Source organism: Streptomyces sp. OfavH-34-F, assembly GCF_022347745.1.
GTDB lineage: Bacteria > Actinomycetota > Actinomycetes > Streptomycetales > Streptomycetaceae > Streptomyces.
In genome coordinates this window covers 1-54,017 of the sequence record NZ_JAKRGC010000009.1, presented here as the reverse complement: position 1 = coordinate 54,017, position 54,017 = coordinate 1, and the positions used below count along the sequence as shown (strand labels likewise).

Annotated in this window: 62 protein-coding genes and 1 riboswitch (1 of these 63 running past the window's edge); of the genes, 32 read left to right on the top strand and 30 right to left on the bottom strand. The window is 72.2% G+C overall.

Annotation, left to right across the window (positions count from 1 at the left end; translation table 11 throughout):
- Positions 1-189: the 5' portion of a GNAT family N-acetyltransferase gene (locus MHW47_RS03790; RefSeq protein WP_239221161.1), read on the bottom strand. Its footprint begins 441 nt before the window's first position; the window shows 189 of its 630 coding nt (coding positions 1-189); the start codon lies at positions 187-189; its stop codon lies off the left edge, out of view.
- Positions 190-394: 205 nt separating this feature from the next.
- On the opposite strand from MHW47_RS03790, the gene MHW47_RS03785 reads away from it, so the two are divergent.
- From MHW47_RS03785 to MHW47_RS03765, 5 genes are all read left to right on the top strand, one after another.
- Positions 395-826 carry a hypothetical protein gene (locus MHW47_RS03785; RefSeq protein ID WP_239221160.1) on the top strand — a complete coding sequence of 144 codons (432 nt, stop codon included), beginning with the start codon at positions 395-397 and terminating at the stop codon, positions 824-826.
- The gene (locus MHW47_RS03780; protein WP_239221159.1) at positions 823-1,572 is read left to right on the top strand and encodes a hypothetical protein; all 750 of its coding nucleotides are present in this window, start codon (positions 823-825) and stop codon (positions 1,570-1,572) included. The genes MHW47_RS03785 and MHW47_RS03780 overlap by 4 nt, the downstream gene beginning before the upstream one ends.
- A 30-nt stretch (positions 1,573-1,602) precedes the next feature.
- Positions 1,603-2,508, top strand: a complete 906-nt coding sequence (locus MHW47_RS03775) for a transporter substrate-binding domain-containing protein (protein WP_239221158.1) — start codon at positions 1,603-1,605, stop codon at positions 2,506-2,508.
- Between the two features lie 70 nt (positions 2,509-2,578).
- Positions 2,579-3,226: a hypothetical protein gene (locus tag MHW47_RS03770; protein WP_239221157.1), complete on the top strand. Its 648-nt coding sequence runs from the start codon at positions 2,579-2,581 to the stop codon at positions 3,224-3,226.
- Between the two features lie 92 nt (positions 3,227-3,318).
- A complete protein-coding gene (locus MHW47_RS03765; RefSeq protein WP_239221156.1) occupies positions 3,319-4,542 on the top strand; it encodes a Cmx/CmrA family chloramphenicol efflux MFS transporter in 1,224 nt (407 codons plus the stop codon).
- 84 nt (positions 4,543-4,626) lie between these two features.
- Here the strand turns inward: MHW47_RS03765 and MHW47_RS03760 are convergent, their stop codons facing one another.
- Both MHW47_RS03760 and MHW47_RS03755 read right to left on the bottom strand, forming a co-directional pair.
- Positions 4,627-4,896: a DUF4031 domain-containing protein gene (locus MHW47_RS03760; RefSeq protein WP_239221155.1), complete on the bottom strand. Its 270-nt coding sequence runs from the start codon at positions 4,894-4,896 to the stop codon at positions 4,627-4,629.
- The gene (locus MHW47_RS03755; RefSeq protein ID WP_239221154.1) at positions 4,893-5,306 is read right to left on the bottom strand and encodes a hypothetical protein; all 414 of its coding nucleotides are present in this window, start codon (positions 5,304-5,306) and stop codon (positions 4,893-4,895) included. The genes MHW47_RS03760 and MHW47_RS03755 overlap by 4 nt, the downstream gene beginning before the upstream one ends.
- 111 nt (positions 5,307-5,417) lie before the next feature.
- On the opposite strand from MHW47_RS03755, the gene MHW47_RS03750 reads away from it, so the two are divergent.
- The 10 genes from MHW47_RS03750 (at position 5,418) to MHW47_RS03705 (ending at position 13,302) form a co-directional block, all read left to right on the top strand.
- A complete protein-coding gene (locus MHW47_RS03750; protein ID WP_239221153.1) occupies positions 5,418-6,335 on the top strand; it encodes a MurR/RpiR family transcriptional regulator in 918 nt (305 codons plus the stop codon).
- Positions 6,336-6,438: 103 nt separating this feature from the next.
- Entirely contained in the window at positions 6,439-7,398 is a 960-nt protein-coding gene (gene murQ / locus MHW47_RS03745) for an N-acetylmuramic acid 6-phosphate etherase (protein WP_239221152.1), read from the top strand.
- 45 nt (positions 7,399-7,443) lie between these two features.
- Positions 7,444-8,937 carry a PTS transporter subunit EIIC gene (locus MHW47_RS03740; protein ID WP_239221151.1) on the top strand — a complete coding sequence of 498 codons (1,494 nt, stop codon included), beginning with the start codon at positions 7,444-7,446 and terminating at the stop codon, positions 8,935-8,937.
- A gap of 139 nt (positions 8,938-9,076) precedes the next feature.
- Positions 9,077-9,343, top strand: coding sequence for a hypothetical protein (locus tag MHW47_RS03735; RefSeq protein WP_239221150.1), 267 nt, complete (start codon positions 9,077-9,079; stop codon positions 9,341-9,343).
- Entirely contained in the window at positions 9,312-9,848 is a 537-nt protein-coding gene (locus tag MHW47_RS03730; RefSeq protein WP_239221149.1) for a DUF6879 family protein, read from the top strand. Before MHW47_RS03735 ends, MHW47_RS03730 begins: the two co-directional genes overlap by 32 nt.
- A 28-nt stretch (positions 9,849-9,876) precedes the next feature.
- Positions 9,877-10,722 (top strand): helix-turn-helix transcriptional regulator, encoded by an 846-nt coding sequence (locus MHW47_RS03725; RefSeq protein ID WP_239221148.1) that lies wholly within the window; start codon positions 9,877-9,879, stop codon positions 10,720-10,722.
- Positions 10,723-10,902: 180 nt separating this feature from the next.
- Complete coding sequence (locus tag MHW47_RS03720; protein ID WP_239221147.1) at positions 10,903-11,322, top strand: hypothetical protein; 420 nt, start codon at positions 10,903-10,905, stop codon at positions 11,320-11,322.
- Positions 11,322-11,972: a DUF6875 domain-containing protein gene (locus MHW47_RS03715; RefSeq protein ID WP_239221146.1), complete on the top strand. Its 651-nt coding sequence runs from the start codon at positions 11,322-11,324 to the stop codon at positions 11,970-11,972. The genes MHW47_RS03720 and MHW47_RS03715 overlap by 1 nt, the downstream gene beginning before the upstream one ends.
- On the top strand, positions 11,927-12,829 hold the full coding sequence (locus tag MHW47_RS03710) for a hypothetical protein (RefSeq protein WP_239221145.1): 903 nt from the start codon (positions 11,927-11,929) through the stop codon (positions 12,827-12,829). The genes MHW47_RS03715 and MHW47_RS03710 overlap by 46 nt, the downstream gene beginning before the upstream one ends.
- The gene (locus MHW47_RS03705) at positions 12,727-13,302 is read left to right on the top strand and encodes a GNAT family N-acetyltransferase (RefSeq protein WP_239221144.1); all 576 of its coding nucleotides are present in this window, start codon (positions 12,727-12,729) and stop codon (positions 13,300-13,302) included. Before MHW47_RS03710 ends, MHW47_RS03705 begins: the two co-directional genes overlap by 103 nt.
- A 63-nt stretch (positions 13,303-13,365) precedes the next feature.
- Here the strand turns inward: MHW47_RS03705 and MHW47_RS03700 are convergent, their stop codons facing one another.
- The 5 genes from MHW47_RS03700 to MHW47_RS03680 form a co-directional block, all read right to left on the bottom strand.
- Positions 13,366-13,596, bottom strand: a complete 231-nt coding sequence (locus tag MHW47_RS03700; RefSeq protein WP_239221143.1) for a hypothetical protein — start codon at positions 13,594-13,596, stop codon at positions 13,366-13,368.
- A gap of 300 nt (positions 13,597-13,896) precedes the next feature.
- Positions 13,897-14,229 (bottom strand): hypothetical protein, encoded by a 333-nt coding sequence (locus MHW47_RS03695; protein WP_239221142.1) that lies wholly within the window; start codon positions 14,227-14,229, stop codon positions 13,897-13,899.
- A gap of 474 nt (positions 14,230-14,703) precedes the next feature.
- A complete protein-coding gene (locus MHW47_RS03690) occupies positions 14,704-15,522 on the bottom strand; it encodes an inositol monophosphatase family protein (protein WP_239221141.1) in 819 nt (272 codons plus the stop codon).
- A 60-nt stretch (positions 15,523-15,582) separates the two neighbouring features.
- Positions 15,583-15,825, bottom strand: coding sequence for a hypothetical protein (locus MHW47_RS03685; protein WP_239221140.1), 243 nt, complete (start codon positions 15,823-15,825; stop codon positions 15,583-15,585).
- A complete protein-coding gene (locus tag MHW47_RS03680) occupies positions 15,822-16,058 on the bottom strand; it encodes a hypothetical protein (protein ID WP_239221139.1) in 237 nt (78 codons plus the stop codon). Before MHW47_RS03680 ends, MHW47_RS03685 begins: the two co-directional genes overlap by 4 nt.
- A gap of 113 nt (positions 16,059-16,171) precedes the next feature.
- Here MHW47_RS03680 and MHW47_RS03675 point away from each other — a divergent pair, with 113 nt between their 5' ends.
- From MHW47_RS03675 to MHW47_RS03655, 5 genes are all read left to right on the top strand, one after another.
- Positions 16,172-17,014 (top strand): helix-turn-helix transcriptional regulator, encoded by an 843-nt coding sequence (locus MHW47_RS03675; protein WP_239221138.1) that lies wholly within the window; start codon positions 16,172-16,174, stop codon positions 17,012-17,014.
- On the top strand, positions 16,995-17,204 hold the full coding sequence (locus tag MHW47_RS03670; RefSeq protein WP_239221137.1) for a DUF397 domain-containing protein: 210 nt from the start codon (positions 16,995-16,997) through the stop codon (positions 17,202-17,204). The genes MHW47_RS03675 and MHW47_RS03670 overlap by 20 nt, the downstream gene beginning before the upstream one ends.
- A gap of 93 nt (positions 17,205-17,297) precedes the next feature.
- The gene (locus tag MHW47_RS03665; RefSeq protein WP_239221136.1) at positions 17,298-17,507 is read left to right on the top strand and encodes a DUF397 domain-containing protein; all 210 of its coding nucleotides are present in this window, start codon (positions 17,298-17,300) and stop codon (positions 17,505-17,507) included.
- Positions 17,508-17,793: 286 nt separating this feature from the next.
- Positions 17,794-18,603 carry a hypothetical protein gene (locus MHW47_RS03660; protein WP_239221135.1) on the top strand — a complete coding sequence of 270 codons (810 nt, stop codon included), beginning with the start codon at positions 17,794-17,796 and terminating at the stop codon, positions 18,601-18,603.
- 10 nt (positions 18,604-18,613) lie between these two features.
- Positions 18,614-19,147: a hypothetical protein gene (locus tag MHW47_RS03655; protein WP_239221134.1), complete on the top strand. Its 534-nt coding sequence runs from the start codon at positions 18,614-18,616 to the stop codon at positions 19,145-19,147.
- 183 nt (positions 19,148-19,330) lie between these two features.
- On the opposite strand, the gene MHW47_RS03650 is transcribed toward MHW47_RS03655, so the two are convergent.
- Positions 19,331-20,059 carry a TetR/AcrR family transcriptional regulator gene (locus MHW47_RS03650; protein ID WP_239221133.1) on the bottom strand — a complete coding sequence of 243 codons (729 nt, stop codon included), beginning with the start codon at positions 20,057-20,059 and terminating at the stop codon, positions 19,331-19,333.
- A gap of 89 nt (positions 20,060-20,148) precedes the next feature.
- On the opposite strand from MHW47_RS03650, the gene MHW47_RS03645 reads away from it, so the two are divergent.
- Both MHW47_RS03645 and MHW47_RS03640 read left to right on the top strand, forming a co-directional pair.
- Positions 20,149-21,009, top strand: a complete 861-nt coding sequence (locus MHW47_RS03645) for an SDR family oxidoreductase (RefSeq protein ID WP_239221132.1) — start codon at positions 20,149-20,151, stop codon at positions 21,007-21,009.
- Positions 21,010-21,362: 353 nt separating this feature from the next.
- Positions 21,363-22,136, top strand: coding sequence for a class I SAM-dependent methyltransferase (locus tag MHW47_RS03640; RefSeq protein ID WP_239221131.1), 774 nt, complete (start codon positions 21,363-21,365; stop codon positions 22,134-22,136).
- Positions 22,137-22,244: 108 nt separating this feature from the next.
- Here MHW47_RS03640 and MHW47_RS03635 read toward each other — a convergent pair whose 3' ends face one another.
- From MHW47_RS03635 to MHW47_RS03615, 5 genes are all read right to left on the bottom strand, one after another.
- Entirely contained in the window at positions 22,245-23,135 is an 891-nt protein-coding gene (locus MHW47_RS03635; protein WP_239221172.1) for an aminoglycoside phosphotransferase family protein, read from the bottom strand.
- 76 nt (positions 23,136-23,211) lie between these two features.
- A complete protein-coding gene (locus MHW47_RS03630; protein WP_239221130.1) occupies positions 23,212-23,652 on the bottom strand; it encodes a hypothetical protein in 441 nt (146 codons plus the stop codon).
- 139 nt (positions 23,653-23,791) lie between these two features.
- Positions 23,792-24,199, bottom strand: a complete 408-nt coding sequence (locus MHW47_RS03625) for a hypothetical protein (protein WP_239221129.1) — start codon at positions 24,197-24,199, stop codon at positions 23,792-23,794.
- 121 nt (positions 24,200-24,320) lie between these two features.
- Entirely contained in the window at positions 24,321-24,908 is a 588-nt protein-coding gene (locus MHW47_RS03620; RefSeq protein ID WP_239221128.1) for a hypothetical protein, read from the bottom strand.
- A gap of 110 nt (positions 24,909-25,018) precedes the next feature.
- A complete protein-coding gene (locus MHW47_RS03615; RefSeq protein WP_239221127.1) occupies positions 25,019-25,624 on the bottom strand; it encodes a TetR/AcrR family transcriptional regulator in 606 nt (201 codons plus the stop codon).
- 76 nt (positions 25,625-25,700) lie between these two features.
- Here MHW47_RS03615 and MHW47_RS03610 point away from each other — a divergent pair, with 76 nt between their 5' ends.
- The gene (locus tag MHW47_RS03610; protein ID WP_239221171.1) at positions 25,701-26,117 is read left to right on the top strand and encodes a VOC family protein; all 417 of its coding nucleotides are present in this window, start codon (positions 25,701-25,703) and stop codon (positions 26,115-26,117) included.
- Positions 26,118-26,129: 12 nt separating this feature from the next.
- Here the strand turns inward: MHW47_RS03610 and MHW47_RS03605 are convergent, their stop codons facing one another.
- The 5 genes from MHW47_RS03605 to thrC all read right to left on the bottom strand — a co-directional run bounded on the left by MHW47_RS03605 (position 26,130) and on the right by thrC (position 31,147).
- Positions 26,130-26,762, bottom strand: coding sequence for a 1,4-alpha-glucan branching protein (locus MHW47_RS03605; RefSeq protein WP_239221126.1), 633 nt, complete (start codon positions 26,760-26,762; stop codon positions 26,130-26,132).
- A 191-nt stretch (positions 26,763-26,953) separates the two neighbouring features.
- Positions 26,954-28,576: a chaperonin GroEL gene (gene groL, locus MHW47_RS03600; protein WP_111336677.1), complete on the bottom strand. Its 1,623-nt coding sequence runs from the start codon at positions 28,574-28,576 to the stop codon at positions 26,954-26,956.
- Positions 28,577-28,930: 354 nt separating this feature from the next.
- Positions 28,931-29,137, bottom strand: coding sequence for a cold-shock protein (locus MHW47_RS03595; RefSeq protein WP_003967346.1), 207 nt, complete (start codon positions 29,135-29,137; stop codon positions 28,931-28,933).
- 409 nt (positions 29,138-29,546) lie between these two features.
- Positions 29,547-29,825 carry a ubiquitin-like small modifier protein 1 gene (locus MHW47_RS03590; RefSeq protein ID WP_239221125.1) on the bottom strand — a complete coding sequence of 93 codons (279 nt, stop codon included), beginning with the start codon at positions 29,823-29,825 and terminating at the stop codon, positions 29,547-29,549.
- A 29-nt stretch (positions 29,826-29,854) separates the two neighbouring features.
- Entirely contained in the window at positions 29,855-31,147 is a 1,293-nt protein-coding gene (thrC, locus tag MHW47_RS03585; protein ID WP_239221124.1) for a threonine synthase, read from the bottom strand.
- A 17-nt stretch (positions 31,148-31,164) separates the two neighbouring features.
- Positions 31,165-31,291: riboswitch (SAM riboswitch) on the bottom strand.
- Between the two features lie 156 nt (positions 31,292-31,447).
- Between thrC and MHW47_RS03580 the strand changes: the two genes are divergently transcribed.
- The gene (locus MHW47_RS03580; RefSeq protein WP_239221123.1) at positions 31,448-32,395 is read left to right on the top strand and encodes a glucosyl-3-phosphoglycerate synthase; all 948 of its coding nucleotides are present in this window, start codon (positions 31,448-31,450) and stop codon (positions 32,393-32,395) included.
- 64 nt (positions 32,396-32,459) lie between these two features.
- The gene (locus MHW47_RS03575; RefSeq protein WP_239221122.1) at positions 32,460-33,854 is read left to right on the top strand and encodes a trehalose-6-phosphate synthase; all 1,395 of its coding nucleotides are present in this window, start codon (positions 32,460-32,462) and stop codon (positions 33,852-33,854) included.
- Positions 33,855-33,879: 25 nt separating this feature from the next.
- Here MHW47_RS03575 and MHW47_RS03570 read toward each other — a convergent pair whose 3' ends face one another.
- The 6 genes from MHW47_RS03570 to MHW47_RS03545 all read right to left on the bottom strand — a co-directional run bounded on the left by MHW47_RS03570 (position 33,880) and on the right by MHW47_RS03545 (position 41,017).
- Entirely contained in the window at positions 33,880-34,386 is a 507-nt protein-coding gene (locus MHW47_RS03570; protein ID WP_239221121.1) for a DUF4913 domain-containing protein, read from the bottom strand.
- Positions 34,387-34,421: 35 nt separating this feature from the next.
- Entirely contained in the window at positions 34,422-38,201 is a 3,780-nt protein-coding gene (locus MHW47_RS03565; RefSeq protein ID WP_239221120.1) for a tetratricopeptide repeat protein, read from the bottom strand.
- A gap of 26 nt (positions 38,202-38,227) precedes the next feature.
- On the bottom strand, positions 38,228-38,533 hold the full coding sequence (locus MHW47_RS03560; protein ID WP_239221119.1) for a trypco2 family protein: 306 nt from the start codon (positions 38,531-38,533) through the stop codon (positions 38,228-38,230).
- Between the two features lie 82 nt (positions 38,534-38,615).
- A complete protein-coding gene (otsB, locus tag MHW47_RS03555) occupies positions 38,616-39,470 on the bottom strand; it encodes a trehalose-phosphatase (protein WP_239221118.1) in 855 nt (284 codons plus the stop codon).
- A 28-nt stretch (positions 39,471-39,498) separates the two neighbouring features.
- Positions 39,499-39,768: a DUF3263 domain-containing protein gene (locus tag MHW47_RS03550; RefSeq protein WP_239221117.1), complete on the bottom strand. Its 270-nt coding sequence runs from the start codon at positions 39,766-39,768 to the stop codon at positions 39,499-39,501.
- A gap of 31 nt (positions 39,769-39,799) precedes the next feature.
- Positions 39,800-41,017, bottom strand: coding sequence for an ABC transporter substrate-binding protein (locus tag MHW47_RS03545; protein WP_239221116.1), 1,218 nt, complete (start codon positions 41,015-41,017; stop codon positions 39,800-39,802).
- A 320-nt stretch (positions 41,018-41,337) separates the two neighbouring features.
- On the opposite strand from MHW47_RS03545, the gene MHW47_RS03540 reads away from it, so the two are divergent.
- From MHW47_RS03540 to MHW47_RS03520, 5 genes are all read left to right on the top strand, one after another.
- Positions 41,338-42,246, top strand: a complete 909-nt coding sequence (locus tag MHW47_RS03540) for an SIS domain-containing protein (RefSeq protein WP_239221115.1) — start codon at positions 41,338-41,340, stop codon at positions 42,244-42,246.
- Between the two features lie 201 nt (positions 42,247-42,447).
- Complete coding sequence (locus MHW47_RS03535; RefSeq protein WP_308381343.1) at positions 42,448-43,380, top strand: ROK family protein; 933 nt, start codon at positions 42,448-42,450, stop codon at positions 43,378-43,380.
- Positions 43,380-44,528, top strand: coding sequence for an N-acetylglucosamine-6-phosphate deacetylase (nagA, locus tag MHW47_RS03530; protein WP_239221114.1), 1,149 nt, complete (start codon positions 43,380-43,382; stop codon positions 44,526-44,528). The genes MHW47_RS03535 and nagA overlap by 1 nt, the downstream gene beginning before the upstream one ends.
- A 191-nt stretch (positions 44,529-44,719) precedes the next feature.
- Positions 44,720-45,664, top strand: a complete 945-nt coding sequence (locus tag MHW47_RS03525) for a 1-phosphofructokinase family hexose kinase (protein WP_239221113.1) — start codon at positions 44,720-44,722, stop codon at positions 45,662-45,664.
- Between the two features lie 29 nt (positions 45,665-45,693).
- Positions 45,694-46,545 (top strand): class II fructose-bisphosphate aldolase, encoded by an 852-nt coding sequence (locus tag MHW47_RS03520; protein ID WP_239221112.1) that lies wholly within the window; start codon positions 45,694-45,696, stop codon positions 46,543-46,545.
- 68 nt (positions 46,546-46,613) lie between these two features.
- On the opposite strand, the gene MHW47_RS03515 is transcribed toward MHW47_RS03520, so the two are convergent.
- Both MHW47_RS03515 and cdgB read right to left on the bottom strand, forming a co-directional pair.
- The gene (locus tag MHW47_RS03515; protein WP_239221111.1) at positions 46,614-47,591 is read right to left on the bottom strand and encodes a carbohydrate-binding protein; all 978 of its coding nucleotides are present in this window, start codon (positions 47,589-47,591) and stop codon (positions 46,614-46,616) included.
- A gap of 142 nt (positions 47,592-47,733) precedes the next feature.
- Positions 47,734-49,368 (bottom strand): diguanylate cyclase CdgB, encoded by a 1,635-nt coding sequence (gene cdgB, locus MHW47_RS03510; protein WP_239221110.1) that lies wholly within the window; start codon positions 49,366-49,368, stop codon positions 47,734-47,736.
- 268 nt (positions 49,369-49,636) lie between these two features.
- On the opposite strand from cdgB, the gene MHW47_RS03505 reads away from it, so the two are divergent.
- On the top strand, positions 49,637-50,200 hold the full coding sequence (locus MHW47_RS03505; protein WP_239221109.1) for a flavin reductase family protein: 564 nt from the start codon (positions 49,637-49,639) through the stop codon (positions 50,198-50,200).
- 61 nt (positions 50,201-50,261) lie between these two features.
- Here MHW47_RS03505 and arfB read toward each other — a convergent pair whose 3' ends face one another.
- Positions 50,262-50,696, bottom strand: a complete 435-nt coding sequence (gene arfB, locus MHW47_RS03500) for an alternative ribosome rescue aminoacyl-tRNA hydrolase ArfB (RefSeq protein ID WP_239221108.1) — start codon at positions 50,694-50,696, stop codon at positions 50,262-50,264.
- A gap of 169 nt (positions 50,697-50,865) precedes the next feature.
- On the opposite strand from arfB, the gene MHW47_RS03495 reads away from it, so the two are divergent.
- Positions 50,866-51,441, top strand: coding sequence for a TerD family protein (locus MHW47_RS03495; RefSeq protein ID WP_239221107.1), 576 nt, complete (start codon positions 50,866-50,868; stop codon positions 51,439-51,441).
- Between the two features lie 63 nt (positions 51,442-51,504).
- Here MHW47_RS03495 and MHW47_RS03490 read toward each other — a convergent pair whose 3' ends face one another.
- Positions 51,505-52,920, bottom strand: a complete 1,416-nt coding sequence (locus MHW47_RS03490) for a M1 family metallopeptidase (RefSeq protein ID WP_239221106.1) — start codon at positions 52,918-52,920, stop codon at positions 51,505-51,507.
- 65 nt (positions 52,921-52,985) lie between these two features.
- The coding region (locus MHW47_RS03485; protein WP_239221105.1) for a YncE family protein at positions 52,986-54,017 on the bottom strand (1,032 nt) is incomplete at its 5' end.

Sequence of the window (54,017 nt, the reverse complement as noted above, 5' to 3'; positions counted from 1 at the left end):
CTCGGCGGCCCGGCCGAGCTGGGTCTCGACGTACCCCTCGACCTCGTCGGGCCCCGGCACCCAGGTGTACCCGTACGTGTCCCGGTTCTCCTGCCCCGCCCGTGACAGGCCCTCGGCGTGCCGGTGTTCCAGCGGCTCCAGCCGTACCCGGTGCCCTTCCAGGACCGGTCCCGCCAGCACACGTGTCATCGCTCACCCATTCGGAAGAAGGCCGTCACCAGGGGCCGTGCACGGCCCGCCCGCAGGCTCCCAGAGCCCGGACCGCCGTGTCGCGCGAATATGGCGGGGCCCTGGGCACCGCGCCCGTCCAGTTTTCGCATGCCTGAATCGTGGTCACTCAACTACCCTTGGCATCCAAAGAGTTGACAGTCTCCTCACGCCTCCTGGAGCCATCGTGTCCCTCTTGATCGATCTGGCCGGCCAGCTCGCCCCCTATTTCTCCTTCTTCGCGTCCCGCATGGCCGACGGCGTGATGCAGGGCACCGTGGACCGGATCTCGGGGCGTGCCGTCGACGCGGGCGAGGGCGCGTTCCGCAGCCTCGTCGGCCGGGGCGATCCGGCGGCGGGCGGCGAGGGCGCGCTCACCCCGCAGGCCGCCGACGCCCTGGACGGCATGCTGGCGGAACTGAGCGCCGAGGAGCGCGACCGGCTCGCCGCGGCGCTGACCACCTGGCTGACGAGCCCGCGCGACGACCGCGGCCTCGTGGACCTGGTCGGGGCCCCCGCCCCCCACCCCGCCGTCCACGTGGAGTCGCGCGGCGACCACAACACGGTGATCGGCAGCGTCGGGACGTTCAACCAGTACCCGAGAGACGGCCGGCCATGAGCCACGACCCCGGCGATCCGCGGGGGATCGACAGCCGTGCGTACGGCTCCCACAACACGGTCGTCGGCCGCGCCGACACGCTGTTCCAGGTCTTCTTCCAGCGCGCCTCCCTCGTCACCGGCTGGCTCTTCCTCGTCCTGGCCGTCGTCCTCGCCGGCTACGCCGGGTGGAACTGGCCCGGCGGCTCGCGCCGGCAGTACGTCCTCTTCTTCGTCTTCCTGCTCCTCGCCTTCCTCGCCGCCGTCGCCCACATCGGCGTCCGCCGGCCGGAACGCGGCCGGGGCGACGCGCGCCCCCGGCTGCCCGATCTGCTGCTCATCGCCTCGCTCGTCTTCTCCCTGCTCAGCTGGTGGTCGTTCCAGAACGTCGTACGCAACGGCGAGGTCCCCGCGACGATCCGGGTGACCGGGGAGCAGCCGCTGACCGGGGAGCCGGGCAGCGCCGTGACGCTGACGCTGCCGCAGCCGGACCGCGACGACCGGCGGGACCGGCTCCGGCTCACCCTGGAGATCGGGGAGGACGATCCGGAGGCCCCGGCGTGCTCCCACAAGACGCGCGTACTGCTCACCGCGCTCACCCAGGGCGTCACCCCGCGCCGGTCCGAGCTGCCCGCCCGTTCCACCACCGACTTCGCCCTCGGCGACCTCGCCGACCGGTCCGGCACCTCCTTCGATCTGCGGGTGCGGACCGTCGAGGGCTGCACCCTGCGGCTGGTGGACTGGCAGGCCGTCCTCCACAACGACTGACGACGACAACGCACAGGGAGCGAGGCACAGATGACACGAGCAGTCCGGCACCGGCGGGCGGTGACCGTCACGGCGGCCGTCGCGGCGGCCGCGCTGTACGTGACCGCGACCGGCTGCGATTCCGAACCGGAGTCGATCCTCAGCGACCGTACGGAGGTCGCGGCCAAGAGCGACCAGCCCGGTACGAGCTTCTCGCCGCACGACGGGGAGTACAACGGCTTCGACATCGCCGTCGTCGGCAACCTCATGAACATGCTCGGCTACGAGACCCCGCGCTTCAGCGGAGTGCTGTCCAAGAACCGCGCCAAGCTGCTGCACGACGGCGACGTGCAGCTGGTGGCCGCGACGTTCTCGATCACGCCGAACCGGATGGCGCCGAAGGAAGAGGGCGGCGACGACCTCGACTTCGTCGGTCCGTACGCCTCGACCCAGCAGGGCTTCCTGATCCGCGACAAGGACCGGAGCATCCGGACCCTGGCCGATCTCAACGGCAAGGTGGTCTGCGTCTGGAAGGGCACCACCTCCGCCAACGAGCTGAGCAAGCCGTCGCACGACAGGATCGTCCTGCGGACGGAGGAGGACGCGAGCTACTGCGTGAAGGCGCTCAAGGAGAAGGAGGTGGACGCGGTCTCCACGGACCAGCTGATCCTCTACGGCTTCCAGGAGGCCAACCCGACGCTCCGGGTGGTGCCCGGCATCCGGTTCGGGGAGCCCAACGACTACGGCATCGCGATGGCCAAGGGCCACCGCAAGGACTGCGTCCGGCTGCGCGACGTGCTCATCGAGTACGTCCGCCGGGCCACGACCTGGGAACGCGACTTCCAGAACAGCCTGCCCAGGGTGCCCAAGGAGACGCGGGACGAGGCGAAGCCCACGGAGGACGAGATCATGGCCCTGTCCTGCGTGGACCGGCCGGGCGACAGCCCGCCGGACTGACGGGTGCGGGGCCCGGGGCGTGTGGCGCCCGGCGGACGGGACTTTCCCCACACGCCCTAGAGTCGCCGTCATGACCGACAGTGCGCGGGACCTCCGCACCCGCTGGCAGGACGCCCTCGTCGCGGCCCGGCGCGGCGCCGGGGGCCCCGACCCCCTTCCGTACGCCGACAACCTGCTGGACCGCTGGGCGGAGCCGCAGCGCAAGTACCACACCACCGCCCACCTCGCGGCGGTCCTGGACCGCGTCGACACGCTCGCGGACCATGCCGCCGACGCGGACGCCGTGCGCCTGGCGGCCTGGTTCCACGACGCCGTCTACCGGCCCGACCGCTCGGAGAACGAGGAGCGCAGCGCCGCCCTGGCCGAACGCGCCCTCCCGGAGGCCGGCGTGCCCGCCCCGGTGGTGGCGGAGGTGGCCCGCCTGGTCCGCCTCACGGTCACGCACGACCCGGCCGCGGGCGACACGAACGGCGAGGTGCTGTGCGACGCGGACCTGGCGATCCTGGCGTCCCCGCCGGCGGAGTACGCGGCCTACGCCTCCCAGGTCCGCGAGGAGTACGGCTTCGTCCCGGACGAGGCGTTCCGCGAGGGCCGCGCGGAGGTGCTGCGGCAGCTCCTGGCCCTGCCCCGGCTGTTCCGTACGCCGTACGGGGCGGCGGAGTGGGAGCCGAGGGCGCGGCAGAACCTGCTGACGGAGCTGGCACTGCTCACGCGCTGACGTGCGCCGATCCCTGCCCGGCGGGAATGCGGAACCGCCCGTTCGTGTTGGTGGCTGTTATGCCTGACTCTGCCGCGCGCGGCCGTTCCCGTATGCCTCTGGCCGTCTACATCCTCGGCCTCTCGGTCTTCGCCCTCGGCACGAGTGAGTTCATGCTCTCCGGGCTGCTGCCCCCGATCGCCGACGACATGGACGTGTCGATTCCGCGGGCCGGACTCCTCATATCCGCGTTCGCGATCGGCATGGTGATCGGCGCCCCGCTGCTCGCCGTGGCGACGCTGCGGCTGCCCCGGCGGACGACCCTCATCTCGCTGATCTCCGTCTTCGGCGTCGGCCAGGTCGCGGGCGCGCTGGCGCCCTCGTACGAGGTGCTGTTCGTCTCCCGCGTGGTCAGCGCGTTCGCGTGCGCCGGGTTCTGGGCGGTCGGGGCGGCGGTCGCCATCGCGATGGTGCCGGTGAACGCGCGGGCGCGGGCGATGGCCGTGATGATCGGCGGGCTGTCCATCGCGAACGTGCTGGGCGTCCCGCTGGGCGCGTTCCTCGGCGAGAACCTGGGCTGGCGGTCGGCGTTCTGGGCGGTCGGGGCGGCCTCGGCGGTGGCCCTGGTCGGCGTCGTGACGCTGATCCCGCGCATCCCGCTCCCGGACGAGAAGCCGCAGCTCAGGCGCGAAATGGGGATCTACAAGGACCGCCAGGTGTGGCTGTCGATCGTGATCACCGCGTTCGCGGCGGGCGGCGTGTTCTGCGCGTTCAGCTACCTGGCCCCGCTGCTGACGGACGTGGCCGGTCTCGACTCGGGCTGGGTGCCGACCGTGCTGGGGCTGTTCGGGGTGGGCGCCCTGGTCGGTACGACGATCGGCGGCCGGGTCGCGGACGCGCACCTGTTCGGGGTGCTGCTGAGCGGAATCGCGGCGTCCACGGTGTTCCTGGTGGCGCTGGCCCTGTTCGCGTCGAACCAGGCCGCGGTGATCACGCTGTCGTTCCTGCTGGGCCTGTCGGCGTTCTACACCGCGCCCGCGCTCAACGCCCGGATGTTCAACGTGGCGGGGGCGGCCCCGACGCTGGCGGGAGCGACGACGACCGCCGCGTTCAACCTGGGCAACACGGGCGGCCCGTGGCTGGGCGGCGCGGTGATCGACGCGGACTTCGGGTTCGGGGCGACGGCCTGGGCCGGGGCGGCGATGACCGTGGCGGCGCTGGCCGTCGTGGTGGTCTCGCTGCGGCTCCAGCGGTCGCACGCGCCGGCGTCCCGGCTGGTGGCGCAGGGCGGGCCGCAGGGCGCGGCGGTGGAGTCGGCGGACTGCGCGACGGGCTGATCCCGGGGGAAGGTACGGCGTCGGGGCTACGGCGCCGGGCGCCCGGGGTTTACGGCTCCGGGACCGGGTTTACGACTCCGAGGTCTACGGCGCCGGGCGGCCCTTCGGCCGGCGCAGCCCCGCCTCCGTGAGCCGCCGGACCAGCTCCTTGGAGCCGATCTCCCTCGCCCCCGCCCGCACCGCGTCCTCGTACCGGGCGGCGGGGATGTCGTAGTGGTCCCGTTCGAACGCGCGGGGCGGGGCGCCGATGGATGCCGCGAAGGCGTGCAGCTCCTCGAAGGACACGTCGCTGACCAGGTGCGACCAGAGCCGCCCGTGACCGGGCCAGGTCGGCGGGTCGATGTAGAGCGTCACGGCCGGAGTATCCCGCCGAGAGCGCCGACGGGCGCGACGGCGACCGCCGCCTTCGTGCAGACCCAGTGCGGGTGGGGGCCCAGCTCCGGTTCGACGTCCAGGGCGTGCGGGTCGCCCGCGTCGCAGACGGGGCACAGCGGCCAGCGGCCGTACCGCTCCAGGAGCGCGTCCTGGACGTCCTGGGCGATGAGGCCGACGACGAACTCCACGCCCTCCGGCCACTGCTCCACCCACCAGCGGCGGTGCGTCACGGCGTCCTCGACCAGGGAGACGATCTGCGCCTCGGCGACGTCCCCGGCGGCGAGGTCGGCCATGACGAGGGCGCGGGCGGTGTGCAGCGCCTTCTCCAGGCGGTCGGGCTCCGGCGGGCGGGACTCGGGTGCGCCGGACTCGGGCGGGTTCTGCTCCATAAGGCCATTGTCCACCCCCCATCCGCCCCTCATCCGCCCCATCCGCCGCTTCTTCCACAGGTCGTACCAAAGGGGGTTGACGGGCCTCCGTGTTGAAAATATCTTTCAAAGGTGACCCATGAGTTGAAGGAAAGTTTCAACGCGGACTCGCCGCCCGCCCCGGCGGCCCTCGCCGCCAAGGTGCGGACACTGTCGCCGTCCATGACCCGTTCGATGCAGCGGGTCGCCGAGGCCGTCGCCGGCGACCCGGCGGGCTGCGCCGCCCTGACGGTCACCGGTCTCGCGGAGCTGACGGGGACGAGCGAGGCGACGGTGGTCCGTACGGCCCGTCTCCTCGGCTACCCCGGCTATCGCGACCTGCGCCTCGCGCTCGCCGGTCTCGCCGCCCACCAGGAGTCCGGCCGGGCCCCGGCGGTCACGGCGGACATAGCCGTGGACGACCCGATCGCGGACGTGGTCGCGAAGCTCGCGTACGACGAGCAGCAGACCCTCGCGGACACGGCGGCCGGGCTCGACACCGTGCAGCTGGGGGCGGCCGTCGCGGCGGCGGCGACGGCGCGGCGGATCGACATCTACGGCGTGGGCGCGTCCTCCCTCGTCGGTCAGGACCTGGCCCAGAAGCTGGCCCGCATCGGCCTGATCTCCCACGCCCACACGGACCCGCACCTCGCGGTGACCAACGCCGTGCAGCTGCGCGCGGGTGACATGGCCATCGCGATCACGCACTCCGGGTCCACGGGCGACGTCATAGAGCCGCTGCGGGTCGCCTTCGACCGGGGCGCGACGACGGTCGCGATCACCGGCCGCCCGGACGGCCCGGTCACGCAGTACGCGGACCACGTCCTGACGACGTCCACGGCCCGGGAGAGCGAGCTGCGCCCGGCCGCGATGTCGAGCCGGACCAGCCAGTTGCTGGTGGTGGACTGCCTGTTCATAGGGGTGGCCCAGCGCACGTACGAGACGGCGGCCCCGGCCCTGGCCGCCTCGTACGAGGCCCTGGCCCACCGCCACGCGCCCCGCACCCGCTGAACGCGGGTCCTCCGAGACGCGCACCCGAACCCGCTGAGCGCGCCCCCGAGACGCGCACCCGAACCCCCCACCCCACGCCGTACGAGAAAGCAGACCGCTCCTCATGACCTCCCTCACCGATGCCGATGCCAACGGCTACGGCGAGCTGCGCGCACAGCTCGACACCCTCACCACCGAGGCGTTCCGCCCGGAGCTGGCCGAGATAGACCGGCTGTCCACGGCGGAGATCGCCCGCATCATGAACGGCGAGGACCGCACGGTGCCCGCCGCCGTCGGCGAGCGGCTGCCGCAGATCGCGGCCGCGATCGACGCCGTCGCGGAGCGCATGGCGCGCGGCGGCCGGCTGATCTACGCGGGCGCGGGCACGGCGGGCCGCCTCGGCGTGCTGGACGCCAGCGAGTGCCCGCCCACGTTCAACACGGACCCGGCCGAGGTCATCGGCCTGATCGCCGGCGGCCCGTCCGCGATGGTGACGGCGGTGGAGGGCGCGGAGGACAGCAAGGAGCTGGCCGCCGCCGACCTGACGGCGCTGGGGCTCACCGCCGACGACACGGTGGTCGGCATCTCCGCCTCCGGCCGCACGCCGTACGCGATCGGCGCCGTGGAGCACGCCCGCGCGCAGGGCGCCCTGACCCTGGGCCTGTCGTGCAACGCCGGCTCCGCGCTGGGCGCCGCCGCCGAGCATCCGATCGAGGTCGTGGTGGGCCCCGAGCTGCTGACCGGCTCCACCCGCCTCAAGGCCGGTACGGCGCAGAAGCTCGTGCTCAACATGATCTCGACCATCACGATGATCCGGCTCGGCAAGACGTACGGGAACCTCATGGTCGACGTCCGGGCCTCCAACGAGAAGCTGCGGGCCCGCTCCCGGCGCATCGTCGCGCTGGCGACCGGCGCGTCCGACGACGAGATCGAGCAGGCGCTCGCCGCGACGGACGGCGAGGTGAAGAACGCGATTCTGACGATCCTCGGCCACGTGGACGGCCCCACGGCCGCCGCGCTGCTGTCCGACTCCTCCGGCCACCTCCGCGCGGCGCTCGCCGCCACCGCTCCCCGCACCACCTGACCCCCCGCCGCACCACCTCCCCCGCACAGCAAGGCACCACGCACCATGGCTACAGAAGACAAGAACCGCGCCACCGCCGCCGCGATCCTTCCGCTCGTCGGTGGCGCCGCGAATGTCAGTTCCATCGCCCACTGCATGACCCGGCTCCGGCTGGGACTGCGCGACCGTTCGCTCGTCCAGGACGAGGCGCTGAAGGCCGTGCCCGCGGTGATGGGCGTGGTCGAGGACGACACGTACCAGATCGTGCTCGGCCCCGGCACGGTCGCCCGGGTCACCCCCGAGTTCGAGAAGCTGGTCGAGGAGGGGCGGGCCCAGACCCCGCCCGCCGCCCCGCCCGCGGCGGAGGAACTGGCCGCGCAGGGGGCGGCGATGAAGGCGGCCCGCAAGGCGCGGAACGCCACGCCGTTCAAGCTGTTCCTGCGCCGGATCGCGAACATCTTCGTGCCGCTGATCCCGGCCCTGATCGGCTGCGGCATCATCGCCGGGCTCAACGGCCTGCTGGTCAACCTGGAATGGCTGCCCTCGGTGACCCCGGCCCTGGCGGCGATGGCGTCCGGCTTCATGGCGCTGATCGCGGTGTTCGTCGGGTACAACACGGCGAAGGAGTTCGGCGGCACGCCGATCCTGGGCGGCGCGGTCGCGGCGATCATCGTGTTCCCCGGCGTGGCGAACATCGAGGCGTTCGGCCAGAAGCTCTCGCCCGGCCAGGGCGGCGTACTCGGCGCGCTGGGCGCGGCGGTCCTCGCGGTGTACGTGGAGAAGTGGTGCCGCCGCTGGGTGCCGGAAGCCCTGGACGTGCTGGTCACACCGACGCTGACGGTCCTGGTCTCCGGCCTGGTCACGATCTTCGGCCTGATGTACGTGGCGGGTGAGATCTCCACCGCGATCGGTGACTTCGCGGACTGGCTGCTGTCCAACGGCGGCGCGGGCGCGGGCCTGATCCTGGGCGGCTTCTTCCTCCCGCTGGTCATGCTGGGCCTGCACCAGGCGCTGATCCCGATTCACACCACGCTGATCGAGCAGCAGGGGTACACGGTCCTGCTCCCGATCCTCGCCATGGCCGGCGCGGGCCAGGTCGGCGCGGCGGTCGCGGTCTACTTCCGCCTCCCCCGCAACGAGTCGATCCGCCGCACCATCAAGTCCGCCCTGCCCGCCGGCTTCCTCGGCGTCGGCGAGCCCCTGATCTACGGCGTCTCGCTCCCCCTGGGCCGCCCCTTCATCACCGCCTGCGTCGGCGGTGCCTTCGGCGGCGCGTTCGTCGGCTTCTTCAACCAGCTCGGCGACGCCGTCGGCTCCACGGCGATCGGCCCCTCCGGCTGGGCCCTGTTCCCCCTCCTCGACGGCAACCACGGCCTGGCCGCGACAGCCGCGATCTACGGCGGCGGCCTCCTCGTCGGCTACCTGACGGGCTTCCTCGCCACGTACTTCTTCGGCTTCGGCAAGGACCTCCTGGCCGAGTTCAACACCTCCGAAGAATCCACCCCGACCCCCCACCAGCCCACCCCGACAGAACCCGCAAAAACCCCGGCAACCGCCTGACCCCGGGGCACGGAGGGGGCGCCGCCGCCGGGGGCCGCCCCCTCGTCCCCGTTCTGGCTCAAGCTGGCCTTGACGTGCCTCGCGCCTGGGCGAAATCGTCGGGCAAGAGCGCGCAACCGACTCGGCAGGGGAGATCGCCATGGATTTACAGTTCGTCGGGATGGACCCCAACACCCAGGGCAACGGGTCACCCACTGTCTGGGTGGACGCGGACAATCAGGAGATCGTGGTGCAGGGGTGGAAGGCCCAGGCGCTCATGGCGGCGGCGATCGCTGAGACCGAGTGGGTGCCGGGTCACGTGACCGGCGTCCCCGAGCACGAGACGGTCGTGCGGGTTCCTCTCCGTATGGTGCCGATTCTGAGGGAGGCGTGCGATGTCGCGGAACGACGTGCCGGAATTCGATGAGCTGCTGAGGGCCGCGCAGCACTCCGCGGTTCACCTGGAGATGCGCGATGTCTACGGCGTCGGCGACGAGGCCACGGACTTCGAGCAGTTCAAGCGCACGGGCGTGCACCCCGACGCGGACCCCGCCACCGCCGACTGGGGCGGCTGGGTTCCGCTGGTGAGGGAGACCGTCGCCCGGGGCGTCGTGATGCGACGCGCCCGCATCGTGTCAGAGCCCGTCACGGACTACATCCGGTTCGAGCACGCCGGAACCATCGTGAACGTGGCCGCCGGCGAACTCGTACGCTGGCTTCCGCGCCGGAAGGCATCGGACATCGCACTGCCCGGAAACGACTTCTGGGTCTTCGACGGCAAGGTCGTCCAGTTCAATCACTTCACCGGTGCCGGCGACTGGGCGACCCCGAAGTACTCCATGTCCGAGGACGTGGACCTGGTCAAGCTCTGCGTCTCGGCCTTCGAAGCGGTCTGGGAGCGCGGAACACCGCACGAGCACTACACCGTCTGAGCCTGCCCGCCACCGACCGGACAGCCCGATGCCCGCCTCCCCCTCCTCCAGCGCCCAGGCCGCACGCGAAGCCGTCGCCGCGCGCCTGCGGGAACTGATGCTGGATGCCCGGATCGACGGCAAAGAACTGTCTGCCCGGTGCGGGTGGCACCCGGCGAAGACCTCCCGCGTGATAACCGGGAAGACGGCGCCGTCCGAGAACGACATCCGCCGCTGGTGCGCCGCCTGCGGTGCCGAGGACCAGACCGCCGATCTCATCGCCACCTCCCGCGCGGTCGAGTCGATGTACCAGGAATGGCGCCGCCTTCAGCGCAACGGGATGCGTACGTTCCAGGAGCAGGTCTACGCCCTCAACGAGCAGGCGTCCCGTCAACGCGTGTACGTGTCCAACGTCGTGCCCGGGTTCTTCCAGACACCCGCGTACGCCACCGCCCTGATGCGGTCCATCACCCGCTTCCAGGGCACCCCGGACGACGTGGCGGCAGCGGTCACCGCCCGGAGCGCCCGCAGCCGTTTCCTGTACGAAGGCGGTCACCGCTTCGCCGTGGTCATCGAGGAGGGCGTGCTGCGCCACCGCTTCGGTACCGCCGACGAGATGGCCGGCCAGCTTCGGCACCTTCTCGCGGTGATGCCGCTGGCCTCCGTCTCCCTCGGCGTGATCCCTTTCGGGACCGAGCGCACCGTCTGGCCGCTGGAGGCGTTCTACCTGTTCGATGACCGGCATGTGGTGGTCGAGACACTCACCGCCGAGGTCAATGTGCACCAGCCCCGCGAACTCGCGGACTACGCACGCGCGTTCGCGGCGCTTTCCGCGATGGCCGTCTACGGGGACCAGGCGCGCGACCTCATCACGGCCGCGATCGACGCTCTCTGACGAACGAGTGCGACCGTCGCAATCACCCGCAATCGCATTGAGGAGCATGCACGGGCCTCCCTAGCGTGGGGACTGCCGCTCACAGGCGTGCCGGAGTCTCCGAACGGCTCCCCGAGCAGCAGGCCGGCCCGGAACGGACGCGTCCGGGCGCCACTCGACACTCATCGAGAGGAGCACCACATGTCCAGCACCGCCCTCTCCCCCATCAGCAACGAGCACCGCGAACTCGGCCGGTTCCTGGCCGTCGCCGGAAAGCGGTTCGCCGCCGGTCACGGCCCGGCCGAAATGTTCTCCCCGGCTGTGGACGCCGCCTGGCACCGGATGCTGGGCACCCCCGAGTACGCGGCGTTCAGCGCCGAACACGCGGGAAGCGTCCTGGGCCACCGCGCGGTGAACGGCTTCGGCCCGATCGGCTGGGTGGCCACGTACGAGGAGGCGTACGGCCCGCTGCCCGAGATCTGGTTCACCGACGCCGACGGTGTCGTCGACAGAACGGCGTTCGCCCGGTACGAGGAGACCGGCACGGTCGTGGCCGAGTGGGACTGCGGCCCCACCACCGGGGACCGCGACGACGCCGCGCCGAGCACGCGGCGCTCCTGATGCTCATCGACGGAGCGTCCCGGCCCACCGCCGGGGCGCTCCGCCTCATCGAGGCCGGCACCAGCCGGCCCAGCTCCATCGACATCTCCGGATACGTGCGGCGCATGGCGGCCCACTGCCCCTACCTGGCCCCCTCGGTCACACGCGGTCTGACCACCTGGACCGTCTATCGCGCCGAGGGCGGAGCGGACGCGGTGGAAGCCGAGTTGTTCCATGCCGGTGTCCGGGCGGCTGAGTGGCTACGCCCGCTGGTCCGCCGGGCGCACGGCTTCCTGCGGTGCGAGAACATCGTCGTCCTGGGTGAGGTGCCCGGCGTCCGGCACCGCGAGCTGCTGGCGTGGCCGCACTGGGCTCTCAAGCACCTGTACGGGCCGGTCGGGATCATGTTCGGCAAGTTCTACGCGGGCGAGGAGGAGCGTACGCGGACCGGCGAGCGCATCCCGGTCGCCCCGGTGTCGTTCCTCCCCGTGAGAGCCGCGATCCGGCGGCGCGACCCGCAGTTCCTCCGCGCGACTCCCGACCTGGCCGCCACGCTCGCCGCGGCCGACGACGACGGCCGCGATGTCTTCGACGGCGCCCCGGACGACTGGAAGGAGATCCGCACGTGGACGCAGCGCTTTCACCCCCTCGGGAAGCCCTCGACCGGCTGAGGGACCACATGGGTGCGCCCCGCGCCGTCCGGCTCCTGAGCGATCGGCGCGGCTCGCGGGCCTGGAAGGTCGAGGGGCCCGGGGGCGCCGTCGTATTGAAGGCGAACAGCCCGGACGGCGATCCGGACGGGGGCACCGCCCGCGACAAGGCCACCGAGATGGCGCAGGAGGACGAGCATCTCGTCCGGCTCACGGGCGCGGGCGCGTTGGCCCCCGGCTACCGCGTCGACGCCGGCGCCTGGGAGGACGGCCGCTGGCTGGCGGTGCGCTGGGTCGACGGGGCCCCGGTGTGGCGCGCGTTCGCGCTCGCCCGCGGCCCCGAAGGCGACCGGCCGTCGGTACGCCCCTGGCTCCTGGGCGTGGCCCGGACGTGGGCCGGGCACCTGGCGCGGATGCACGCGGCGGGGTGGGCCCACGCGGACGTCCAGCCCACCAACACCTTGATCACCGACAGCGGCTCCGCCGTGCTCATCGACTACGCCCTCGCCTGTGGCCCCGGCGGCGGACCGCGCCTCCCGTACCGTGGCGCGCTCACCCACACCACCGCGCCCGAGATCGCGCAGGCCGTGCTCTCCACGGCCTCCGACACCCACATCCGGGCGGAGCCACCGGCCGACATCTGGGGGCTGGGCGCCTCGCTCTTCTGGTGCTGGACGGGGCACCGGCCGTTCGCGTACGCGGACGACGCGCCGCGCGGGGAGAAGCTCAGGACCATCGCGGCCGGGGCGATGCTCGCGCTGGACGACGTCCGACCGTGGCCGTTCCCCGAGTTCGAGCAGGTCATCCGCGCCTGCTTGGGCCCCAGGCCGGAAGACCGTCCGACCGCCGCCGCTCTCGCCGCCCGTCTCGCCGCGTGATCGTGCTCCGGAACCTCGTCGATGCCGATGCCCCGGCCGTCCGCCGCATTTACAGCGGGGCCGCCGTGTCATTCCTGGGACGTCCCGAGATGACCGCCCGGGAGGCGGAGGAGTACGTGAGGCGGGTGCGGCAGTGGGCTGCCGCCGATCCGGTCGAGCAGTACATCCTCGGCGTGGAGCACGCCGGCGACCTCGTCGGTGTCGTCAAGCTCGGCCGCCGCCCAGGCGGTCACGGCCGGGTGAGCTACGTACTGCGCGAGGACTCCTGGGGCCGGGGGCACGCGACGCAGGCGGTCAGGGAACTCGTCGCCTTCGCGTTCACCGCCGGCGGCTTCGACTCCCTCGGCGCCAAGCACCACCCCGGCAACCCCGCTTCCGGACGGGTACTGGCCAAAGCCGGATTCACGCGGCTCGGGACTCGGAACGGGATGGTCGAGTACCGCATTCCGGCACCGGCCGGGCCGGGCGGTTGACGCCCGTACGCGGGCCGCCCCCGGGCTGGACCGGGCCGGGGGCGTCCGCGTGCGCGGGGAGGATCAGTGCACGTAGAGGGCGTACCAGGTGTGGCCGTTCATCTGCATCGGGCTGCACACGAACACCGGGCCCCACAGCGCGACTCCCTGCCGGCCGGCGGCGTCGCAGTCGGCGGAGGTGTAGTAGGCCCCCTGGAAGTGCAGGGTGGAGGCCTCGGCGGTGGTCGCTCCGGCCAGCGGAAGGGCGACCACGGCCGCAGCGGCGGCCGCGAACATGGCAATGCGTCGCTTCATGACAACTCCCTGAATGAGTAGGCGACTTGGCCGCGAATCGGCAGGCCGGGCGTGGCATCCCGTCGCAGCCGGGGGCAGCGTAGCCACCCCGTCACACAAAGGTCCAGACCAACGACCGCACCAATCCGCTCCCCTCCCCAGACACCGTCCTCCGACAGGTCGCGACGCGAACTCGGCGCCCTGCGAGGGAGATTGAAGGGCGCGCACACAGGCAGCGGGCGAGGTCCGCGCAACAGGAAGGCGTCCGACGCGAGCGCGCCGGCACCCCTTCAGGCGGGTGCCGGCGCGCGGAAGGCAGGGTTAGCCGCTGACGACGATCCCGTACCAGTTGATGCCCCAGCCCGATTCACAGGTGGCCTTGGAGAGACCACCCGGCTGCGTCCACGGACCGTAGGTCCACTTGTACCGAGGGGAGGTCAGGAGACCGTCGGTCACGCACTTGACGCTGACCCTGAACAGGTACGAGGAACCGTTCACGGCGCAGGTCGCCGATGCGGTGCGGCCGGACTTCGCCTTGGTGCAGTCGGGGAACGCCGCCGCCGCCGGTGTCGCGGACACGGTGAGGGCAGCGCCGGTGGCCGCCAAAACCATGGCGGCCGAAGTCAGCCGGGTCATTGTCCTGGGGAATTTCACGTACGCCTCCGTTTTCCTGGACCGACAGTTCCTGCCCGATCCGGCATGTGCGATGTGGATCGGAATATTCACAGGACTTCCAGGCACTGTCAACAATCAATTTCCGGCACCCGGAGGCCGGTGCACGGAAGTCCGGAAGTCCAGAGCCGGAGACGCACTCCCCCACCTGCACTGGACGCCTGACCTGCGGGTCTGTCGTGCGCAACTGACAAAGATTCGTGCACGCACGGCACAGAAAGGACCGGATATCCCCGCTAACCTGGAATCCATACGGGGAATTCTCGCACTCGCGCACGCCAGGCGATTCACATCGTTACGGGGGGGGCCCACCAAGAAACCGGGCGAGAAAGGCCAGGCCGGCCGAACCGGTGGATTCGGGGGCGCCCGAATTCCTCATTCCCGCTCAAAGCTCGGGCCGCATCGCTTGCGTACGCCGCACGCCCCCCCCGCCCGCCGAGAGGCATGGCGACGCCTTCACGCACCGCCCCTCCGCACCAGCCCCAGCAGCACCTCATGCGTCTCCCGGTCCGCCGCCGCGATCAACCCGCCCGTGCCCCGGTCCACCGGGAGCCCGTCGAGCCCCGTGACCACGCATCCGGCGGCCTCGCACAGGGCGATGCCGGCCGCGAAGTGGACGCTGTCGAGGCGGAGGCCGGGCCCGCCGTCCGTGACGTACGCCGCGCGGCGACCGGCGGCGACCCAGGCGACGGCCACCGTGCTGGAGACGACGCGCGGCCGGAACCGGGCAGCGAACCCCGGGGCGGCGAGCAGGTCCACCGCCCGGAACCCCGGGGCGTGCGGGAACGGCGGGTCCAGGTTGACGTCCACGAGCCGCGACCCGGCCGAGGGTACGAGCGGCTGGTCGCGGCCGTCCCCGCCCCGGAGCCGGGCCACCGCACCGTCGGTCCAGAACACCTCACCGCTGAACGGATCGGCCGAGGCGGCGGCCACAATGGCGGGGCCCTCGCGCAGCGCCACGTTCACCGCGACGAGCATGTTGCCCACCGCGTAGTTCAACGTGCCGCACAACGGATCGACCAGCCACCGGCGCCCGGCGTCGGCCGCCCCCGCCTCCCCGCTCTCCTCCCCCGTCACCGCGTCACCGGGCCGGGCCTCCCGCAGGACCGCCAGCACCGCCTCCTCCGCCGCGATGTCGGCGGTCGTGGCGAAGTCACCGCCGCCCTTCTCGTACCGCGTCAGCGCGTCCCCGTACATCCGGCGGACGACCGCCGCCCCGGCCCCGGCCGCCCGGACGGCCAGCGCGGCATCGCTCTCTATGTCCATGATCCTCATCCTCACAGTCCCGGTCCGGTGAGTGGAGGGGAGCCGTACGCCTACGGCCAGGACGCCACCTCAGCGGGGCAGTTGGCCCTCCCAGTTCACCTCGCTCAGCCGGGCCCGCAGGACGTCTGCCGGCGTCGCGGGGCGCACCTGGTCCAGCGGGCAGTCCCACTCGACGCCACCGCCCGGCGGCCGGAGCTGCACGGAGGGGCCGACCCGGCCCATCACCCGGCCCACGCGGCCGTCCCGGCCGTCCACCGCGAAGGAGCCGCGTACGGGGGTGAAGGCCCCCGCGCCCGGCTCGGACCGCGTCATGACGCCGCCGCCCTCTGCTCCAGGACCGCCGCCAGCCGGGTCGCCGCTTCCATGTTGCAGCGGCCCAGGTCGACGAGGATCGCCGGGGTTTCCCCCACGCACGAGGCCGCGTCGATCCGGAGCGAGGGGAGCTTCACCCCGGCTTTCAGGAACCCCGCGCGCAACTGCGCCACCACCTCTTCCGCGTGCTTGATCTGCTCCACTGCCGTCTCGCGCCGTTCCGTAGTCGTCATGATCCATTCCTTCCACACTGAGTAACGACGATGCACACCCAGAGTGGTGATCCTGTCGCTACGGTGGAAGAGGTTCCTGCCCAACAACGCAATCTGTGCAACTGGGAGTAGTCATGCCAGGTCCCAAGAAGCTGGACCCCTCCTCTTCGCCCCGCGCCCTCCTCGGCGCGGAGCTGCGCCACCGAAGAGAGCAGGCGGGCCTCTCCCAGACGGAACTGGCCGAACGCCTCTTTGTCAGCGGCTCGTTCGTCGGCCAGCTGGAGTCCGGCGTCCGGCGGATGCAGATGGAACAAGCCCTCATGTTGGACGCGTTCTTCAACGCGGACGGCTTCTTCGAACGGAACTGCAAGGCGCTCGCGAAGTCGAAGTACCCCGATCACTTCGCGGAGGCCGCTGAGGCCGAGGCCCGAGCGACGGAGATCAAGGAGTACGCACCCCAACTCATCCCGGGGCTGTTACAGACGGAGGCGTACGCACGTGCGGTCTTCCGTAGCGGACTCCCCACTGCTACCGAAAGCGCAATCGATGAACTGGTGGCAGCCCGCCTCGAACGCTCCCAGCTTCTCGCCGATCCAACAACGCCGATGTTGTGGGTCGTTCTTGACGAGGCAGTGCTACGTCGACGGGTAGGCACCCCGGAGCCCATGGCAGCGGCGCTCCGACACGTCGTGGGGCTGATGGAACAACACCGGATCATCGTGCAGGTCTTGCCGTTCGCGGCAGGCGGGCATGCCGCCATGGAGGGCGGCCTCAAGCTCATGGCCTTCGCCGATGCACCGCCCCTGGCCTACCTTGACGGTCTCGGATCGGGACGACTGCTGGACGACCCAAGCACCGTAAGGCAATACGAACTGACCTACGATCTGGTCGTGGCCAGCGCGCTCCCACCGACAGCGTCCCTGGCCCTGATCACGTCGGTGGCGGAGGATTACGAGCATGAAGCGCACGAACACTGACTACGACCCGTTCCCAGACATCTGGCGCAAGTCCAGCTACAGCGGCGCCAGCGGCGGCAACTGCCTCGAAGTCCTCGCCGGCGTCCCCAACGTCGTCCCCGTGCGCGACTCGAAGATCACCGAAGGACCGGCCGTCATCTTCGGCGCGGGTGCCTGGCAGACGTTCGTCACCAACGTCAAGAACAGCTGACGCACGGGGCCTCGGACCACAAAGCCCGAGGCCCCGTGCCCCCTTGCAACGAACAGCGCGTCTCACTCGACCGAGCGGCGAAGGATTGCAAGCATGAAGCACATCAGCACGCACTACGACCTCTCCACGGCCGTCTGGCGTAAGTCCACGTACAGCGACGCCAGCGGCGGCAACTGCCTCGAAGTGCTCGATGGCATCCCCAATGCCGTCCCCGTCCGCGACTCCAAGGTGGCGGACGGTCCGGCCGTCGTGTTCCGCGCGGGCGCCTGGCAGACGTTCGTCTCGGATCTCAAGTTCGCCTGACGCAGGTGGGGCCCGAGGCTCAAGTTTCGGGCTCCGAGCGCTCTTTGAGCGGAATGGTTGGGGGGACTTGTACCCACCCGCCCACCCTCGTGACCCGCAAGGGTTGACTTTTGGCGATTGAGTTGCGACGGACGGTAGCCGCGATCTAGCTTCGGCGAGGACACAGACCAAGACGGCCCCTGCCGGTGTTTGCGCACCGCCAGGGGCCTGACCACCTCGATCGAAAGCAAGGCACGATCAGATGGCTGACGGCCAGTTTAGTGGCGACCCTTCGCCCAACCACCCGATGGCGAACGCCGGTTACGGCAAGCGCTCGGCCCCCGACCAACGCCCGCGTACCGGCGCCGACTTCACGCACCTCGTACCGCGTGACGCGGCCATCGCGTCGTACATCGACGGCTTGCCGGACGGCGCCGACATCTCCGTGAAGACGCTCGCGAAGGCACTCCCGTACGGGCAGTGCGCGGTCCGTACGACGCTCAACCGGCTCCAGGCAGCGGGGCACTTGAGGCGCGGGAGCGACTGCGTGGCGAACGGGGAACAACTCGTGTGGGTGACCCGCACGTTCTTCTCCCGTACGGCGCGGGACGACGCGTGGTGGACGGCGTTCGCCCGGGGCGACGCGCCCCGCGAGCCCCAACGGGCGACCCGGTCACGGGCGTTCATCCTGCTCGCCGCGCTCGGGCGTACCGCCCCGGCGCTGTCGTTGTCGCAGCGGGAATGCGTGGCGCTGGAGCCCGTGATGAGCGAGTGGCTGCGGCGGGGCGCGACGCCCCCGGAGATCCTGGCCGCCCTGACCACGGGCCTCCCGGACCGCGTGCACCACCCGGCGGCGTTCGTCGCCACACGCCTCCGGACGAAGCTCCCGCCCCACCGGGAGCCCGCGCCCCGTGCCGTACTGCGCACGCTGGAGTGCGGCGAATGCGGCGTACCGGGGCCGCCGGAGGCGCTGCTGGGCGGCAAGTGCGCACCCTGCCGCGGCGCCAGGCCGCGACCGACGCCGGTACTCCCGGCCCAACAGGTACAGGCACACGCCCGAGCGGTCAGGGCGGGCCTGCAACCGAAGTCGTCGGTGCCCCGTGACACACTGCGCTGACCGAAGGGGGATGCGTGTGAACAGGGTGTGGTGGGCTGTCGTCTGCATGGCTGCGGTGGCGATCGGACTGGCCGGTTGTACGGCCGATCCGGAGAACTCCGGTCCGAGGCCGGAGGACTCCGGTCCGATCACCAAGGCCAAGATGCGCCTGGTGCTCGACGGCATCACCGAGGACGTCGGAGCACCGGCGAACGACCCGGAGGTCGCCGCGAGGACGGAGACCACCGACAACCCGCTGGGCAAGTGCTTCGTCCAGTACAAGGGACTCGACAAGACCGCCACCAAGCTGAACATCGACCACGCCAGAGCCGTGGCGACCGCGCTGACCGACCGCGGCTGGTCGGAGAAGCGGGGGCGCGACGACGACAGCAAGGCGTCGGACCACGGGACCGCCGTGATCCGGTCGGTGTTCAAGAAGCGCGGCTGGACCGTGGTCATGGACTACCGCCAGTCCTCGGACTTCCGAGTGCTCAGCCTGGACAGCTTCGAGGACACCTGCGCCAAGAAGGCCCAGGCGCCGGACGGGGCGGCGTCCGCCGACTGACGGCATCCGACTGACGGCGTCGGCTGACGCCATCCGGCCGACGGCATCGGCTGATGGCATCCGGCTGACGGCACGCGAGGGGAACGCCTGCCCGGGGGCGGCCGGCCCGGCGCCGCGCGGGTGACGTCGCGCTCCCGTCGCCGGCCGGTGGCACCCGGGAGTGCGGGACGGCCGTGGCGGCCCTCAGGCGTGCGGAGCGCCGCCGTCCGCCGCCAGGCGGTTCAGCCACTCGCCCAGCAGGTGACGCTCGGCGGGGCTCAGGGTGCCCGCACCGTCGGAGAGCGCCGCACGCAGCGCACGGGCGGCCGAGGCCGGGCCCGTCTCCGTGACGGGCAGGGCCGGTTCGGCGCGGGTCACGGCGCCGACCATGGCCTCGCGGAGGGCGGTCAGCAGCTCCGGGTCGCGGCGGTCCGGCGGGGTCGAGTTGTACGTCGAGACCGCGCCCCGGCCGGTGGCCTGGATGATCTGGGCGGCCAGCTCCTCGCTGACCCGCAGCCACCCCCCGGCGGCCAGCCGGCGTATCCGGCCGTGCAGGATCTCCAGGCCCGCGCGGTGGGCCGCGTCCGCACCCCGGCCGGTGGCCCGGTCCATGACCGCGAACAGGGCGGGGCGCGTGATCCCGAACTCCACCACCAGGTCCCAGCCATGCCTCAGGTCCTCCACCGCGTTCTGCGGTGCGGGATCGAGCTGCGCGCGCTTGCCCGCCAGGAACTCCGCGTAACCGTGCTCCGCGACGGCCTCCAGCAGGCCCTCCTTGTCACCGAACAGGCGGTAGATCGCGGGTGCCTGCATCCCGGCCGCCGCAGCGACCGCGCGGGTGCTCACCGCTTCCGGACCACCGCTCTCCAGCAGCTCGACGGCCGCCTCGACGATGCGCTGCCGAGGACTCACCGTGGTGTCACGCGTATCCATGAATCGATGATAGCGGATACTTGCTTCCACCGATATTCCGGTGTTAACGTCAAAGTGATTCCACTGGAAACAGCGTGGGGAGCCCAACCATGATCATCGTGACCGGAGCCACCGGAAAGCTCGGCCGCCGCACCGTCGAACGCCTCCTGGAGCGCGTCCCCGCCGAGCGCGTCGGCGTCAGCGTCCGCGACCCCCGCAAGGCCCGGGACCTCGCCGACCGAGGCGTCCGGGTCCGGCAGGGCAGCTTCGACGACCCGGCCTCCCTCGTCCATGCCTTCGAGGGGGCCGAGCGCCTGCTCCTGGTCTCCCTGGACCGCACGGGCGAGGAGTGCGTCACGGGCCATCGCCACGCCATCGACGCCGCCGTGAAGGCCGGCGCCGGCCGCGTCCTCTACACCAGCCAGATGGGCGCCGCCCACGACTCCCGCTTCCAGGCGTGCCGCGACCACGCCCGGACCGAGGACCTGCTGCGCGCCAGCGGCCTGCCCTGGACCGCGCTGCGCAACGGCTTCTACGCGGCCAGCGCGCTGCACTTCCTGGAGCCCGCCCGCTCCACGCGCGACATCGCGCTCCCGGCCGACGGCCCCGTCGCCTGGACCGGCCACGACGACCTCGCCGAGGCCACCGCCGCGCTCCTCACCGGGGACGTCCGCTTCGAAGGGCCCACCCCGCCCCTCACCGGGACGGCGGCGCTCGACTTCGACGCCGTCGCCACGATCGCCTCCCGGGCCACCGGACGGCCCTTCACCCGCACCGTCCTCCCCGACGACACCTTCCGCGAGCAGGCTCTGGCGCACAGCACCCCGGCCCCCGTCGCGGACCTGCTGCTGAGCATCTTCGCGGCGGCACGGAACGGGGAGTTCAGCGCCGTCGATCCGACGCTCGGCGAGCTGATAGGCCGCGAACCGGCGGGGTTCGAGGCGCTGTTGGAGCGTGCCTGGGCGGAGTAGCCTCCGCAGCGGTGCGCGCGGGGACCGGAGGGCGCCAGAGGACGCGGGAGGGCGCCGGAGGGCGCGGTCCCGGGAGCGTCGGCGCCCATGGGTGGCGTGGGCATCCCTCGGCGGCGTCGGCGCCAATGGGCGGCGAACTCGTCGGAATGGTGGGCGTCCTGCGGCTCGGAACGGCCCCGTAACGGTCTCTGGGGGCCGCTCGGACGGATGGCGGACCGGAGCCGTAAGAGGTTCCCTCCCCCGCCCGCGCCAAGGGCCGTAGAACCTCACTCCGCGCCTCGCCACACCCCGTCTGACCTGGCCTTTCGCCCTTCCCGGCCCTACCATCGAGCAGGGCCGAAAGGGGGGACCGGATGGACCGGACCGTACGTACTGTCGAGGATGTTCTCGCGCTTCTGGACGGGCTTTTCACCTCCGACTCCGCCTCGGGCGCCGAGGCAGGGGCCGTGGCGACGACCGGTGACGGCAAGGGCTTCTGGGACGGCTTCTACGGCGACCGGTCACGGCCCGTCCCGTTCTTCGCGGCGAAGCCGGACGAGAACCTGGCCGCCCACCTCGACCGCGGCCTCGTCGCGCCCGGCCGCGCCCTGGACCTGGGCTGCGGGCCCGGCCGCAACGCCCTGCACCTCGCGGCGCACGGTTTCGAGGTGGACGCGGTCGACCTCTCGCCGGTCGCCGTCGCCTGGGGCGAGGAACGGGCCGCCGAAGCCGGGGCCGACATCCGCTTCCTGTGCGGTGACGCCTTCACGCTGCCGGCCGACGTGTTAAGCGGGCCGTACGACCTGGTCGTCGACTCGGGGTGCTTCCACCACCTGCCGCCGCACCGCCGCGTCAGCTACCTGTCCCTCCTCGACCGCGTCCTCGCACCGGGCGGCCACCTCGCGCTCACCGCCTTCGCCGCCGGGGAGGCGGGCATGGGGTCCGAACTCCCCGACACGGACCTCTACCGCGAGCGCAGTCTGCGGGGCGGCCTCGCCTACACCCCGGCCTCGCTGCGCTGGATCTTCTCCGACCTGACCGAGATCGAACTACGCCGCATGCGGCAAGAACCGCCCGAATCCCCGTTGTTCGGCGTGCCATTCCTGTGGACGGCCCTGTTCCGCCGAGAGGCGGCGGCTACGTCGTAGGCGGGTGCGGTGGGGGCGCGGGGCGTGTGGGGGGTGGGGGGGGGGGGGGGGGGGGGGGGGGGGGGGGGGGGGGGGGGGGGGGGGGGGGGGGGAAGGCGGGGAACGTTGTCAGGCCGTCGCCTCCAGGATGCGGTCCAGCGTCCGGCGCCCCATCGCGCTCATCTGCGGGTTGCTCTCCGCGTAGTACCAGACGAGCCCCATCGCCTGCTCGAACGCCCACGCCTTGCCGCGTTCCCACTCCAACTCGTCGCAGCCCAGGGCCCGGCGGAGCACATCACGCGGCCCCGCCTGCAACAGGTGCCACGCCCCGACCAGATCCAGCGCCGGATCGGCCGGTCCGAAGCCGCCCGTGTCCAGTACCCCGCCGAGCCGGCCTCCCCCGACCAGCACATTGCCGGGGATCAGGTCCCCGTGGCTCATCACATCGGGCGCCTTACGCGGCAACTCCCGCAGCTCGCCCCACATCCGGCGCAGCCGGGGCACGTCGAGCAGCCCCTCGCTCTCCTCGAAGCACCGCGCCACCCACGCGTCGTGATCCGTGAGGACGCCGCCCCGGTTGTCCCCGTCGAAGACCCGGCCGCGCGTATCGGCGGCGCGCAGGGCCGTGATGAAGGCCGCCAGGTCCTCGGCGAACGCCCCCGACCCGCCCGGATCGGCCTCGAAGGCCACCACCCCCGGCAGCCACGTCTGCACCGCCCACGGCATGGGATACCCCGCCCCGGGCTCCCCCAGCGCCACGGGCTCCGGCACCGGGAACGGAGAGACCGCCGCCAACTCCGCGCTCGCGCGGGCCTCCCGCTCCAGCACGCGCTGCGCCTCGTCGGCCTCGACAAGGCGCAGTGGGAACCTCGCAGAAAGGCCCTCCCCGATCCGGAAGATGCCGTTCACCGTTCCGGTCGACGCGAGCGGCCGAATCCGCTCGCCACCCCACTGCGGGAACTGCTCCCGGACCAGGGCGGCGACGACATCGACGGTCAGCTCCACTTGGTCATCGTGCATCGCCACGCGCGCAGGCCCTTCGAAAGGTTGACAGCCAGGCGGCGACGGAACGATGACGCCGGCAGAACGGCCGGTTCTAGGCTGCCATGAGACTGGTCGTCGCCACGTTCAGGCGATCGAAGAACGTACCGACGGTCGGCGAACTGATGCCCGTACGGCGCAGTTCCAGCACCGCTTCCGCAGCCGTCTCCCGAACACCCCGCGCCGCACGGGCGATTCCCAGCATCTGGCGTCGCTGGTTCCAGACCCGGTAGTGCTCCCCGAGGGCGAACGGATCGAGGCAGCGCCTGAACCGGTTCGTCATCTCGATGTAGTCGAGTTCGATCAACTCGATCATATGCCCCAGGAGCCGCTGGATCTCGGCCAGATGCTCGCAGCTCGCCTCGGGCTTGTCCCGGTCGAGCTGCCCGACCTCCACCTTGACCTTCGCGAGGAGGGGGCGGATGGACATGACGAGCGGCGCGATCTCCTCGTCCAGGATGACGTCCGCGTCCGCGGGGGACAGCTTGCGCGTCATCCCGACCTCGTAACTCGGCCCGCTGCGCGTCAACGCGCTCACCAGGGTCGAACCGTCTCGCGACGACTGCGCGTGGGAGGCCACGCGGTAGCTCGGCCCGCTGTGGGTAAAAGCGGACCAAATCGAGTCGAGCGTCGACTTAGACACTGCCACCTCCACTTGCCACGTTCGGCGGAGCCCCCTGGGCCCCGCCGGGTTGAGCTGACTGCGCTCCCGCGCCTTGCTGCTGCGGGGGGATGTCGTAGACGGGTTCCAGGGCGATCTCCTTGGGCGCCGCACGGCCCCACTTGTCGATGATGGCAGGAGCCCCCGCCCCCGCCAGAACCGCGCCAAAAGCACTCAGAGGTCCGGAAATGGCCAGCACCCAGGCTACTCCGGCCCCCAGCCCCGTGCGCAGGATCTCGATGGTGAGCCAGATCTTGAACGTCACTCCGCCCGGTGCGTGCCAGGGCCAGATCTGCTCGCCCTGCAAATAGCGGAACATCGTCAACCCGGAGATGAACAGGCCGCCCAGCGCCCCGTACCCCAGCATGTCTGCCTGCTCCACCGTCACCCCTGCCACAACGCATCCGGATGGTACCCATCCTGACGTCCGATCAGCCCGGAACCGCATCCGACAGCCCGTATTCGGCCAACCGACCCTGGCGCCTACCGCCCTGTGGCGGGGCTCAGCGCCCCCACGGCAGCCCCCGCAGCACGACCCACCCCGCGAGCAGCGTCGCCCCCGACCAGAGCAGCGTCCTCGCGACCACGCCGAGCCCCGAGATCCGGGAAGCGGCCACCGTGCCGCCCGCCCGCCGCAGCGAGGCGGGCTCCGACCAGAGGTACGCCTGCGCCCCCGACCCCGTGAGCACGCACGCCACCAACCAGTACCCGGCATTCACAGTCCGCAGAGAACTCCGGAAGCAGGCGTCCACGAGCACGCCCAGGAACACCGCCAGCACCGCCCACTGGAGCAGGCCGGGCTCGATGAACCGCCAGTACAGCACCGGCACCAGCACGGAGAGCCCACCGAGGCCGGCCAGCGGGTCCACCGCATCGAAGGTCACGCCCTCGCCCGCCGGACCGAGTTCCGCCCGGGCCAGCGCGATGAACTCCTCCTCGACCCCGCCCCCCAGCTCCTCGAAGCGGTACGTCACCGCCTTGTCCCCCAACAGCCCCACGGACCACCGCGCCTGGACCTCCACCGGAGACACGTAGACCACATGCACGGTGTCCACCCGCCCGCCCCGCACATCGCCCCGGAACTCGTCCATCCCCACGTTCCGGGGACACACGGCGGACATCGCGCTCAGACACCCCAGGCAGAAGACCGCCAGGGCAACCACCCGCACGACCCGGTGCGGCCAACCGGCCGCTGCGCGTATCACGCTCTCACCGGGCCGCGCAGGGCTTGGAGCAGTCGCGCCAGCGCCGCTCGGGTGCGGGCCAGATCCTCCGGGCCCGAGGACGAGGACGCGAGCCAGAGGGCCGCCTCGTTCATCGCGCCGGACAACAGGTGGACCAGGGGCGCGACGGGCTGCGGGGCGATGATCCCCGCGTCGATCAAGGAGGACAGCGCGTCGGCGAGATGGCGCGCCGAGGCGGCCTCGTCCATCGCCCGCCACTCGCTCCACCCCAGCACCGCGGGCCCGTCCACCAGCATGACGCGCTGGATCTCCGGGTCCGTGGTCGCGGTCAGGAACTCCTGGCAGCCGGCGGTGAACTGGTCCCACGGGTCGTCATGGGCGTCGGCCGCCCCGGCCACCCGCCGGCCGACCTCCTGCTGCACCTCTTCCACGACCGCGCGGAACAGGTCCGCCTTGCCCGTGAAGTGGTGATACAGCGCCCCCTTGGTCACCCCGGCCGCCCCCACGATCTCCGCCAGGCCCACTGCCCCGTACCCGCCGGCCGAGAACAGGCGCCGCCCCTCCCGCAGCAACGCCTGCCTGGTCTGCTCCCGCTGCTGCGCCCGGATGCCGTCCTGTCGCATCGCACTCCTCATTGACATACCGAAGGTATGTGAATAGCGTCTTTCACATACTGATGGTATGCGAAAGGGTCCTGCCATGAAGCTGACCGGCTTCTATCCCGTGATCGGCACCGCGAAGCTGCGCGAGTCCCACGCCTTCTACACCCGCCTCCTCGGGTTCGAGACGACCTTCGAGGCCGACTGGTACGTCAGCCTCCGCCGCCCCGAAGCCCCCGGCTACGAACTCGCCCTCCTCGACCACACCCACCCCACGGTCCCCGCCGGCCACCGCGTCCCCGCGCAGGGCCTGCTCCTCAACTTCGAGGTGGAGGACGTGGACGCCGAATGGGACCGCCTCGTCACCGCCGAGGGCCTGCCCCCCGTCCTCGAACTGCGCAGCGAGGACTTCGGCCAGCGCCACTTCATCGTGTCCGACCCCAACGGCGTCCTGATCGACGTCATCACCCCGATCACCCCCACGGAGGAGTACCGCGACCAGTACGTCACCGGCTGACGGCCCCGGCGGTCACGCCGGGCGCAGGACCGCGAAGACGCCCCGGACCCCCTCGTCGTCCGGCGTACGCCACGGGCCCGAGACGTGGCCCGCCGCGCCCTCCGGGAGGGAGCCGGGGCGCAGGACGCGGTTGACGTGGAGGACGGGACCGTCCGTGAGGGCGAGGTCCGTGCCGTCGGGGCCGTCCGCGGCCCGGCCGGTGGCGGAGCCCAACGGACTGACCGTGCACGCGCGTTCGATGCTCGGGTCCGGGGTGTCGCTGACGCTCTGGGCCTGAGGCTCGGCGCGGCCGTCGAGCAGGGCGAGGAGCTGCGCCGTCAGGACCGGGTCGTGGAACCCGTCGTACACCCACCGCTTCCCCAGCACCCCGTGCTCGGTCGTCCCGACGAGCGCGTCCTGCGCCCCGTCGAGCGCGGCGCCCCGGTAGGTGAGCGGCACGAAGTACGCGGTCGGCTCCTCGCCCGAGGTGTCGGTGACCACCATGAACTCCATGCCCACCTCCCCCTGCGGATCGTCCAGCCGGAACCCGCCGGACCGGTCCAGCTCCGGACGCGGGGAACCCACGTACCAGGGGCGGGTCGGCAGCCACTCGGCAAGCAGTTCGAGCTTGGTCGGAGCCAGGGTGGTGCGATGGATGACAGACATACCGGAAGCTCTCCCACGAGTCGTACGAACGACGGATTCCTGTCCGGGCAGGTCCGGTCGCCGAACCCGCACGCCCCGACCCTATGACGGCCGGCCGGACGGGCGACACCCGCACAGCACGACACCGGCCCCCGGGGACGAGTCCCCGGGGGCCGGTGTCTTGGTACTGCCGGAATTCCGATCCGTCAGGATCAGAAGTCCATGTCACCGCCCGGCATGCCGCCCGGAGCGGCCGCGGCGGCCTTCTCCGGCTTGTCGGCGATGACGGCCTCGGTGGTGAGGAACAGCGCGGCGATCGACGCGGCGTTCTGCAGCGCGGAGCGCGTGACCTTCGCCGGGTCGAGGATGCCCTCGGCGATCATGTCGACGTACTCGCCGGTCGCGGCGTTCAGGCCGTGGCCGACGGCCAGGTTGCGGACCTTCTCCACGACGACGCCACCCTCGAGACCACCGTTGACGGCGATCTGCTTGAGCGGGGCCTCCAGGGCGAGCTTCACGGCGTTGGCGCCGGTCGCCTCGTCACCCTCGAGCTCCAGCTTCTCGAAGACGGCCGAGGCCTGGAGCAGAGCCACGCCACCACCGGCGACGATGCCCTCCTCGACGGCGGCCTTGGCGTTGCGCACCGCGTCCTCGATGCGGTGCTTGCGCTCCTTGAGCTCGACCTCGGTGGCGGCACCGGCCTTGATGACGGCCACGCCGCCGGCCAGCTTCGCCAGACGCTCCTGGAGCTTCTCGCGGTCGTAGTCCGAGTCGGAGTTCTCGATCTCGGCACGGATCTGGTTGACGCGGCCCTGGACCTGGTCGCTGTCACCGGCGCCGTCGACGATCGTCGTCTCGTCCTTGGTGATGACGACCTTGCGGGCGCGGCCGAGCAGGTCGAGACCGGCGTTCTCCAGCTTGAGGCCGACCTCCTCGGAGATGACGGTGCCGCCCGTGAGGATGGCGATGTCGCCGAGCATGGCCTTGCGGCGGTCGCCGAAGCCCGGGGCCTTGACGGCGACGGACTTGAAGGTGCCGCGGATCTTGTTGACGACCAGGGTCGACAGGGCCTCGCCCTCGACGTCCTCGGCGATGATCAGCAGCGGCTTGCCGGACTGCATGACCTTCTCCAGCAGCGGAAGGAGGTCCTTCACGTTGCTGACCTTGGAGTTGACGATCAGGATGTACGGGTCGTCCAGGGACGACTCCATGCGCTCCATGTCGGTGGCGAAGTACGCCGAGATGTAGCCCTTGTCGAAGCGCATACCCTCGGTGAGCTCCAGCTCCAGACCGAAGGTCTGGGACTCCTCGACGGTGATGACGCCTTCCTTGCCGACCTTGTCCATGGCCTCGGCGATCAGCTCGCCGATCTGGGTGTCGGCGGCGGAGATGGAGGCGGTCGAAGCGATCTGCTCCTTGGTCTCCACGTCCTTGGCCTGCTCCAGGAGGGCGGCGGAGACGGCCTCGACGGCCTTCTCGATGCCCCGCTTGAGAGCCATCGGGTTCGCACCCGCGGCCACGTTGCGCAGACCCTCGCGGACGAGCGCCTGAGCGAGAACGGTGGCGGTGGTCGTACCGTCGCCGGCGACGTCGTCCGTCTTCTTGGCGACCTCCTTGACCAGCTCCGCACCGATCTTCTCGTACGGGTCCTCCAGCTCGATCTCCTTGGCGATGGACACACCATCGTTGGTGATCGTGGGGGCGCCCCACTTCTTCTCGAGGACGACGTTGCGACCCTTGGGGCCAAGGGTGACCTTGACGGCGTCGGCGAGCTGGTTCATGCCGCGCTCGAGACCGCGCCGGGCCTCCTCGTCGAACGCGATGATCTTGGCCATGTGAAGTGGTCCTCCCGGACAGGGGTGGATTGCTCCGGACCGAGTGGCGCCCGCGACGGACGGCCTGCGTGCCGGGCGGTTCCTTCCCCGCCCCGCGTGCGGGCCTCACCGGCCCGGTCCAAAATTCTGTCACTCTCACCTGGAGAGTGCTAAGCCCAATGATTAGCACTCGACCCCCGAGAGTGCAAGCGCCTCCGGCCGGAGTGTGGACAGCTCGCCCCCTCCAGCCCGCTCACGCCGGCCCACCCCATCCCCTCGCGCGCGCGGGCGCGCGGGCACGCGCGAAGGGTCCGTACCGTCGCGGTACGGACCCTTCACAGGTGCGTGCGTCGTGGCCGACGTGTCGTGCCGGGCTCAGCCGACGGCGAGCTTGACCATGTCCGCCTGCGGCCCCTTCTGGCCCTGCGAGATCTCGAACTCGACTCGCTGACCCTCTTCAAGGGTGCGGTAGCCGTCCATCTGGATCGCGCTGTAGTGGACGAATACATCCGCACCACCGTCGACCGCGATGAAGCCGTATCCCTTCTCCGCGTTGAACCACTTGACGGTGCCCTGAGCCATGCCTAACTCCCCTATTACGTGTGTGCGCCGGAACGCGCCGACCGCGGCTGAATGTATCTGCCCAACTGCCCTCTGCAACAGGTCAATCGGACGACAATTCTGCGCAGCACCGAACGCCCGAATATGGGGAATTGGCGAAATTGCGGGGCAAGTCGGGCCAGGCAAAGGTGACTTATGGCGCAAGAGGTTCAGGCACTTTGGCTGCTTCTGGTCGTGCGGCGGCGCATTCTCATATGCGGGGGGCACGGGCAGCGGAGGGGACTTCCCACACTCTACCCCGCTCAACCATGCAGAATTGCCCCCTCCGCTTCTCTCGCGGAGGGGGCAATTGACGTGACACTGCGCAGCCGGAGCCGGACCGGAGCCAGGGCTGGCGCCAGGGCCGGAGCCGGGGCGGCCGGCCCGGGGGTCAGCAGCCGCCGGCGACGGCGGGGATGATCGAGATGTTGGCGCCGTCCGGGGTGGCCGCTTCCAGGCCGCCCTCGAAGCGGACGTCGTCGTCGTTCACGTACACGTTGACGAACCGGCGGAGGTTGCCCTGGTCGTCCAGGACGCGGGCGCCGATGCCGGGGTGGTTCTGCTCCAGCGAGGCGATGACCTCGGAGACGGTCGCGCCCTCGGCCGGGACCTCGGCCTGGCCGCCCGTGTAGGTGCGGAGGATGGTGGGGATACGGACCTTGACGCTCATGGCGGGTGCCTTCCTGAAGTCTCGGGTGGTCAGCTGGTGGCGAGGCCGGCGGCGCGGAAGGCGTCGAGGCTCGGGCGGATGGTGGCGGTCGCCTGCGAGGTGTCGGCCACCGCGTCCAGCGTCTTGAGGCCGTCACCGGTGTTCAGGACGACGGTGGTGAGCGCCGGGTCGAGCAGACCGGCCTCGATCAGCTTCTTCGTGACGCCGACCGTCACCCCGCCCGCCGTCTCGGCGAAGATGCCCTCGGTGCGGGCCAGCAGCTTGATGGCGTCCACGACCTGCTCGTCGTTCACGTCCTCCACCGCACCGCCCGTGCGGCGGGCGATGTCCAGGACGTACGGGCCGTCGGCCGGGTTGCCGATCGCCAGGGACTTGGCGATGGTGTTCGGCTTCTGCGGGCGCACCACGTCGTGACCGGCCTTGAACGCCGTGGAGACCGGGGAGCAGCCCTCGGCCTGGGCGCCGAAGATCTTGTACGGCTTGTCCTCGACCAGCCCGAGCTTGATCAGCTCCTGGAGGCCCTTGTCGATCTTCGTGAGCTGCGAGCCGGAGGCGATCGGGATGACGATCTGGTCGGGCAGCCGCCAGCCGAGCTGCTCGCAGATCTCGTACGCCAGCGTCTTGGAGCCCTCGCCGTAGTACGGGCGCAGGTTCACGTTGACGAAGCCCCAGCCCTCGCCCAGCGGGTCGCCGATCAGCTCGGAGCAGAAGCGGTTGACGTCGTCGTAGTTGCCCTCGATGCCGACCAGCTCACCGCCGTACACCGCGGCCATGACGACCTTGCCCTGCTCCAGGTCGTGCGGGATGAACACGCAGGAGCGCAGTCCGGCCCGGGAGGCGGCGGCGCCGACCGCGCCGGCGAGGTTGCCGGTGGAGGAGCAGGAGAGCGTGGTGAAGCCGAAGGCGCGGGCGGCCTCGACGGCGATCGCGACGACGCGGTCCTTGAAGGAGTGCGTCGGGTTGCCCGAGTCGTCCTTGACGTACAGGCCACCGGTGACGCCCAGCTCGCGGGCGAGGTTGTCGGCCTTGACCAGCTTGGTGAAGCCGGGGTTGAGATTGGGCTTGTCCGCGACATCGGCGGGCACCGGCAGCAGCGGCGCGTAACGCCAGATGTTGTTCGGGCCGGCCTCGATGCGCTTCTTCAGCTCCTCGGGCGAGCCGCTCGGCAGGTCGTACGCCACTTCGAGCGGCCCGAAACAGGACGCACAGGCGAAGATGGGGCCGAGGGCGAACCTCTCACCGCATTCGCGGCACGAAAGCGCTGCGGCGGGACCGAGGTCGACGGTGGATTCGGCAGATGCTGCGACAGTCTCAACAGCCATGATGGCGAGGCCCTTTCTCCTCATCTTCCTCACGGCGCGTTTCGCCGCGAGACGGAATTGGCACCTTCCCCACCGGACCTCGCGGTCGGCAGGAGGGTTGCCGGGACTTCAACGGGCCGTTCCCTCTGTCCCTCTGGATGAGCGCTGTGGCACCGGATCACACAGGATCCGAGCGTTTGTCGGCGGATCGACCCCGGCATGCGATGGTCGTCCGCGTTGTTCAAGACTGTAACCGAAGGAGCGGACGGTTGAGATAGTCGTCCATACCGCGAGATGGATCACATACAGGGAGTACCGACCGTGCTCGAAGAGGTCGAACGCTGGCTGACCAGGCGTTCCTGGTCGGCCGCCGACCACCCGCCGGCGAGTGCGCAGGCCGCCGCGTGCGGTGCGCAGGGCACGGGCGTGAGCGTCGTCCTGCCCGCGCTGAACGAGGCGGCGACCGTCGGCGACATCGTCGCGACGATCCGGCGCGAGCTGATGGAGAAGGTCCGGCTGGTGGACGAACTGGTGGTGATCGACTCCGGTTCCACGGACGCCACCGCCGAGGTCGCGCGCCGGGCGGGCGCCCGCGTGGTCCACCGGGACGCGATCCTGCCCCGCGTGCCGGCCGTCCCCGGCAAGGGCGAGGTGCTGTGGCGCTCGCTCCTGGTCACCGGCGGCGACATCGTGTGCTTCATCGACGCCGACCTGCGGGACTTCTCGGCGGACTTCGTCTCCGGGATCGTCGCCCCGCTGCTCGCCGACCCCGAGGTGCAGTTCGTCAAGGCGATGTACGACCGCCCGCTCGGCGACGCCGACGGCCAGGGCGGCCGCGTCACCGAGCTGGTCGCCCGGCCCCTGCTGAACCTGCACTGGCCGCTGCTCGCGGGCTTCGTCCAGCCGCTGGGCGGCGAGTACGCGGTCCGCCGCTCGCTGCTGGAACGGCTGCCCTTCCCGGTCGGGTACGGGGTCGAGCTGGGCCTGCTCGTGGACGCGCTGCACACCGTGGGCCTGGACGCGCTCGCCCAGGTGGACGTCGGCCGCCGCGTCCACCGGCACCAGGACGGGCAGGCCCTGGGCCGGATGGCCGCCGCCATCTACCGCACCGCGCAGGTACGGCTCTCGCGGGGCCATCTGGTCCGCCCCTCGCTCACCCAGTTCGAGCGCGGGCCGCACGGATTCGTGCCGCACACCTACCCCGTGGACACGCAGGAGAGGCCGCCGATGCGGGAGATCGAGGAGTACATCGCCCGCCGCGCGGCGTGATCACGACCCCGCTCCGTCCGACTTCGCACGTTTGGACGGTTGAGGTTCGGGCTAGATTCCGGCCATGGTCTCCGAGCACGCCCCCCACCAGCCCGCTGCCCAGGTCCTCGTCGCGTCCAACCGCGGCCCGGTGTCGTACGCACTGCGCGAGGACGGCTCACTCGAAGCGAAACGGGGCGGAGGCGGACTCGTCTCCGGCCTCAGCGCCGTCGACGACAAGATGTGGGTCTGCGCGGCCCTCGGCAACGGCGACCGCGAGGCGGTGCGGCGCGGAGTCGGCGAACCGGGCGTCCGCATGCTGGACATCGACGCCGGGACGCACGCCGACGCGTACAACGGCATCGCCAACTCCGTGCTCTGGTTCGTCCACCACATGCTGTACCAGACGCCCGTCGAGCCCGTCTTCGACGCGGAGTTCCGCAGGCAGTGGGCCTCCTACGAGGCATACAACCGGGCCTTCGCCGAAGCGCTCGCCGAGGAGGCGGGCGAGGGCGCGGCCGTCCTGGTGCAGGACTACCACCTCTCGCTGGTCCCCGGCATGCTCCGCGAACTCCGCCCCGACCTGCGCATCGGCCACTTCTCGCACACCCCGTGGGCCCCCGTCGACTACTTCCGGCTGCTCCCCGACGACATCGCCGAACAACTGCTGCGCGGCATCCTCGGCGCCGACCGCGCCGCCTTCCTGACCCGCCGCTGGTCGGACGCCTTCATCGGCTGCTGCACGGAGATCCTGGGCGGCACCGGACGCACCCGCATCGGCGTGCACGGCCTGGGCGCCGACGCCGGATTCCTGCGCCGCCGCGCGCACGAGGCGGACGTGGACGAGCGGATGGAGTCGCTGCGCGCCCAGATCGGACCGGACCGGCGCACCATCGTCCGGGTGGACCGCACGGAGCTGTCCAAGAACATCGTCCGCGGCCTGCACGCCTACCGCGCCCTGCTCGACGAGCACCCCGAGTGGCGCGAACGCGTCGTGCACGTCGCGTTCGCCTACCCCTCGCGGCAGGACCTCGCGGTCTACCGGGAGTACACCGCGGAGGTCCAGCAGGTCGCCGACGCGATCAACAAGACGTACGGCACGGCGGACTGGACCCCGGTCGTCCTGCACGTCAAGGACGACTTCGCCCGCTCGCTCGCCGCGTACCGGCTGGCCGACGTGGCGCTGGTCAACCCGATCCGGGACGGCATGAACCTGGTCGCCAAGGAGGTCCCGGTCGTCTCCGACGAGGGCTGCGCCCTGGTCCTCTCCCGCGAGGCCGGCGCCTACGAGGAGCTGGGCGAGCACGCCTTCACGGTCAACCCGTACGACGTCACGGCCACGGCGACCGCGCTCCACGAGGCGCTGACGCTGCCGGACGACGTACGCGCGGCCCGCTCGGAGCGCCTGGCCGAGGCGGCGACGGCGCTCCCGCCGCAGCAGTGGTTCCTGGACCAGCTGGAGGCGCTGCGGCGGGACTAGGGGGCGGGTGAGCGGCGGTCGCCGGTCACTCCCACGGTGCCGGGGCGGCCTCCGGGGCGGCGTCCGGGTCGGTCGCGTGCAGCGAGAAGACCGGGTGGTCCCACAACTCCGGCGGTGAAGGCTCGCCCGGCAGCGGGCCGAGCGCGTCGCTGTGGCCCCCGGGGCCCGAGCAGAGGACGAACGGCCCGGTGCGCGGGTCCATCAGGGCCGCGAGATGCGGATCGGCGTGGTGCAGCCACCAGTTGGACAGGCCCAGGCTCACGTCCTGCCGCAGGTATTCGAAGGCGCGCCAGAGGGTGGTGATCCGGACGATGGCCTCCGGGTGCCTCCACCACTCCGGGCACCAGGCCAGGTGCTCCCCGTCCACCCGCCTCCACACCACCTGGGACAGGTACTCGTCGTAGAAGGCGTCCAGCGACGTGAAGACCAGATCGGTGTCGTCATCGGCCTCCATCGGCTTGGGCGCCCCCAGGATCGAAGCGGCCTCGCTCCGGTCGGCGGCCTCGTCCTCGTCACCCTGCTGCTGCGGCATCTACCGCTCCTTCCCGTTCGTCGTCACGCCGGTGGTCAGGCCACCGGCAGTCCGTAGCGATGGCGCACGCCACGCGCCTCGGCGGCCCGTCCGCAGGCCTCCAGCGTCTGCGCCCAGCGGGTCGCCACCGAGGTCAGTTGCGGGTCCGTCACCGGCTGGCGCGCCGCCGTCCGGGCCCGGTGCTCCACGGCCTCCGCGAACAGGGGGAGCGACCGCAGCAGGTCCGGCACGCCGCCGGGCGCCGCCACAACCTCGGCCAGCTCCAGCAGGTGCACGGCCAGCAGGAGCCGGGTGTCCGCGTCGTCCCGGGCCACCGGGCGCAGCAGGGCGACGGCCCGTTCCCGCAGCGGCACCGAGTCGCCGCCCAGCCCGGTGCGCTCCCGCACCCAGGCCATGCCGCCAAGCCCCGCCACGTACGCCAAACGCTCCTGCTCGGGTGCCGCGCGCCAGCGCCGCTCGTACCGCTCCAGCGCCTCACCGGCGACCGCCAGTGCCTCTTCGTGCCGCGCGTGCTCCAGCAGCGCCAGGGCCAGGTCGTGCAGCGCCTCGGCGGTTCTGACCTCGCTCATGGCGGCGGACCGGCCGTCGGGTCCGCTCAGGGCCGCGAGCCTCTGTTCGTGGGCGCGCAGCACATCCACCCGCTGCTCGTAGGCGGCCCGTTCCTCGTCGGGGCGGCCGGCGGCGCGGTAGAACGTGGCGGCCATCGACAGGTCGTCGGCCAGGTCGATCGCGTGGCCCACCGGGTTGGCCCCGTGGAGCAGCCGGCCGTGGCCGAGCGCCTCCTCGATCGCCTCCAGCGCCTCGTCCACCCGGCCCAGCTCGTGCAGCGTCCACGCCCGGTTGCTGAACGGCAGGCGCAGGCGCCGCGCCCGCACCAGCGCGGGGCTGCCGGCCAGCGTGGCGTAGAGCCGGATCGCCTCGTCCTGCATCCGCAGGGCCTCCTCCCCCGATTGCTCGGTGGCCAGGTTCACCAGGCACAGCGCCAGGGCGTCGTTGTACGTGTCCGGGTTGTCGGCCGCCTGCAGCCTGCGCAGGGCGACCGCCTCCTCCAGGGCTGCCCGCATGCCCTCGGGGTTGGCACCTTCGCGCCAGTAGTGCCAGGAGAGGCTGTTCAGCGTGCGGGCCAGGCTGTCCGCGTGGGCATCCGGGTTCTCCGCGGCGAGCCCGCGCTCGATGACCAGGGCCCGTTGCACGAGGGCCCGGCCCTCGTCGGCCTGCCCGACAGCCGTGCGGCAGGTGGCGAGGGTGCGCAGGGACGAGGCGTAGGGGCCCGCCGCCGAGGGATCGTGCCGGGCCAGCTCCTCGCGCAGGGCGGCCGACTCCTCCGCTGCGGCCACCGCTTCGGGTACGCGCCCCATCTCCTCGTAGGCGACGGCCAGTGAGTTCAGGGCCCTGGCCAGCAGGGCGGGGTCCGCCTCGGTGCCGTCGCGCTCCAGCCCCCGGCACAGCCGTACGGCCTCCTCGACGAGCGCGAGCGCCGCGTGCCAGTCGCCCACGTCCCACTGGTAGACGGACAGCCGGATCACCGCGCCCGCGAGCAGGCGTTGCTGGGCGGGCGCCCCGCCGGACGCCAGTTCACGCCGGACCGCCACCGACTTCTCCATGGCCGCCACGGCCGGGCGCGAGTCACCCAGCCCGGCCCGGCGCTTGGCCCACTCGGCCAGGGCCCAGGCGAGCTTGTCCTGGTCGGCCTCCCCTTCCCCGGTGTCGTCGTACTGCTCGACCAGCCGTTCGGTGAGCCGGGCCGCGAACCGGGTGAGCGCGTCGGACGCCTCCGGCAGGGCCGCTGCCGCGTCCCGCAGCACCTCGGCGGTGAACGGCTGCCGGTCCAGCAGCGTGCCCAGCCGGTCCAGGACGACGTCCCGCTGGCGGATGCGGCCGGCGTTCGCGTGCGCCACGACGGCCCTGGTGAGCACCGTCAGCGCCTGCACCTGCTGGGCGGGGGTGGCGTCCGCCATCAGCGCCGGGAGCAGCCTGGGGACCTCCTCCACCATCAGCGACGCCTGGTGCTCCGCGACCCGGTCGGGTTGCAGCGTCCCCCAGTAGCTGTCCCCGCTGCCGGGGTAGAGCCGGCCGATCGCGTCGGCCAGCTCCCACTCCCGGTCCCGGCCGATCGCCGGAATCCTGGCGACGACCGCCATCGCCTCGTCCTCGTCGGCGGCCCCGCACAGGGTCGCGGCGGCGACGACCCGGCGCATGAGCGGCATCGCCGGCGGCCGTCCGCCCCCGGCCGCCAGGGTGCGCTCCCAGTACCGCTCCTCGTGCCGCAGCAGCGTCATCTCGACGGCCTCGCCGGGGACCACGTCGAGCGGGGCGGGCCCCCGCTGGAGCAGGGCGACCAGGGCCTCCATCTGGACGTTGAGCGCGGTGGCGTAACGGCGCCCGGACATGTCGGCCGGTACGGGCGTGCTCGCGGCGAGCGCGGTCCAGTCGCAGTCCGTGTACCCCTCGATGCGCCCCAGGTGCTCCGCGAGTCCGCGCAGCGCGGCGCCGAAGGCGGCCCGGCGCGAGTCGGAGGTGACGTCCAGCGGGCCGAGTTCGGTGGCCGGGGCGTCGGCGAGGAGGTCGTGCGTGGCGGCGTCCGCGTCGTAGGGGTCGCGCTGCCAGCCGCCGGAGGAGCGGGCGACGAGCAGCACCCGGACGGGGTGCCCGGCACCGGCCGCCGCGCGGGCCGCGTCGATGAGCCGCCGAATCCAGCGGGGCCGGGTCTCCGCGTAGTCGACGACGAGGAGCAGGGCGCGCAGGCAGCCGCCGAGGGCGTCCAGAGCGGCGCCCTGCGGGTGGTCGGAGCGCGGGTCGGGGTGGCGGGGCGGCAGGTGCTCGTCGGTGAGATCGCTGCGGAGCAGTCCGGCGACCCAGCCGGGCTCCTTGCGTACGGCCGCGACGAGCCGGCGCACGATCCGGCTCTTGCCCTGCCCGCCGGGCCCGGTGAGCACCCGGACCTCCAGTCCCCGGGAGGCGGCGCCGGGCGTGCCGAGGCACCACTCCCGCAGGCTCTCCCACTCCGTGAGCCGCCCCCGGAAGGGAGTGGCCTCCACCTCGGCGCGCAGCAGCATCGCCGGGGAGCGCAGGTCGCGTTCGGGGGCGGCCGGACTCAGCAGCGGGACGAGTTCGGCGGGTTCGGCGACCGGATCGCCCCAGCCGGGCGGGGCGGCGGTGCGCAGCGCGGCGCGGAAGCCCTCGTCGGCGAGCAGTTCGCTGCTGCGGGTCGCGACGAGCCTGCTGCCGGCCGCCGCGTCGCGGTCCGCGGTGACCACGCCGAGCAGCAGGTCCCCGCTGAACACGGGGGCGCCGGACATGCCGGCCCAGACCCGGGCGGCCTCGTCCCAGGCGGGGACCGGGTCGCGGCTCAGCAGCTCCCAGCGGCGGGCGGCGGCGCCGGTGCCGGGGTGGATGTGCCCGGCGAACTGCTCCTCCGCGCGCAGGGGCGCTTCGCCGTCGCGCTTCACGCGCTGACCGCGGGGGTAGCCGTACGAGACGACGGGGTGGCGGGCGGCCCGGGTGACGAGGTCGCCCCAGCGCTGGGGCTCGGCGTCCGGGGTGCGCGGCGCCCCGGGACCGGTCACCGCGAGGAGCGCGGCGTCCACGGCGCCGCCCGCGCCGTCGTACCGGAGCCAGAGGGTCCGGGCGGGCCGGGGGCCGGGGGCACCGTCGGCGGGGAAGGTGACGGTGGACGTGAGCGGTGCGCCGTCCCCGGTGCGCAGGAGGTGGGCGGCGGTGAGGACGAGGCCGGGGGCGATCAGGTAGCCGGTACCGAAGGAGCCGGAGCCCTGTCCGCCCCCGCCCCGTACCTGCACCACGCGTTCGAACTTCACCGCCGCCCCCACCGCGTTCCGCTCGGTCAGTCGTCGCTGTCGCCGATCTCCAGGTCGCCGCCGCTGCCGGAGACGGGGTGCAGGGTGAGCTGGATGCGGTGGGTGGTGCTGTGGGCGCGCTCCCGCTTGGCGTCGGCGCCGACCACGCCGAAGCGGAGGGAGCCGCCGCCGCTGCCGGTGCGGGTCAGCTGGACGGCGAGTTCGACGGTGACCTCACCGACCCGGAACCTGACGTCCGAGTGCTGGGCGTCCCGCTGGGCGGCGGCCAGCTGGCGCCGTAACAGCCGTACCGCGTCCGTCAGATCGAGCCCGTCGTCCGCACTGCCGCTCATGCCGCCCCCCGCTGCCGCGTGACCCAGAGTCGCAACAGGATGCCACAGGCATACCGGTAAGCGAAGGCGGCACGAGGCCCGATCAGCCTGTGTGCGCGGCGAGTTGGCGGGCCAGGTCGTGCAGCTGGTCCACGACGGCGCCGGGGCCCGGCAGGGTGAGGTCGGCGCGGGCGGCCAGTTCGGGGACCTCGGTGCCGCTGCAGATGAGCAGACCGGGTACCGGGTTCGCCTCGTCCTCCCGCAGCCGCTCGACGGCCGCGTACGCGGCGAGGTCGCCCAGGTCGTCGCCCGCGTAGACGACGGACGCGGCGCCGATCTCGTGTACGTATCCGGTGAGCGCGACGCCCTTGTCCATGCCGGGCGGGCGCAGTTCCAGGACGAGGCGGCCCGGTTCGACGATCAGCCCGTGCGCGGCGGCCAGCTCGCCGAGGGGCCCGCGCAGTGCCTCGAACGCCGCCTGCGGGTCGGCCGCGCGGCGGGTGTGGACGGCGAGGGCGTGGCCCTTGTCCTCGGTCCAGATCTCCTCCCTGAGCCCGGACCCGTCGAGTACGGCGGGGAGTCCGGCGCGCACGGCGGCGATGCCGGGGTGCGGGTCGGGGGCGCGGACCTCGCCGGTGGCCGCGTCCCACCGTTCGGCGCCGTAGTGCCCGAGGACGACGAGGTGGTCGAGGCCGGCGACCCCGGCGAAGCCGCCGTACCGCACGGCGACGTCGGCCGGACGGCCGGTGATCACGGCCACCGCACCGACCCGGGGCGCGAGCGCGGCCAGGGCCTCGACGGCGCCGGGGTGGGCCCGCGCCTGCTCCGGGTCCGGCACGATGTCCGCCAGCGTGCCGTCGAAGTCGAGCGCGACGAGGGCCTTCTCGGGCCGCGCGAGAACGGCCTCCAGGCCACGGAGTCCGGCGGGGGTCGTGGGGCGGTACGGATGGCTACCCATGCGTCCGAGCGTAGCGGGGCGCGCCGGCTCAGCGGCGGTTGCGGCGGGCCTCGCGCACACGGCGGAGGCGGTTCACCGTGACCGGGTCCTCCTCCAGGGCCCGCCGGTCGTCCAGCAGCGCGTTGAGCAGCTGGTAGTAGCGCGTGGGCGACAGCCCTAGCCGCTCCCGGATCGCCCGCTCCTTCGCCCCCGGGCCCGCCCACGACTGCCGCTCCACCGCCAGGACCGCGCGGTCGCGGTCGGACAGCGGGGCGGGCTCGTCGGGGTCGGTGGGGCCGTTCGGGGGCTGGGCGGTCATATCAGCCAATATATGGCGCGGCCTGACCCGCCTACTCCGCCGCCTCCGCCGCCGTCGCGTCGCGGGCGATCCGCCCGAGCACCGCCTCCGGGCTGGCCCCCGGCTCCACGGCCGTGCCGATGTTCTCCTTGATGGACTCGCTCGCCTTCGCCCAGGACGTCTTGCCGAAGGGGTAGAACTCGGCCTGCGAGAGCGCGGCGAGGAACGGGCGCAGCGCCTTGTACTGCGGGTCGTCCTCCATCGCGGCGGACGCGCTGTCGGTGACCGGCAGCATGTCGTACATGTCGGCGAACTGGATGATGTTCTTGTCGGTGAAGAGGAAGTCGAAGAACTCGCCTATCTCCTTCCGGTGGTCGTTCTGCTTGAAGCCCATGATCCAGTCGGCGACGCCCATCGGCCGGTTGCTGGGGCCGTCGAGGCCGGGCAGCGGAACCATGCCGACCTCGACGCCCCGCTGCCCGGCCTCCTCCATCAGCGTGGGGTGGCCGTTGAGCATGCCGACCTGGCCCTTGGTGAACGCCTCGAAGGCGGCCGCGCGGTTGAGCTTGCCGGGGGCGACCGGGCCGACGAGGCGCTTGTCGACGAGGTGGGACTTCAGCCAGGTGAACGTCGTGATGTTCTCCTGGGAGTCGATGTCGTACGAGCCGGCGTCATCGGTGTAGCCGCCGTCCCCGCTGAGCATCCACATCAGCGTCTCGGCCTGGGACTCCTCGGGCCCGAGGGGCAGCGCGAGGGGGTACTTCACACCGGCCTGCTCCAGCGCGGCCGCGTCGGCGGCGATGTCGTTCCAGGTGCGGGGCGCGTCGAGGCCGGCCTGGCTGAAGATCTTCTTGTTGTAGAAGAGCAGCCGGGTGCTGGCGACGAAGGGCAGCCCGTACTGGATGCGGTTGACCCGTCCGGCGTCGGTGAGCTTCGGCAGGAAGTTGGCCTGGGTGGGGATGCTGAGCATCTCGTTGGCGGAGTAGAGCTTCCCGGCCTTGGCGTAGTCCGCGTAGGCGCCAATCTGGGCGATGTCGGGGGCCTTGCCGTCCTTGACCATCTTGGCGACCTCGCGGTCGATGTCGGTCCAGGGCAGCACGGTCACCTCGACCTTGATGCCGGGGTGGGACGCCTCGAAGCCGCGCGCGATGCCGTCCCAGTACGTGTCGGACTTGTTGGCGTCACTCGTGCCGTAGTCGGCCGCGACCAGCTTCAGCGTGACGTCCCCGGAGCCGCCGCCGCCTCCGCAGCCGGACAGTGTCGCCGTCATGCCCAGTGCGGCGACCGCCGCCGTCAGTCCCAAGTAACGCCGCTGCACAGCTGAGTCCGTTCTCGTCGTCCTGCTTCGTCCACCGCTCCCAGGTCCACTGGGGACACTTCGGGTGAGCTGCGATCTTTCCCGCCGATGACGCAGAGGTCTACACCACGGAGGTATCGCTTCCACAACGTCGCAGCATTGCACGGGCCGTGCGGCGCCTGCTAAGTAGGTCTCGCCGTACGGGCCTTATTGGTCCAGACCTTTAACCGACGGCGCGTCAACTTCCCACCGTCCTCAGCCTCGCCCGGTCCAGCCGCAAGGAGTCGTTCCGCATGTCGCGTACCGCATCTGAAATCGCCACCCAGCCCGGCTGCTGGCGGCGCGCCGCCGAGGCGGGCGCGCGGTTCGGCGGACTGCCGAGGCCCGGCGAGCGCGTCGCGGTCACCGGCTGCGGCACCTCGTGGTTCATGGCCATCGCCTACGCGGCCCTGCGGGAGGCGGCCGGACAGGGCGAGACGGACGCGTACGCCTCGTCGGAGTTCCCGGTGGACCGCCCCTACGACCGGGTGGTCGCGATCACCCGCTCGGGTACGACGAGCGAGGTGCTGGCGCTCCTGGCCGGGCTGCGCGGGCGCACGGCCACGGTCGCGCTGACCGGCGACCCGGGGACGCCGGTCATGGAGGCGGCCGACACGGTGGCCGTGCTGGACTGGGCGGACGAGGAGTCCGTGGTGCAGACCCGGTTCGCCACCACCGCGCTCGCCTTCCTGCGGGCGGGCCTGGAGGCGGCCGGTCCCCTTCCGGCGGGCGTGAAGACGGTCGCCGAGGCGGCGGTGGACGCGGAGCTGGCGGTGACCGAGCCGCTGGACGAGGCGGTGCTCGCGGCCGAGCAGTGGACGTTCCTGGGGCGCGGCTGGACCTACGGGCTGGCCCAGGAGGCCGGGCTGAAGATGCGCGAGGCGGCGGGCGCCTGGACCGAGGCGTACCCGGCGATGGAGTACCGCCACGGCCCCATCGCGATCACCGGGCCGAACCGGGTCGCCTGGGTCTTCGGCGCGCTGCCGGAGGGGCTGGCCGGCGAGGTGGCGGCGGTCGGCGGCACGCTCGTCGCGCACCGCACGGCGGACCCGATGGCCGACCTGATCCGGGCGCAGCGGCTCGCGGTGGCGCTGGCCGAGGCGAAGGGGTACGACCCGGACCACCCCCGCAACCTCTCGCGCAGCGTGATCCTGCCGGGGTGAGCGCGCTTCCGCGGGGCGCGCGTGATCACACCCGGCGGCGGGCATGCTTCCGGACGGGCCCGGCGCACCCGGCCCGCCCGGGGGCCTTCTCGACAAACCGGGCCGTTCCCCGTAACCGGTACCGGGGATTTTGTATGGATGCGCAACAAACAGCGATAGTGGACTAGACCTTTTGGGGTCGCTCGGGCGAAACTGTTCCACGTGAAACACGTCATCGCCCTCGATGTGGGCGGCACCGGAATGAAGGCCGCACTGGTCGGGGCCGATGGTGCCCTGCTCTACGAGACACGCCGCGCGACCGGCAGAGAGCGCGGTCCCGACGCCGTCGTGGAGTCGATCCTCGGCTTCGCCGCCGACCTGCGCGCGTATGGCGAGGAGCACTTCGGCGAGAGCGCCCTCGCGGCCGGCGTCGCCGTGCCCGGCATCGTGGACGCCGCGCAGGGCATCGCCGTCTACGCCGCCAACCTGGGCTGGCGCGACGTACCCATGCGCCGGCTGCTGGGCGAACGGCTCGGCGGGGTGCCCGTGGCCCTCGGCCACGACGTCCGCACCGGAGGGCTCGCCGAGGGCCGCATCGGGGCCGGCCGGGGCGCCGACCGCTTCCTGTTCATCCCGCTCGGTACCGGCATCGCCGGGGCCATCGGCATCGCCGGGGCCATCGAGGAGGGTGCCCACGGCTACGCGGGCGAGATCGGGCACATCGTGATCCGGCCGGACGGGCCGGACTGCGGCTGCGGCCAGCGCGGCTGCCTGGAGACCCTGGCGTCCGCCTCCGCCGTCAGCCGCGCCTGGGCCGCCGCCTCCGGCGACCCGAAGGCGGACGCGGCCGACTGCGCCAAGGCCGTGGAGTCGGGCGACCCGAAGGCCGTCGAGGTCTGGCGCGAGGCCGTCGAGGCGCTCGCCGCCGGGCTCGTCACCGCGCTCACCCTGCTGGACCCGCGCACGCTCATCATCGGTGGCGGGCTCGCCGAGGCCGGGGAAACCTTGTTCACACCACTCCGTGCGGCCGTCGAGGAACGCGTCACGTTCCAGAAGCTGCCCCACATCGTCCCGGCGGCCCTCGGGGACACCGCCGGATGCCTGGGCGCAGGGCTGCTCGCCTGGGATCTTCTCTCGACGGAGGTATCCGCCTGATGGCCGGACGCGCAGACAGCACCGTTCTCGCAGGGGCTCGGGTGGTGCTGCCCACCGGCACCGTCGAGAACGGCCGGGTGGTCGTCGAAGGCACCCGCATCTCCGGCGATCCGGCCGCTGCGGACACTCCCGTCCTGGATCTCTCCGGGCACTGGATCGTCCCCGGCTTCGTGGACATGCACAACCACGGCGGCGGCGGCGCCTCCTTCACCTCCGGCACCGTCGACGAGGTCCTGACCGGCGTCCGCACCCACCGGGAGCACGGCACCACCACCCTCGTCGCCTCCACGGTCACCGGCGAGATGGACTTCCTCGCCGAGCGCGCCGGCATCCTCTCCGAACTGGTCGAGCAGGGCGACCTCGCCGGCATCCACTTCGAGGGCCCCTTCATCTCGCCCTGTCGCAAGGGCGCCCACAGCGAGAACCTGCTGCGCCACCCGGACCCGGCCGAGGTCCGCAAGCTCATGGACGCCGCGCGCGGCACCGCCAAGATGTTCACCCTGGCCACCGAACTGCCCGGCGGCATCGACTCCGTGCGGCTGCTCGCCGAGCACGACGTCATCGCGGCCATCGGCCACACCGACGCCACGTACGAGCAGACCGTCGAGGCGATCGACGCCGGGGCCACCGTCGCCACCCACCTCTTCAACGCGATGCCGACCCTCGGCCACCGCTCCCCCGGCCCGATCGCCGCCCTCCTGGAGGACGAGCGGGTCACCGTGGAGCTGATCAACGACGGCACGCATCTGCACCCGGCCGCGCTCGAACTGGCCTACCACCACGCGGGCGCCGACCGCGTCGCCCTGATCACCGACGCCATGGACGCGGCCGGTTTCGGCGACGGCCGCTACCAGCTGGGCCCGCTCGCCGTGAACGTCGAGAACGGCGTCGCCCGGCTCGTCGAGGGCAACTCCATCGCCGGCTCCACGCTCACCCTGGACACCGCTTTCCACCGCGCCGTCACCATCGACCGCATCCCGGTCGGGGACGTGGTCCGCTCCATCTCCGCCAACCCCGCCCGGCTCCTCGGCATCGACGACAAGGTCGGTTCGCTGGAGCCCGGCAAGGACGCCGACCTGGTCGTCCTGGACGAGGAGTTCCGGCTCAAGGGCGTCATGCGCAAGGGCGAATGGATCGTCCGCCCCTGACCCCCGGCCCCCCGCCGAGCGCCCGGCGGCGCGCGTTCCGCGACCGGTCGCACACGTAACGAAGAGACGGCGGTTGGCCCGGAGGACTGGGCCGACCGCCGCCTCTTTGGCATGATCCTTTGGGAAACCAGCACGGAAAGCGCGTTCCGGCGAGGAACCGGCGCTGAGCACGGATCGAAGGGGCGGCCGCGGTGATCCTCACGGTCACGCTGAACACGGCACTCGACCTGACCTACGCCGTCCCCGCCCTCGTACCGCACACCGCCCACCGGGTCACCCACACCTCCGAGCGCCCCGGCGGCAAGGGCCTCAACGTCGCCCGCGTCCTCACCGCCCTCGGCCACGACACCGTCGTCACCGGCTTCGCCGGCGGCCCCACCGGGACCGTCCTGCGCGACCGGCTCGCCGCGCTCCCCCGGACCGCGGGCACCCTCACCGACGCGCTCGTCCCCGTCTCCGGCGACACCCGCCGCACCCTCGCGGTCGTGGACGCCGCCACCGGCGACACCACCCAGTTCAACGAGCCCGGCCCCCAGGTCACCGCCGACGAGTGGGCCGCCCTGCTCGCCACGTACACCGGACTGCTGGACACCGCCGACGCCGTCGCGCTCTGCGGCAGCCTCCCGCCCGGCATCCACGTCGGCGCCTACGGCGAACTCGTCCGGCTCGCCCGCGCCGCCGGCGTCCCCGTCCTCCTGGACACCAGCGGCGAACCGCTGCGCCGGGGCATCGCCGCCCGGCCCGACCTGATCAAGCCCAACGCGGACGAGCTGGCCCAGCTCACCGGCTCCCGCGAACCTCTGCGCGCCACCCGCGACGCCCGCCGCCGGGGCGCCCACGGCGTCGTCGCCTCCCTCGGCCCCGACGGCATGCTCGCGGTCACCCCGGACGGCGTCTGGCGGGCCTCGCCGCCCGCCGCCGTCAAGGGCAACCCGACCGGAGCGGGCGACTCCGCGGTCGCCGGACTGCTCTCCGGCCTGGTGGAGTCCCTGAGCTGGCCGGAGCGGCTGCGCCGGGCGGTGGCACTGTCGACGGCGACCGTGCTCGCCCCCACCGCGGGCGACTTCGACCGCACGGCGTACGAGGAGCTGCTGCCGCGCGTCACCATCGAGGAACCCGGACCGGGAGCGGTCTGAGCACCGCACCCCGAACACAGAGGTCAGCCATGCCGCTCGTCAGCACCGGTGAACTCGTCTCCGCCGCCCAGGCGCGGGGACGCGGGATCGCCGCCTTCAACGTCATCACGCTGGAACACGCGGAGGCCATCGCCACCGGCGCCGAACGCGCCGGAACGGCCGCCATCCTCCAGATCTCCGAGAACGCCGTGAAGTTCCACGGCGGCCGGCTCACCGCCATAGCCGCCGCCACCGCCGCCGTCGCCCGCGCCTCCAGCGCCCCCCTCGGCCTCCACCTCGACCACGTCGAGTCCGTGGACCTGCTCCACCGGGCCCACGACGCGGGCTTCGGCTCGGTGATGTTCGACGCCTCCAAGCTCGGCTACGAGGCGAACGTGCGGGCCACCGCCGAGGCCGTCGCGTGGGGCCGCGCCCGGGGCATCTGGATCGAGGCCGAACTCGGCAAGGTCGGCGGCAAGGCGGGCGACGCCCCCCTCGACGCCCACGCCCCCGGCGTCCGCACCGACCCGGACGAGGCCGCCGCGTACGTCGCCGCGACCGGCGTGGACGCCCTCGCCGTCGCGGTCGGCTCCTCGCACGCCATGACCGAGCGCACCGCCGCCCTCGACCACGAGCTGATCGGCCGGCTCCGCGACGCCGTACCCGTCCCGCTCGTCCTGCACGGCTCCAGCGGCGTCCCGGACGACGAGATCCGGCGGGCCGTCGCCGCCTCCGGCATGGTCAAGGTCAACGTCGGCACCGCCCTGAACACCGCGTTCACCGGAGCCGTCCGCGCCCACCTCGCCGGGCACCCCACCGGCGTGGACCCCCGCGCGTACCTGGCCCCGGCCCGCGAGGCCATGGCCGCCACGGTCACCGGCTTCCTCGCCCTGATGGGCTGAGCAACAGCCCGTACACGCACTCCGGCCTCCTCGCCCGCGGGCGAGGAGGCCGGAAGGTGACGCGCGGGTCAGCGGGTCTGGTGACCGGACTTCAGCGACAGCTGGTCCAGGTTGGCGTCGCACTGATCGCCCTCGTTGCACGAGATCATCAGCGTGTTCGAGCCCTCGACGAGATTGACGTAGGCGTACGTCGTCGTCCAGCCCTTCTCCAGATCGCCCTCGGGGGCGTGCGCGTAGTTCTTCATGTTGATGCCGCGCGGGGCCTCGGAGTTGACCGTCAGGGACGTCTTGGCGTCCTTGCCGGGCACGCCGTACGTCACGAACAGCGTGTACTCACCGGCCTGCGGCACCTCCACCGTCCAGGTCGCCGAGCGGCCCACCTCGTTGAGGTTGACGTACTGCCCGTTCGTGCCCTTGGCGCCCTTCACCGAGTTGTCGAGCCGGGCCGTGCCGCCCAGCTTCAGCGCGGCGGCGTCCTGCTTCGGCAGCTCGACCGGGGCGGACGCGCTCTGCGACGGCGTCGGCGACGGGGACTCCTCGACCTCCGAGCCCGGCCCCTGCGAGGACGTGGCCTCGTCCTTCTTCTTGTCCTTGTCGTCGCCGGTCAGCAGCGCCGCGCCGATGCCCACCAGCACCACGGCGACCACCGCGACGGCCGCGATCAGCAGGCCCTTGGTGTTCGGCCCGCCCTTGCCGGAACCGCCCGCGCCACCGTGCCCGCCCGGCTGCGGCACCTGCGTGGTGGCCGCGCCGCCGGGATACGTCTCCGGGGCGGCGTACTGCGGGTTCGGCCGGTTGTACGCGCCCTGCGGCGGAGGCGGATAGCCGTACCCCTGCTGAGGCGGCTGCGGCTGCCCGTACTGGCGCTCGCCGACGGTGCGCACCTGGTTGTACGAGGTCCTCGGCACACCCGGCTGAGCGGCGGGGCCGGGGTAGCCGTAGCCGCCCTGTCCCGGCGGCTGCGCACCGGCCGCCTGCCCGTCCGCGTAGAGGTAGCCGAACGGATCGTCGTCCTCGGGCGTGCTCGCGCCGTTGTTCCCGGCCATCCCTGGGTCACTCCTCACCATGTCGCCAGCCGTCGCCGAATATCGCCAGCCGTCGCCGACCGGGCGAGCCTACCTCGAATGGACGATGTCAAGAATTGGGGCGGATCGCGCCGGAATCCCCGCGGAGCAGCGCGGGGAAACGTCAGCCGGCCCTGCGGTGAACCTTCGCCCTCGACCGCTTCTCGACGTACATCCGCTGGTCGGCGGAGCGCAGCACCTCTTCGGCGGTCATCCCGCACTCCGCCCACCCGATCCCGAAGCTCGCCCCGACGCGCACCGCGCGCCCGTCCACCCGGATCGGCGGAATGATGGCGTTCCGCAGGCGAACGGCCAGGTCAGCGGCGTCCGCCGCGCCGAGCCCGTCCGCGAGGACGACGAATTCGTCACCCCCGAGCCGGGCGACGGTGTCCCCGTCCCGGACGCAGGTGCTGAGCCGGCGGGCCACCTCGATGAGCACCGCGTCGCCCGTGTGGTGCCCGAAGCGGTCGTTGATCGACTTGAAGCCGTCCAGGTCGCAGAAGAGGACCGCCAGCCCTTTCGCCCCGTCGTCGCGGGCCGTGTCCGGCGCCACCGCGTGCACATGGTGGTCGAAGGGGTGCGCCCCGGGGCCGGAGGGCGGGTAGGGCCCCCGTCCGTCGTCCACGTCCCCGTAGGCCGCGTCCAGCGCCTCCACGTCGGTGGTGGCCGCCGCGTCGGGGCGGGCGCACAGCCGGGAGCCGAGCCGGGCCCGCAGTTCCGCGCTGTTGGGGAGGCCGGTGAGCGCGTCGTGCGAGGCGCGGTGGGCGAGGTTCAGCTCGTGGCGCTTGCGCTCCTCTATGTCCTCGACGTGCGTCAGCAGGAACCGGGGCCCGTCCGTGGTGTCCGCGACGACGGAGTTGCGCAGCGACACCCACAGGTAGGTGCCGTCCCGGCGGCCCAGGCGCAGCTCGGCGCGGCCGCCCTCGGCGGAGGTACGGAGCAGGGTGCCGATGTCCTCGGGGTGGACGAGGTCGGCGAAGGAGTAGCGGCGCAGCACCGAGGCCGGGCGGCCCAGCAGCCGGCACAGCGCGTCGTTCGTCCGCAGCAGCCGCCCCTGCTGGTCCCCGCCCAGCTCGGCGATGGCCATGCCGCTGGGGGCGTACTCGAAGGCCTGGCGGAAGGATTCCTCGCTGGCCCGGAGCGCCTGCTGCTCGCGCTCCAGCCGGACCAGGGCCCGCTGCATGTTGGCGCGGAGCCGGGCGTTGCTGATGGCTATGGCGGACTGCGAGGCGTACATCTGGAGGGCCTCGCGCCCCCAGGCGCCCGGCCGGCGCCCGTTGCGGGGCCGGTCGACGGATATGACGCCCAGCAGGTCCGAGCCCGCGCCGGAGGTGTACATCGGGGCGTACAGGCGGTCCTGCGGGTGCCACTCGTCCTCGAAGCGGGGTTCGGGGCCCTCGGTGTGCCACTGCGGTACGTCGTCGTCGAGGAGGACCCAGCCCTCGGTGTGGGGTATGAACCGCAGCCCGTCCCACGCCTCGCCCATGAGGAGCCGGCGCTCCCAGGAGGCGCGGGAGCCGACCCGGCCGGTGATCAGGGCCTCGGCGGCGTGGTTGCCGGCGAGGGAGGCGACGACGAGGTCCCCGTCGTGGCGGACGAGGTTGACGCAGGCAAGCTCGTAGCCGAGATGGGCGACGATCCCGTCGGCCACGGTCTGCAGGGTGTCGGCCAGACTCCGTGCCGTGTTGAGATCGGCGACGGCCTGGTGCAGCTGCCGCATCGTCGCGAGGCGGACGTAGGGCTCCGACTCGGCCTCCATTGCTCGCACTCCCCGAGACCTCGACAGCACTCCAGAATTCATATCGACGTACATGACGTACTTACTGCAGTGTCACGGCAACTGAATCACAGCGAGCTGTGCACCCGGTACACAGGGTCAACAAATATTGCACTCTGTGACTCAAGTCACAAACGAGCGGGGAGTGATCGCCGCAGGTCAGCGGCTCGGAGGGCGGAGCCGGTCCTAGGACTCGGCTGGTCCCCTGGCCCGATGCGGGGGTGCGGGGCGCGCGACTAGCGTTCCCGGTGTGTTGCAGACGAAGCCCCCCACCCCGCGTACCGAGCCCGTCCCCCATGCTGAGGGGGTGAGCAACGAAGAGTTCCGGGCCGCGCTGTCCCGGCTGGCGGCCGGCGTGGTGCTGGTCACCGCCCAGGAGCCGCCGCTCGACGAGGACGGACGCGGCGAGGACGTCGGCATGACCGCGACCGCCTTCACGTCGGTCTCGCTGGACCCGCCGCTGGTGCTGGTGAGCCTGCGCAACGACTCCCGGATGGACGACCTGCTGGCGGAGCAGCCGCTGTGGGCGGTCTCCGTGCTGGCGGAGAGCCAGCGGCACATCGCGGGCCGGTTCGCGATGAAGGGCCGGATCAGCGACCGGCTGCTCTTCGAGGACATCCCGTACGTGCGCGGCGAGGTCACCGGCGCCCCGCTGGCGGGCGGCGCGCTGGCGACGCTGGAGTGCCGCACGGAGCAGCGTGTGCTCGCGGGCGACCACACGCTGGTGATCGGCCGGGTGCTGAGCGCGTCCGTCCCGAGCGGGGAGGGCGGCCCGCTGACGTACTTCCGGGGGCGCTACCGGCAGCTCGGCTGAGGCCGGGGGGCGCGTGGGTGCGGGAGGGGCGGCCCGGGGGGGCGCCCGGGAGGGGGCGGCGCTACCAGTCGCGGCCGGAGCGGCCCCGCTTGGTCTCCCCGCGCTGCTTCTTCTCCCGCAGTCGGCGTTCGTTGATGCCGCGGGGGATCTTCCGCTTCACGCGCGGCCGGGGCGGCGGCGCGGTCGCCTCGGCCAGCAGGGACGCCAGCCGCACGGCGGCCGTCTCGCGGTTGCGCCACTGGGAGCGGTGCTCGGAGGCCCGGACCGCGATCACGCCGTCCGTCAGCCGCCCGGCCAGCCGCTCCAGCGCCCGCTCCTTCCACACCTGGGGCAGCGCCTCGGTGGCCGCGAGGTCGAACCGCAGCTCCACCTGGGAGTCACTGGTGTTGACGTGCTGGCCGCCGGGGCCGGAGGACCGGGAGAAACGCCACATCAGCTCGGCCTCCGGCAGGGAGACCGAACCGCGGATGACATAGGGCCCGGACATGACACCCATGTTCCCCGCCCCGCCGGGGGTTCGTCACCTCCTTTTGCGTCACCCGGTCGGCCGTTCGGCAAAGAAAGTAAAGGCGCGCGGAACCTCCTGGTCCCCTGTCGGCGTTATGAACGATGACGGTAGCTTCGTGACCGCGAAGCCCGCACCCGACAGATGAAAGGGACTTCCCATGGCAGTAAGCCTGTCCAAGGGCGGCAACGTCTCCCTCACCAAGGAGGCCCCCGGCCTCACCGCCGTCACGGTCGGCCTCGGCTGGGACGTCCGTACCACCACCGGTACCGACTTCGACCTCGACGCCTCGGCGATCGCGGTCAACACCGCCGGCAAGGTCTACTCCGACGCCCACTTCGTCTTCTTCAACAACAAGGCGACGCCGGACCAGACCATCGTGCACACCGGTGACAACCTCACGGGCGCGGGCGAGGGCGACGACGAGCAGATCAACGTCAACCTCGCGGGCCTCCCGGCCGACGTGGACAAGATCGTCTTCCCGGTCTCGATCTACGACGCCGAGACCCGCAGCCAGAACTTCGGCCAGGTGCGCAACGCCTACATCCGCATCCTCAACCAGGCCGGCGGCGCCGAGATCGCCCGCTACGACCTGAGCGAGGACGCCGCCACCGAGACCGCCATGGTCTTCGGCGAGCTGTACCGCAACGGCGCCGACTGGAAGTTCCGGGCCGTCGGCCAGGGCTACGCCTCCGGCCTGCGCGGCATCGCCCAGGACTTCGGCGTCAACCTCTGACCCACGGCGTCAGCCTCTGCCCCACGGCGCCGGTCCTCGGACCACGGGCAGTACGGGAGCCGGTCAGCCGTCCGCGGCGGGCCGGCTCCCGCCGTACAGCCAGGCCTTCCACAGCCCCGACAGATCCTGACCGGTGGCCTCCTCCACGTACGCGGTGAAGTCCGCCGTGGACGCGTTGCCGTGCCGGTACTTCCGCGTCCAGCCCCGCAGCAGCGCGAAGAACTCCTCGTCGTCGTCCACGGCTTCGCGGATCTTGTGAATCACCATCGCCCCGCGTCCGTACACCGGATCGTCCGAGATGTGCGCGGCGGACGGCGGATCGGCCGGGGGGAACGCCCAGTTGTCCTCGTCCTCGTAGGCGTCCTGGAAGGACTCCTCGGCCGGGGTGTCCTCCTTCTCCTCCTCCCACAGCCACTCCGCGTACGTCGCCAGCCCCTCGTTCAGCCACATGTCGCGCCAGCTCTCCGGCGTGACCGAGTCGCCGAACCACTGGTGCGCCATCTCGTGGACGAGCAGCCCGGCGCTCGGCGCACCGGGGAAGAACGGCCGGGTCTGCGTCTCCAGCGCGTACCCGGCGTCGTCCTCGCGCTCCACGATCGCGCCCGTCGCCGAGAACGGATACGGACCGAAGTGCTCCGCCTCCCAGGCGACGATCTCCGGCACCCGGGCGACGGTCCGCGCGCTCTCCTCCGCCACCTCCGGGTCCACCGCCGTGAACACGGTGACGCCGGACGGCAGGGTGGACGTCTTCGTCTCGAACCGGCCGATCGCCAGCGTCGCCAGATAGCTCGCCATCGGCTCGGCGGTGTGCCAGCGGAAGGTGGTCCGGCCCTTCTTCGTCGCCGGCGGCCCGGCGGGCACGCCGTTGGAGACCGCCGTCAGCCCTTCCGGAACGGTGACCGTCAGGTCGTACGCGGCTTTGTCGCTCGGGTGGTGGTTGCCCGGGAACCAGGCCGCCGAACCGGCCGGTTCCCCGAGGGCCACCGCCCCGTCGTCGGTCGGCAGCCAGCCCTCCTCGGACCCGTCCGGGTCGGTGACGGTCTTCGGTGAGCCGGAGTAGCGCACGACCGCGCGGAAGGTCTCGCCCCGGCGCAACCGGCCCTCGACGTCCGCGTCCGTACGGAGCGTCAGCTCGTTGCCCGCCCGGTTCACGGCGGCCGGACGCCCCTCCACGGTCGCCGAGTCCACCGTCAGCCCGGCCAGGTCCAGATTGAACGAGCTGAGGTCCTGCGTGGCCCGGGCGGTGATCTCCACGCTGCCGCGCAGCGTCTGCCCGGCCGGGTCCACGTCCAGGGTGATGGCGTAGTGCGAGACGTCGTAGCCGCCGTTGCCCAGCTTCGGGAAGTACGGATCGCGCACCCCGGCCGCGCCCGGCCTGCCCTCCACCCCGCCCGAACAGGCGGGCGCGAGGAGCGCGAGGGCGAGCAGCGGGAGGGCGGCGCGGGCCGCCCTGCGACGTACCGGGGTTCGGTGATCCACACGGATGATCCTATGTGCGGAATGTCATCATCCGGGTCGTCGGAGGGCGGCCCCTCGCGGAGGGCTCAGAGCACCGCGATGCCCAGCGGGCGTTCGCCCGCCGCCAGCCGGACCGGGGGCGCCGTGCCGTCCAGATCGACGAGCGTGATCCCGTTCCAGTACCCGTCGCGGGTGAACCCGCCCGTGACGTACGCGGTGCGGCCGTCCCGCGACACGGCGACGTCCTCGTGCGGGCCGTCCAGGGGCGCGACGCGCTCGGAGCCGTCGGGCGCACGGATCGTCAGGGACGCCTCCGCGTCGCCGGAGGTGATCGGGCCGGTGCCGACGACGAGCAGGGTGCCGTCCGGCGTCATCGTCGCCCCGTGCTGGTGGGTGTCGGCCGTCATCCGCTCCACGGCCACCTTCCCGGTGCGCGGGTCGAGGACCGCGAGCCGCTCCCCCTCGAAGGGCAGCAGCAGCTTCCCGTCCGAGGGCCGGACCACCGCGTAGTGCGGCTTCAGCCAGGAGCCGAGTCCGCCCTCGGTGCCGTACGGGGCGACCTCCATCCGCTCGGTGCGCAGCGTGTCCGTGCGGACGGACGTCACGTCGAACGAGTCGTGGCCGGTGGCGTACACCTCCCCGCCGTCGCGCGACACGTCCACGTCGAAGGGTCGGCGCCCCACCGGAACCGTGTCGGTCACCTTCCGGGTCGCGGTGTCGATGACCTCCAGGACCCCGTCGCCGCCGGGCACATTGACGCCGACGTACACCCGGCGGCCGTCGGGGGACAGCGCAATGCCCATCCCGCCGCCCCGGTACTCGCCGGTGGTCGCGGGACCGGTGCGCGTCTCGTACGGGACGCGGGCCAGCCGGGTCCGCTTCTCCGTGTCCACGACCGCGACGCCCTCGGCGGTGGCCACCCACGCCCGGCCGTCCTCCCCGACCACCAGCCCGTACGGGGCGGTGCCGACCTCGACCCGGTCGAACGCGCCGCGCTCCGGATCGACGAAGGTGACGGTGTCGCCCCCGAAGTCCGCGACGAGCAGCGTGCCCCCGGGGGTCGCGCCGGACTCCGGCGCGACGGAGGGAGCGGGCGCCCGGGAAGCGGGGGCCGGTGA

Coding starts and splice junctions, on each gene's coding strand:
- MHW47_RS03615 (WP_239221127.1), bottom strand. CDS start 25,624: ATGCGACAGGACGGCATCCGGGCGCAGCAGCGGGAGCAGACCAGGCAG.
- MHW47_RS03720 (WP_239221147.1), top strand. CDS start 10,903: ATGTCCAGCACCGCCCTCTCCCCCATCAGCAACGAGCACCGCGAACTC.
- MHW47_RS03775 (WP_239221158.1), top strand. CDS start 1,603: ATGACACGAGCAGTCCGGCACCGGCGGGCGGTGACCGTCACGGCGGCC.
- MHW47_RS03635 (WP_239221172.1), bottom strand. CDS start 23,135: ATGCACGATGACCAAGTGGAGCTGACCGTCGATGTCGTCGCCGCCCTG.
- MHW47_RS03690 (WP_239221141.1), bottom strand. CDS start 15,522: ATGAGGATCATGGACATAGAGAGCGATGCCGCGCTGGCCGTCCGGGCG.
- MHW47_RS03780 (WP_239221159.1), top strand. CDS start 823: ATGAGCCACGACCCCGGCGATCCGCGGGGGATCGACAGCCGTGCGTAC.
- MHW47_RS03650 (WP_239221133.1), bottom strand. CDS start 20,059: ATGGATACGCGTGACACCACGGTGAGTCCTCGGCAGCGCATCGTCGAG.
- MHW47_RS03675 (WP_239221138.1), top strand. CDS start 16,172: ATGCCAGGTCCCAAGAAGCTGGACCCCTCCTCTTCGCCCCGCGCCCTC.
- MHW47_RS03590 (WP_239221125.1), bottom strand. CDS start 29,825: ATGAGCGTCAAGGTCCGTATCCCCACCATCCTCCGCACCTACACGGGC.
- MHW47_RS03665 (WP_239221136.1), top strand. CDS start 17,298: ATGAAGCACATCAGCACGCACTACGACCTCTCCACGGCCGTCTGGCGT.
- MHW47_RS03730 (WP_239221149.1), top strand. CDS start 9,312: ATGTCGCGGAACGACGTGCCGGAATTCGATGAGCTGCTGAGGGCCGCG.
- MHW47_RS03770 (WP_239221157.1), top strand. CDS start 2,579: ATGACCGACAGTGCGCGGGACCTCCGCACCCGCTGGCAGGACGCCCTC.
- MHW47_RS03575 (WP_239221122.1), top strand. CDS start 32,460: ATGGTCTCCGAGCACGCCCCCCACCAGCCCGCTGCCCAGGTCCTCGTC.
- MHW47_RS03515 (WP_239221111.1), bottom strand. CDS start 47,591: ATGGCCGGGAACAACGGCGCGAGCACGCCCGAGGACGACGATCCGTTC.
- MHW47_RS03715 (WP_239221146.1), top strand. CDS start 11,322: ATGCTCATCGACGGAGCGTCCCGGCCCACCGCCGGGGCGCTCCGCCTC.
- MHW47_RS03700 (WP_239221143.1), bottom strand. CDS start 13,596: ATGAAGCGACGCATTGCCATGTTCGCGGCCGCCGCTGCGGCCGTGGTC.
- MHW47_RS03520 (WP_239221112.1), top strand. CDS start 45,694: ATGCCGCTCGTCAGCACCGGTGAACTCGTCTCCGCCGCCCAGGCGCGG.
- groL (WP_111336677.1), bottom strand. CDS start 28,576: ATGGCCAAGATCATCGCGTTCGACGAGGAGGCCCGGCGCGGTCTCGAG.
- MHW47_RS03755 (WP_239221154.1), bottom strand. CDS start 5,306: ATGGAGCAGAACCCGCCCGAGTCCGGCGCACCCGAGTCCCGCCCGCCG.
- murQ (WP_239221152.1), top strand. CDS start 6,439: ATGACCTCCCTCACCGATGCCGATGCCAACGGCTACGGCGAGCTGCGC.
- MHW47_RS03570 (WP_239221121.1), bottom strand. CDS start 34,386: ATGCCGCAGCAGCAGGGTGACGAGGACGAGGCCGCCGACCGGAGCGAG.
- MHW47_RS03545 (WP_239221116.1), bottom strand. CDS start 41,017: ATGACGGCGACACTGTCCGGCTGCGGAGGCGGCGGCGGCTCCGGGGAC.
- MHW47_RS03660 (WP_239221135.1), top strand. CDS start 17,794: ATGGCGAACGCCGGTTACGGCAAGCGCTCGGCCCCCGACCAACGCCCG.
- MHW47_RS03620 (WP_239221128.1), bottom strand. CDS start 24,908: ATGGACGAGTTCCGGGGCGATGTGCGGGGCGGGCGGGTGGACACCGTG.
- MHW47_RS03680 (WP_239221139.1), bottom strand. CDS start 16,058: ATGACGACTACGGAACGGCGCGAGACGGCAGTGGAGCAGATCAAGCAC.
- MHW47_RS03765 (WP_239221156.1), top strand. CDS start 3,319: ATGCCTCTGGCCGTCTACATCCTCGGCCTCTCGGTCTTCGCCCTCGGC.
- MHW47_RS03735 (WP_239221150.1), top strand. CDS start 9,077: ATGGATTTACAGTTCGTCGGGATGGACCCCAACACCCAGGGCAACGGG.
- MHW47_RS03740 (WP_239221151.1), top strand. CDS start 7,444: ATGGCTACAGAAGACAAGAACCGCGCCACCGCCGCCGCGATCCTTCCG.
- MHW47_RS03610 (WP_239221171.1), top strand. CDS start 25,701: ATGAAGCTGACCGGCTTCTATCCCGTGATCGGCACCGCGAAGCTGCGC.
- MHW47_RS03670 (WP_239221137.1), top strand. CDS start 16,995: ATGAAGCGCACGAACACTGACTACGACCCGTTCCCAGACATCTGGCGC.
- MHW47_RS03560 (WP_239221119.1), bottom strand. CDS start 38,533: ATGAGCGGCAGTGCGGACGACGGGCTCGATCTGACGGACGCGGTACGG.
- MHW47_RS03725 (WP_239221148.1), top strand. CDS start 9,877: ATGCCCGCCTCCCCCTCCTCCAGCGCCCAGGCCGCACGCGAAGCCGTC.
- cdgB (WP_239221110.1), bottom strand. CDS start 49,368: ATGGAGGCCGAGTCGGAGCCCTACGTCCGCCTCGCGACGATGCGGCAG.
- MHW47_RS03640 (WP_239221131.1), top strand. CDS start 21,363: ATGGACCGGACCGTACGTACTGTCGAGGATGTTCTCGCGCTTCTGGAC.
- MHW47_RS03495 (WP_239221107.1), top strand. CDS start 50,866: ATGGCAGTAAGCCTGTCCAAGGGCGGCAACGTCTCCCTCACCAAGGAG.
- MHW47_RS03540 (WP_239221115.1), top strand. CDS start 41,338: ATGTCGCGTACCGCATCTGAAATCGCCACCCAGCCCGGCTGCTGGCGG.
- MHW47_RS03645 (WP_239221132.1), top strand. CDS start 20,149: ATGATCATCGTGACCGGAGCCACCGGAAAGCTCGGCCGCCGCACCGTC.
- thrC (WP_239221124.1), bottom strand. CDS start 31,147: ATGGCTGTTGAGACTGTCGCAGCATCTGCCGAATCCACCGTCGACCTC.
- MHW47_RS03605 (WP_239221126.1), bottom strand. CDS start 26,762: ATGTCTGTCATCCATCGCACCACCCTGGCTCCGACCAAGCTCGAACTG.
- MHW47_RS03655 (WP_239221134.1), top strand. CDS start 18,614: ATGCGTGTGAACAGGGTGTGGTGGGCTGTCGTCTGCATGGCTGCGGTG.
- MHW47_RS03685 (WP_239221140.1), bottom strand. CDS start 15,825: ATGACGCGGTCCGAGCCGGGCGCGGGGGCCTTCACCCCCGTACGCGGC.
- MHW47_RS03630 (WP_239221130.1), bottom strand. CDS start 23,652: ATGACGCGCAAGCTGTCCCCCGCGGACGCGGACGTCATCCTGGACGAG.
- MHW47_RS03595 (WP_003967346.1), bottom strand. CDS start 29,137: ATGGCTCAGGGCACCGTCAAGTGGTTCAACGCGGAGAAGGGATACGGC.
- MHW47_RS03550 (WP_239221117.1), bottom strand. CDS start 39,768: ATGACCGCCCAGCCCCCGAACGGCCCCACCGACCCCGACGAGCCCGCC.
- arfB (WP_239221108.1), bottom strand. CDS start 50,696: ATGGGTGTCATGTCCGGGCCCTATGTCATCCGCGGTTCGGTCTCCCTG.
- nagA (WP_239221114.1), top strand. CDS start 43,380: ATGGCCGGACGCGCAGACAGCACCGTTCTCGCAGGGGCTCGGGTGGTG.
- otsB (WP_239221118.1), bottom strand. CDS start 39,470: ATGGGTAGCCATCCGTACCGCCCCACGACCCCCGCCGGACTCCGTGGC.